This is a genomic window from Bacillus sp. AR2-1 (assembly GCF_008368755.1).
Classification (GTDB): Bacteria; Bacillota; Bacilli; order Bacillales; family Bacillaceae_G; genus Bacillus_A; species Bacillus_A wiedmannii.
In genome coordinates this window covers 1-57083 of the sequence record NZ_QORY01000017.1, presented here as the reverse complement: position 1 = coordinate 57083, position 57083 = coordinate 1, and the positions used below count along the sequence as shown (strand labels likewise).

At 35.6% G+C, this 57083-nt stretch carries 72 protein-coding genes, 1 pseudogene and 1 other annotated feature (1 of these 74 running past the window's edge); of the genes and pseudogenes, 22 read left to right on the top strand and 51 right to left on the bottom strand.

Going from position 1 to position 57083, the window contains the following annotated elements; genetic code table 11:
* Together DT250_RS18990 and pssA are read left to right on the top strand one after the other, a co-directional pair.
* Window positions 1–1111, top strand: the 3' portion of a protein-coding gene (locus DT250_RS18990) for an LTA synthase family protein (RefSeq protein ID WP_149213542.1). 776 nt of this gene lie to the left of the window's left edge; 1111 of the gene's 1887 nt are visible here — the last part of the coding sequence; the start codon falls outside the window, past its left edge; its stop codon occupies window positions 1109–1111.
* A gap of 182 nt (window positions 1112–1293) precedes the next feature.
* Window positions 1294–1995, top strand: coding sequence for a CDP-diacylglycerol--serine O-phosphatidyltransferase (gene pssA, locus DT250_RS18985; protein WP_060489528.1), 702 nt, complete (start codon window positions 1294–1296; stop codon window positions 1993–1995).
* A 29-nt stretch (window positions 1996–2024) separates the two neighbouring features.
* On the opposite strand, the gene DT250_RS18980 is transcribed toward pssA, so the two are convergent.
* From DT250_RS18980 to DT250_RS32705, 21 genes are all read right to left on the bottom strand, one after another.
* Window positions 2025–2996: a 2-hydroxyacid dehydrogenase family protein gene (locus DT250_RS18980; protein WP_087985506.1), complete on the bottom strand. Its 972-nt coding sequence runs from the start codon at window positions 2994–2996 to the stop codon at window positions 2025–2027.
* A 145-nt stretch (window positions 2997–3141) separates the two neighbouring features.
* Entirely contained in the window at window positions 3142–3309 is a 168-nt protein-coding gene (locus tag DT250_RS18975) for a DUF4025 domain-containing protein (protein WP_149213541.1), read from the bottom strand.
* 67 nt (window positions 3310–3376) lie between these two features.
* Window positions 3377–4396 carry a histidinol phosphate phosphatase domain-containing protein gene (locus tag DT250_RS18970; RefSeq protein WP_149213540.1) on the bottom strand — a complete coding sequence of 340 codons (1020 nt, stop codon included), beginning with the start codon at window positions 4394–4396 and terminating at the stop codon, window positions 3377–3379.
* A gap of 13 nt (window positions 4397–4409) precedes the next feature.
* Window positions 4410–4733: a phosphoribosyl-ATP pyrophosphatase gene (hisI, locus tag DT250_RS18965; protein WP_000426349.1), complete on the bottom strand. Its 324-nt coding sequence runs from the start codon at window positions 4731–4733 to the stop codon at window positions 4410–4412.
* A 10-nt stretch (window positions 4734–4743) separates the two neighbouring features.
* Window positions 4744–5049, bottom strand: a complete 306-nt coding sequence (gene hisI, locus DT250_RS18960; protein ID WP_087985503.1) for a phosphoribosyl-AMP cyclohydrolase — start codon at window positions 5047–5049, stop codon at window positions 4744–4746.
* Window positions 5046–5804 carry an imidazoleglycerol phosphate synthase cyclase subunit gene (gene hisF / locus DT250_RS18955; RefSeq protein WP_149213539.1) on the bottom strand — a complete coding sequence of 253 codons (759 nt, stop codon included), beginning with the start codon at window positions 5802–5804 and terminating at the stop codon, window positions 5046–5048. Before hisF ends, hisI (DT250_RS18960) begins: the two co-directional genes overlap by 4 nt.
* Complete coding sequence (hisA, locus tag DT250_RS18950) at window positions 5798–6517, bottom strand: 1-(5-phosphoribosyl)-5-[(5-phosphoribosylamino)methylideneamino]imidazole-4-carboxamide isomerase (RefSeq protein WP_000402304.1); 720 nt, start codon at window positions 6515–6517, stop codon at window positions 5798–5800. The genes hisF and hisA overlap by 7 nt, the downstream gene beginning before the upstream one ends.
* Window positions 6490–7119 carry an imidazole glycerol phosphate synthase subunit HisH gene (gene hisH, locus DT250_RS18945; protein ID WP_000560363.1) on the bottom strand — a complete coding sequence of 210 codons (630 nt, stop codon included), beginning with the start codon at window positions 7117–7119 and terminating at the stop codon, window positions 6490–6492. The genes hisA and hisH overlap by 28 nt, the downstream gene beginning before the upstream one ends.
* Complete coding sequence (gene hisB / locus DT250_RS18940; protein ID WP_088608741.1) at window positions 7120–7704, bottom strand: imidazoleglycerol-phosphate dehydratase HisB; 585 nt, start codon at window positions 7702–7704, stop codon at window positions 7120–7122. It lies immediately after the preceding gene.
* Window positions 7704–8993, bottom strand: coding sequence for a histidinol dehydrogenase (gene hisD / locus DT250_RS18935; RefSeq protein WP_088062648.1), 1290 nt, complete (start codon window positions 8991–8993; stop codon window positions 7704–7706). The genes hisB and hisD overlap by 1 nt, the downstream gene beginning before the upstream one ends.
* Window positions 8994–9004: 11 nt before the next feature.
* On the bottom strand, window positions 9005–9640 hold the full coding sequence (gene hisG / locus DT250_RS18930) for an ATP phosphoribosyltransferase (protein WP_088062646.1): 636 nt from the start codon (window positions 9638–9640) through the stop codon (window positions 9005–9007).
* Window positions 9616–10878 (bottom strand): ATP phosphoribosyltransferase regulatory subunit, encoded by a 1263-nt coding sequence (hisZ, locus tag DT250_RS18925; protein WP_088608739.1) that lies wholly within the window; start codon window positions 10876–10878, stop codon window positions 9616–9618. Before hisZ ends, hisG begins: the two co-directional genes overlap by 25 nt.
* A gap of 308 nt (window positions 10879–11186) precedes the next feature.
* Entirely contained in the window at window positions 11187–11768 is a 582-nt protein-coding gene (leuD, locus tag DT250_RS18920) for a 3-isopropylmalate dehydratase small subunit (RefSeq protein WP_149213538.1), read from the bottom strand.
* On the bottom strand, window positions 11746–13140 hold the full coding sequence (leuC, locus tag DT250_RS18915) for a 3-isopropylmalate dehydratase large subunit (protein WP_149213537.1): 1395 nt from the start codon (window positions 13138–13140) through the stop codon (window positions 11746–11748). Before leuC ends, leuD begins: the two co-directional genes overlap by 23 nt.
* Window positions 13140–14204, bottom strand: coding sequence for a 3-isopropylmalate dehydrogenase (leuB, locus tag DT250_RS18910; RefSeq protein WP_088608736.1), 1065 nt, complete (start codon window positions 14202–14204; stop codon window positions 13140–13142). The genes leuC and leuB overlap by 1 nt, the downstream gene beginning before the upstream one ends.
* Window positions 14205–14282: 78 nt before the next feature.
* Window positions 14283–15803: a 2-isopropylmalate synthase gene (gene leuA / locus DT250_RS18905; RefSeq protein ID WP_076536199.1), complete on the bottom strand. Its 1521-nt coding sequence runs from the start codon at window positions 15801–15803 to the stop codon at window positions 14283–14285.
* A 1-nt stretch (window position 15804) separates the two neighbouring features.
* The gene (gene ilvC, locus DT250_RS18900; protein ID WP_097889760.1) at window positions 15805–16821 is read right to left on the bottom strand and encodes a ketol-acid reductoisomerase; all 1017 of its coding nucleotides are present in this window, start codon (window positions 16819–16821) and stop codon (window positions 15805–15807) included.
* Window positions 16822–16841: 20 nt separating this feature from the next.
* On the bottom strand, window positions 16842–17351 hold the full coding sequence (gene ilvN / locus DT250_RS18895; protein WP_000822948.1) for an acetolactate synthase small subunit: 510 nt from the start codon (window positions 17349–17351) through the stop codon (window positions 16842–16844).
* On the bottom strand, window positions 17348–19048 hold the full coding sequence (gene ilvB, locus DT250_RS18890) for an acetolactate synthase large subunit (protein WP_149213536.1): 1701 nt from the start codon (window positions 19046–19048) through the stop codon (window positions 17348–17350). The genes ilvN and ilvB overlap by 4 nt, the downstream gene beginning before the upstream one ends.
* Before the next feature lie 73 nt (window positions 19049–19121).
* Window positions 19122–19349, bottom strand: a binding site (T-box leader).
* Between the two features lie 17 nt (window positions 19350–19366).
* Window positions 19367–20263 carry a branched-chain-amino-acid transaminase gene (gene ilvE / locus DT250_RS18885; RefSeq protein WP_087985494.1) on the bottom strand — a complete coding sequence of 299 codons (897 nt, stop codon included), beginning with the start codon at window positions 20261–20263 and terminating at the stop codon, window positions 19367–19369.
* Between the two features lie 141 nt (window positions 20264–20404).
* Window positions 20405–20611 (bottom strand): hypothetical protein, encoded by a 207-nt coding sequence (locus tag DT250_RS32705; protein WP_137036230.1) that lies wholly within the window; start codon window positions 20609–20611, stop codon window positions 20405–20407.
* Window positions 20612–20679: 68 nt separating this feature from the next.
* Between DT250_RS32705 and DT250_RS18875 the strand changes: the two genes are divergently transcribed.
* Window positions 20680–20919: a DUF3911 family protein gene (locus tag DT250_RS18875; RefSeq protein ID WP_000752504.1), complete on the top strand. Its 240-nt coding sequence runs from the start codon at window positions 20680–20682 to the stop codon at window positions 20917–20919.
* An 86-nt stretch (window positions 20920–21005) separates the two neighbouring features.
* Window positions 21006–21245 carry a YkuS family protein gene (locus DT250_RS18870; protein ID WP_060489510.1) on the top strand — a complete coding sequence of 80 codons (240 nt, stop codon included), beginning with the start codon at window positions 21006–21008 and terminating at the stop codon, window positions 21243–21245.
* Between the two features lie 363 nt (window positions 21246–21608).
* On the opposite strand, the gene DT250_RS18865 is transcribed toward DT250_RS18870, so the two are convergent.
* Together DT250_RS18865 and ytfJ are read right to left on the bottom strand one after the other, a co-directional pair.
* On the bottom strand, window positions 21609–21698 hold the full coding sequence (locus tag DT250_RS18865; RefSeq protein ID WP_000608225.1) for a hypothetical protein: 90 nt from the start codon (window positions 21696–21698) through the stop codon (window positions 21609–21611).
* Window positions 21699–21806: 108 nt separating this feature from the next.
* On the bottom strand, window positions 21807–22274 hold the full coding sequence (gene ytfJ / locus DT250_RS18860) for a GerW family sporulation protein (RefSeq protein ID WP_053078521.1): 468 nt from the start codon (window positions 22272–22274) through the stop codon (window positions 21807–21809).
* 202 nt (window positions 22275–22476) lie between these two features.
* On the opposite strand from ytfJ, the gene DT250_RS18855 reads away from it, so the two are divergent.
* On the top strand, window positions 22477–22869 hold the full coding sequence (locus DT250_RS18855; protein WP_137012683.1) for an imidazole glycerol phosphate synthase: 393 nt from the start codon (window positions 22477–22479) through the stop codon (window positions 22867–22869).
* Between the two features lie 33 nt (window positions 22870–22902).
* Here the strand turns inward: DT250_RS18855 and DT250_RS18850 are convergent, their stop codons facing one another.
* On the bottom strand, window positions 22903–24246 hold the full coding sequence (locus tag DT250_RS18850; RefSeq protein ID WP_000454120.1) for a TrkH family potassium uptake protein: 1344 nt from the start codon (window positions 24244–24246) through the stop codon (window positions 22903–22905).
* Window positions 24247–25255: 1009 nt separating this feature from the next.
* Between DT250_RS18850 and DT250_RS18845 the strand changes: the two genes are divergently transcribed.
* Entirely contained in the window at window positions 25256–26491 is a 1236-nt protein-coding gene (locus DT250_RS18845; protein ID WP_149213535.1) for a dicarboxylate/amino acid:cation symporter, read from the top strand.
* Between the two features lie 22 nt (window positions 26492–26513).
* On the opposite strand, the gene DT250_RS18840 is transcribed toward DT250_RS18845, so the two are convergent.
* Together DT250_RS18840 and DT250_RS18835 are read right to left on the bottom strand one after the other, a co-directional pair.
* Window positions 26514–26669: a hypothetical protein gene (locus DT250_RS18840; protein ID WP_000184933.1), complete on the bottom strand. Its 156-nt coding sequence runs from the start codon at window positions 26667–26669 to the stop codon at window positions 26514–26516.
* Window positions 26670–26805: 136 nt separating this feature from the next.
* Window positions 26806–27225, bottom strand: a complete 420-nt coding sequence (locus DT250_RS18835; protein WP_000081442.1) for a MarR family winged helix-turn-helix transcriptional regulator — start codon at window positions 27223–27225, stop codon at window positions 26806–26808.
* A 162-nt stretch (window positions 27226–27387) separates the two neighbouring features.
* On the opposite strand from DT250_RS18835, the gene DT250_RS18830 reads away from it, so the two are divergent.
* Both DT250_RS18830 and DT250_RS18825 read left to right on the top strand, forming a co-directional pair.
* Entirely contained in the window at window positions 27388–27819 is a 432-nt protein-coding gene (locus DT250_RS18830) for a YrvL family regulatory protein (protein WP_087984835.1), read from the top strand.
* Window positions 27820–27852: 33 nt separating this feature from the next.
* Window positions 27853–28440: a thioredoxin family protein gene (locus DT250_RS18825; protein ID WP_149213534.1), complete on the top strand. Its 588-nt coding sequence runs from the start codon at window positions 27853–27855 to the stop codon at window positions 28438–28440.
* 29 nt (window positions 28441–28469) lie between these two features.
* Here DT250_RS18825 and uppP read toward each other — a convergent pair whose 3' ends face one another.
* Entirely contained in the window at window positions 28470–29261 is a 792-nt protein-coding gene (uppP, locus tag DT250_RS18820) for a bacitracin resistance undecaprenyl-diphosphatase (protein ID WP_060489503.1), read from the bottom strand.
* 181 nt (window positions 29262–29442) lie between these two features.
* Here uppP and DT250_RS18815 point away from each other — a divergent pair, with 181 nt between their 5' ends.
* From DT250_RS18815 to DT250_RS31740, 3 genes are all read left to right on the top strand, one after another.
* Window positions 29443–30807 carry an MATE family efflux transporter gene (locus DT250_RS18815; protein WP_106382755.1) on the top strand — a complete coding sequence of 455 codons (1365 nt, stop codon included), beginning with the start codon at window positions 29443–29445 and terminating at the stop codon, window positions 30805–30807.
* A 70-nt stretch (window positions 30808–30877) separates the two neighbouring features.
* Entirely contained in the window at window positions 30878–31051 is a 174-nt protein-coding gene (locus DT250_RS18810; RefSeq protein WP_000343559.1) for a hypothetical protein, read from the top strand.
* Window positions 31052–31071: 20 nt separating this feature from the next.
* On the top strand, window positions 31072–31221 hold the full coding sequence (locus tag DT250_RS31740) for a hypothetical protein (protein WP_179952854.1): 150 nt from the start codon (window positions 31072–31074) through the stop codon (window positions 31219–31221).
* Window positions 31222–31284: 63 nt separating this feature from the next.
* Here DT250_RS31740 and DT250_RS18805 read toward each other — a convergent pair whose 3' ends face one another.
* Window positions 31285–31803, bottom strand: coding sequence for a biotin transporter BioY (locus tag DT250_RS18805; protein ID WP_098133997.1), 519 nt, complete (start codon window positions 31801–31803; stop codon window positions 31285–31287).
* An 83-nt stretch (window positions 31804–31886) separates the two neighbouring features.
* Between DT250_RS18805 and DT250_RS18800 the strand changes: the two genes are divergently transcribed.
* Complete coding sequence (locus DT250_RS18800; RefSeq protein ID WP_097890361.1) at window positions 31887–32795, top strand: aminoglycoside phosphotransferase family protein; 909 nt, start codon at window positions 31887–31889, stop codon at window positions 32793–32795.
* Here DT250_RS18800 and DT250_RS31735 read toward each other — a convergent pair.
* The 5 genes from DT250_RS31735 to amaA form a co-directional block, all read right to left on the bottom strand.
* A complete protein-coding gene (locus DT250_RS31735; RefSeq protein ID WP_046958209.1) occupies window positions 32792–32953 on the bottom strand; it encodes a hypothetical protein in 162 nt (53 codons plus the stop codon). The two genes, DT250_RS18800 and DT250_RS31735, sit on opposite strands and share 4 nt — an antisense overlap.
* 98 nt (window positions 32954–33051) lie before the next feature.
* Window positions 33052–33825, bottom strand: coding sequence for a hypothetical protein (locus DT250_RS18795; protein WP_149213533.1), 774 nt, complete (start codon window positions 33823–33825; stop codon window positions 33052–33054).
* Between the two features lie 24 nt (window positions 33826–33849).
* Entirely contained in the window at window positions 33850–34296 is a 447-nt protein-coding gene (locus DT250_RS18790) for a flavodoxin (RefSeq protein WP_000041145.1), read from the bottom strand.
* Window positions 34289–34465: a hypothetical protein gene (locus tag DT250_RS31730; protein WP_016088748.1), complete on the bottom strand. Its 177-nt coding sequence runs from the start codon at window positions 34463–34465 to the stop codon at window positions 34289–34291. Before DT250_RS31730 ends, DT250_RS18790 begins: the two co-directional genes overlap by 8 nt.
* A gap of 226 nt (window positions 34466–34691) precedes the next feature.
* Window positions 34692–35861 carry an N-acyl-aliphatic-L-amino acid amidohydrolase gene (amaA, locus tag DT250_RS18785; RefSeq protein ID WP_098082187.1) on the bottom strand — a complete coding sequence of 390 codons (1170 nt, stop codon included), beginning with the start codon at window positions 35859–35861 and terminating at the stop codon, window positions 34692–34694.
* Window positions 35862–36189: 328 nt separating this feature from the next.
* Between amaA and DT250_RS18780 the strand changes: the two genes are divergently transcribed.
* From DT250_RS18780 to dltD, 5 genes are all read left to right on the top strand, one after another.
* Window positions 36190–36336, top strand: coding sequence for a teichoic acid D-Ala incorporation-associated protein DltX (locus DT250_RS18780; protein WP_000440293.1), 147 nt, complete (start codon window positions 36190–36192; stop codon window positions 36334–36336).
* Between the two features lie 12 nt (window positions 36337–36348).
* Window positions 36349–37863 carry a D-alanine--poly(phosphoribitol) ligase subunit DltA gene (dltA, locus tag DT250_RS18775; RefSeq protein WP_149213532.1) on the top strand — a complete coding sequence of 505 codons (1515 nt, stop codon included), beginning with the start codon at window positions 36349–36351 and terminating at the stop codon, window positions 37861–37863.
* Window positions 37860–39026, top strand: coding sequence for a D-alanyl-lipoteichoic acid biosynthesis protein DltB (gene dltB, locus DT250_RS18770; protein WP_097890368.1), 1167 nt, complete (start codon window positions 37860–37862; stop codon window positions 39024–39026). Before dltA ends, dltB begins: the two co-directional genes overlap by 4 nt.
* Before the next feature lie 68 nt (window positions 39027–39094).
* Window positions 39095–39334 carry a D-alanine--poly(phosphoribitol) ligase subunit DltC gene (dltC, locus tag DT250_RS18765; RefSeq protein ID WP_000807310.1) on the top strand — a complete coding sequence of 80 codons (240 nt, stop codon included), beginning with the start codon at window positions 39095–39097 and terminating at the stop codon, window positions 39332–39334.
* The gene (gene dltD, locus DT250_RS18760) at window positions 39331–40506 is read left to right on the top strand and encodes a D-alanyl-lipoteichoic acid biosynthesis protein DltD (RefSeq protein WP_097890370.1); all 1176 of its coding nucleotides are present in this window, start codon (window positions 39331–39333) and stop codon (window positions 40504–40506) included. Before dltC ends, dltD begins: the two co-directional genes overlap by 4 nt.
* Before the next feature lie 17 nt (window positions 40507–40523).
* Here the strand turns inward: dltD and DT250_RS18755 are convergent, their stop codons facing one another.
* Window positions 40524–41618 (bottom strand): NAD(P)H-dependent flavin oxidoreductase, encoded by a 1095-nt coding sequence (locus tag DT250_RS18755; protein ID WP_097890372.1) that lies wholly within the window; start codon window positions 41616–41618, stop codon window positions 40524–40526.
* A 115-nt stretch (window positions 41619–41733) separates the two neighbouring features.
* Between DT250_RS18755 and DT250_RS18750 the strand changes: the two genes are divergently transcribed.
* A complete protein-coding gene (locus DT250_RS18750; protein ID WP_149213531.1) occupies window positions 41734–42654 on the top strand; it encodes a S66 peptidase family protein in 921 nt (306 codons plus the stop codon).
* A gap of 27 nt (window positions 42655–42681) precedes the next feature.
* Here DT250_RS18750 and DT250_RS18745 read toward each other — a convergent pair whose 3' ends face one another.
* The 3 genes from DT250_RS18745 to DT250_RS18735 form a co-directional block, all read right to left on the bottom strand.
* The gene (locus DT250_RS18745; RefSeq protein WP_000435201.1) at window positions 42682–43080 is read right to left on the bottom strand and encodes an SseB family protein; all 399 of its coding nucleotides are present in this window, start codon (window positions 43078–43080) and stop codon (window positions 42682–42684) included.
* Window positions 43081–43165: 85 nt separating this feature from the next.
* Window positions 43166–43720 carry a cysteine hydrolase family protein gene (locus DT250_RS18740; protein ID WP_149213530.1) on the bottom strand — a complete coding sequence of 185 codons (555 nt, stop codon included), beginning with the start codon at window positions 43718–43720 and terminating at the stop codon, window positions 43166–43168.
* Window positions 43710–44204 carry a carboxymuconolactone decarboxylase family protein gene (locus tag DT250_RS18735; protein WP_095205721.1) on the bottom strand — a complete coding sequence of 165 codons (495 nt, stop codon included), beginning with the start codon at window positions 44202–44204 and terminating at the stop codon, window positions 43710–43712. The genes DT250_RS18740 and DT250_RS18735 overlap by 11 nt, the downstream gene beginning before the upstream one ends.
* A 63-nt stretch (window positions 44205–44267) precedes the next feature.
* On the opposite strand from DT250_RS18735, the gene DT250_RS18730 reads away from it, so the two are divergent.
* Window positions 44268–44720, top strand: a complete 453-nt coding sequence (locus DT250_RS18730; protein WP_001175492.1) for an Lrp/AsnC family transcriptional regulator — start codon at window positions 44268–44270, stop codon at window positions 44718–44720.
* Between the two features lie 100 nt (window positions 44721–44820).
* Complete coding sequence (locus DT250_RS18725) at window positions 44821–45003, top strand: DUF3913 family protein (protein WP_000707104.1); 183 nt, start codon at window positions 44821–44823, stop codon at window positions 45001–45003.
* Between the two features lie 28 nt (window positions 45004–45031).
* On the opposite strand, the gene DT250_RS18720 is transcribed toward DT250_RS18725, so the two are convergent.
* The 12 genes and pseudogenes from DT250_RS18720 to DT250_RS18660 form a co-directional block, all read right to left on the bottom strand.
* Window positions 45032–46045, bottom strand: a complete 1014-nt coding sequence (locus tag DT250_RS18720) for a CPBP family intramembrane glutamic endopeptidase (protein ID WP_149213529.1) — start codon at window positions 46043–46045, stop codon at window positions 45032–45034.
* A 202-nt stretch (window positions 46046–46247) separates the two neighbouring features.
* Window positions 46248–47024: an ABC transporter permease gene (locus tag DT250_RS18715; protein WP_149213528.1), complete on the bottom strand. Its 777-nt coding sequence runs from the start codon at window positions 47022–47024 to the stop codon at window positions 46248–46250.
* Window positions 47024–47926: an ABC transporter ATP-binding protein gene (locus tag DT250_RS18710; protein WP_149213527.1), complete on the bottom strand. Its 903-nt coding sequence runs from the start codon at window positions 47924–47926 to the stop codon at window positions 47024–47026. Before DT250_RS18710 ends, DT250_RS18715 begins: the two co-directional genes overlap by 1 nt.
* A gap of 14 nt (window positions 47927–47940) precedes the next feature.
* Window positions 47941–48735, bottom strand: coding sequence for an ABC transporter permease (locus DT250_RS18705; protein ID WP_149213526.1), 795 nt, complete (start codon window positions 48733–48735; stop codon window positions 47941–47943).
* Window positions 48732–49430, bottom strand: coding sequence for an ABC transporter ATP-binding protein (locus tag DT250_RS18700; protein ID WP_149213525.1), 699 nt, complete (start codon window positions 49428–49430; stop codon window positions 48732–48734). The genes DT250_RS18705 and DT250_RS18700 overlap by 4 nt, the downstream gene beginning before the upstream one ends.
* The gene (locus DT250_RS18695; protein ID WP_000687513.1) at window positions 49427–49807 is read right to left on the bottom strand and encodes a GntR family transcriptional regulator; all 381 of its coding nucleotides are present in this window, start codon (window positions 49805–49807) and stop codon (window positions 49427–49429) included. The genes DT250_RS18700 and DT250_RS18695 overlap by 4 nt, the downstream gene beginning before the upstream one ends.
* A gap of 216 nt (window positions 49808–50023) precedes the next feature.
* Window positions 50024–50992, bottom strand: coding sequence for a class 1b ribonucleoside-diphosphate reductase subunit beta (nrdF, locus tag DT250_RS18690; RefSeq protein ID WP_060489487.1), 969 nt, complete (start codon window positions 50990–50992; stop codon window positions 50024–50026).
* 93 nt (window positions 50993–51085) lie between these two features.
* Window positions 51086–52036, bottom strand: a complete 951-nt coding sequence (locus DT250_RS18685) for a ribonucleotide reductase large subunit (RefSeq protein WP_306295567.1) — start codon at window positions 52034–52036, stop codon at window positions 51086–51088.
* A gap of 383 nt (window positions 52037–52419) precedes the next feature.
* Window positions 52420–53547: pseudogene (locus DT250_RS18680) on the bottom strand (ribonucleotide reductase N-terminal alpha domain-containing protein); the annotation flags it as partial.
* On the bottom strand, window positions 53534–53893 hold the full coding sequence (nrdI, locus tag DT250_RS18675; RefSeq protein WP_000634376.1) for a class Ib ribonucleoside-diphosphate reductase assembly flavoprotein NrdI: 360 nt from the start codon (window positions 53891–53893) through the stop codon (window positions 53534–53536). The pseudogene DT250_RS18680 and the gene nrdI, both read right to left, overlap by 14 nt.
* A gap of 476 nt (window positions 53894–54369) precedes the next feature.
* Window positions 54370–54687: a hypothetical protein gene (locus DT250_RS18665; RefSeq protein ID WP_149213524.1), complete on the bottom strand. Its 318-nt coding sequence runs from the start codon at window positions 54685–54687 to the stop codon at window positions 54370–54372.
* A 25-nt stretch (window positions 54688–54712) separates the two neighbouring features.
* A complete protein-coding gene (locus tag DT250_RS18660) occupies window positions 54713–54907 on the bottom strand; it encodes a hypothetical protein (RefSeq protein ID WP_000356682.1) in 195 nt (64 codons plus the stop codon).
* A 245-nt stretch (window positions 54908–55152) separates the two neighbouring features.
* Between DT250_RS18660 and DT250_RS18655 the strand changes: the two genes are divergently transcribed.
* Window positions 55153–55731 (top strand): GNAT family N-acetyltransferase, encoded by a 579-nt coding sequence (locus tag DT250_RS18655; RefSeq protein WP_088062589.1) that lies wholly within the window; start codon window positions 55153–55155, stop codon window positions 55729–55731.
* Window positions 55732–55768: 37 nt separating this feature from the next.
* Here the strand turns inward: DT250_RS18655 and DT250_RS18650 are convergent, their stop codons facing one another.
* Window positions 55769–56371 carry a histidine phosphatase family protein gene (locus tag DT250_RS18650; RefSeq protein ID WP_149213523.1) on the bottom strand — a complete coding sequence of 201 codons (603 nt, stop codon included), beginning with the start codon at window positions 56369–56371 and terminating at the stop codon, window positions 55769–55771.
* A gap of 88 nt (window positions 56372–56459) precedes the next feature.
* On the bottom strand, window positions 56460–56615 hold the full coding sequence (locus tag DT250_RS31725; protein ID WP_002096778.1) for a hypothetical protein: 156 nt from the start codon (window positions 56613–56615) through the stop codon (window positions 56460–56462).
* 262 nt (window positions 56616–56877) lie between these two features.
* On the opposite strand from DT250_RS31725, the gene DT250_RS18645 reads away from it, so the two are divergent.
* Window positions 56878–57063: a YkvS family protein gene (locus DT250_RS18645; protein ID WP_001165081.1), complete on the top strand. Its 186-nt coding sequence runs from the start codon at window positions 56878–56880 to the stop codon at window positions 57061–57063.
* Window positions 57064–57083: the final 20 nt, after the last annotated feature.

Sequence of the window (57083 nt, the reverse complement as noted above, 5' to 3'; positions counted from 1 at the left end):
TAATAAAAAAATAAATGGAAAAGAAATCACTCCATTTTTAAATGAATTTATTAAAGATAGTTTTTATTTCGATAACTTCTATCATCAAACGGGACAAGGTAAAACTTCTGATGCTGAATTTATCGTTGAAAATTCACTTTATCCGTTAGACCGCGGTTCTGTATTCTTTACTCACGCAACAAATGAATATACAGCTACACCAGAACAATTAAAAAAATATGGATATTCTTCTGCTGTCTTCCATTCAAACGATAAAACGTTTTGGAATCGTGATGTAATGTATCCTGCACTTGGATATGATCGTTACTTTAATTTAAATGATTACGTAGGCACAGAACAAATGTCTGTCGGTTGGGGATTAAAAGATAAAGGGTTCTTTGAACAATCGATTCCAAAGCTAAAATCTTTACCACAACCGTTCTATACAAAATTTATTACTTTAACAAATCATTTTCCATTTCTTCTAAATCCAGAAGATCAATATGTTGATGAGTTTAATTCGGAAAGTGGTGTTGTAAACCGCTACTTCCCAACCGTTCGTTACACGGATGAAGCTCTTAAACTATTTATTAAACAATTAAAAGAGGAAGGACTGTATGATAATTCCGTTATTGTTATTTATGGAGATCATTACGGTATTTCTGAAAACCATAATGCAGCTATGGCTCAGTTCCTTGGGAAAGATGCTATTACACCGTTTGATTCTATGCAATTACAACGCGTCCCTCTCATTATTCATGTACCTGGTCAAGAAGGAAAAGCCATTTCTAAAGTATCTGGTCAAATTGATATTAAACCAACGCTACTTCATTTACTTGGTATTAAAACAAATCAATCAGTTGAATTTGGAACTGACCTATTTATTAAAGAAGAAGATCCACTTATGGTAATGCGTGATGGTAGCTTCGTTTCGGAAAACTATGTTTATACAAAAAACATGTGCTATAAACGAAATACAGGTGAAGAAGCGGACATTTCATTATGTCAACCAAATATTGAAAAAGCAAAAACTGAATTGAAACTCTCCGACAAACTCATTTATGGAGACTTATTACGTTTCGATCCTAACAATCGTTATAAAACCGGAACAATGACAACGAAATTTGAATAGCGCCAGAAGCAACTTTTATAAAAGTTGCTTCTTTTTTTACTTATTTTTCAAATCATTCCGCTATGAAATCTTTCACAAATTGGGAATTTTTTTCGTATGAGGAAGAAATTTATGGTATGATAAAATAAGTAAAATTTCATAAACTAATTAAGAATTTATTACAGAAAGCAAGGGATCAGATTTTGTATAGAGCAGCTATTCCAAACTTATTTACGCTCGGAAATTTATATAGTGGATTCTTATCAATCGGCTATGCATCTTTAGGATATTATAAATCAGCTGCTATTTTAGTACTTATCGGGATGATGTTAGATAGTCTTGATGGGCGTGTTGCTCGATTATTACGCGTTGATTCACAAATGGGAAAAGAGCTTGACTCGCTTGCAGATGTCGTAACATTTGGTGCAGCACCTGCTGTTCTCATGTATTACACATCTTTCTCCAATTATGGAATCATCGGACTATACATAGCGGGACTATTCCCTCTTTTCGGAGCATATCGTTTAGCTCGATTTAATGTTACACCATCTTCTACTTCAATGAAATATTTCACTGGGGTACCGATTACAGCAGCGGGAGGGCTTGTTGCTTTCTTAACATTATTTTCACATACCATTCCAAAAATCGTTCTTATTACAGTATTTGTAACGTTCGCATTTTTAATGGTGAGCCGCATTCGTATCCCAAGTTTAAAAGATGTACCAATTCCACGATATAGCATCATTATTACACTATTTTTAGTTGGAATCATTATCACAATGTACCAAACAGGGTTCGGTAATTTTTCTGTTTTCTTATTCATTGCTATTCCACTATACATTTTGTATATGCTATCTCAATTTCTTAGACAAATACCATCTAAAAGAGCAAATAAAGACAAATAAGAAACCTTCCGGAACCGGAAGGTTTCTTTTTATTTTGTAACGAATACTTTTTGATTTACAGGTGTTACAGGCTCTTCACCGTTTAATACTGCTAAAATATTTCTTACTGCCATTTCAGCCATCGCATCACGCGTTTCGAATGTTGCATTTCCTACGTGAGGAGCAAGTACTACATTCTTTAACCCTTTTAGCTCTTCAGTAATTTTCGGTTCAAATTCAAACACATCAAGAGCCGCCCCTTCAATTTCATTCGTTTTTAATGCATGAGCGAGTGCTGCTTCATGCATGATTGGTCCACGTGAAGCATTTATAATATACGCTGTTTTCTTCATCATTTTGAACTGTTCTTCATCAATCATATGGTGCAATTTCGGATTATACGCACAGTTAATTGTAATAAAGTCTGCTGTTTGTAATAATTCTTCTAATGTTACATATGTTGCTTCCAGCTCACTTTCAGCTTCAGGCTTTCGGTTTGGTCCTGTATATAAAACATTCATTCCAAACGCTTTCGCACGCTTTGCAACTGCCTTTCCGATTTCTCCAAGGCCAATAATTCCAATTGTTTTACCGTGTACTTCGCGGCCTAAGAAAAATAATGGTGCCCATCCATTAAATCCAGTTGTACGACATAGCGTATCACCTTCCGGAATTCTACGTGCCGCTGCTAAAAGAAGTGCAAATGTTAGTTCTGCAGTAGCTTCAGTTGATACTTTCGGTGTATTCGATACTACAATTCCTTTTTCACCCGCATACGTGTAATCAATATTGTCGTAACCAGCACCATAGTTTGCAACAATCTTCAAATTAGGTGCCGCATCAATCACTTCTTTTGTCACCTTTGTAGAAAGTAGGCTTAACAATGCATCTTTGTCTTTTACACGCTCTGTTAATTCATCTAAAGAAATTAACGCCTCTTTATCGTACATTTCTACATCATGATCCTTTAATAGTTCTAATCCGATTGCTGGAATTTTCCCTGCTACTAATATTTTTGCCACTACTAACACCTCTTCTATAGAAAATAAGATATCTCTTATCTTTTATTGTAAGAAATCCACATATAAAAACCAAGGAATTTGATTATAGTTTTGAAAATCGACACTTTTCCACAAAAAAAGAGGAGATGCAAGTCTCCCCCTCTTCTTATGCTTTTTCTTGCGATTGTTTTCCAAGCTTCACATCGATCGTTCCCTCTGCAACTGTATCACTAATTTGTTCCTCAATAACGGATTGAGATGTAGCATTCGTTTCAGAAGTATAAGCTTGTTGTTGTGCAACTTGTACATTTTGTTTATTTTGTTGTTTCGCCATTTCTTACCCTCCTTTTTATTCTTTCTTATTTTGAACAAAAAGGGTGGTTTTCATCAAAAAATCGTGATCATTTTGAAATTGTTACTTCTTCTTCCAGTAATCTCATCGTTCTTACTCGTTTCGTAAATGTAGCTATGTGAGAAATATCATGATTACGTAACGTCTTTATATTCTCTTCCACATATTTCCCTAAATCATTCGGATAATGAGCATCTGAGGAGAGAGTAACTGGAACGCCATGCTTAGCTAGTACTTGTAAATATAGCGGACTCGGACACATTTCGCGTACAGGATAGCGATAGTACAATCCTGCATTTATTTCCGTTGCCGTATTTGTTTCTACTAACGCACGCGCAATTTCCTTATAATAAGAAAGTTGTTCATTTTCATCTAACCGATAATTAAATACTTTTATGTTATCAAGATGAGCTATAATATCAAATAAATTAGAGCGAACTGCACACTCAACCGTTTTGAAAAACGTATCATATAAAGCATATAAGTCATGTTCCTTAAAATATTCTTTCGTATCTGGATTATCAAATCCCCATCCATTTAAAAAATGAACAGAACCAATTACATAATCAAAATCTCCTAATGCGAGTAAAGATTGTAATTCTTGTTCACCACCAATAAAATAATCCGCTTCAATTCCAAGTTTAAGCGTAACACCTCTTTTACTCCACCGTTCTTTCGCCTCTTCAATTGCCTTTGTAAAATCATGCAGTGATGTTACTCTTACTTGGTCTAACCATTCCTTCTGTAAACGACCAAGCCTCGAATCACTAATATCGACATATCTTTCATAGTATTCTCTCGCTTCATAAAAACGGTATAAATGATCGGCAATACCAACTTCTTTTATACCTTTTTGCAAAGCTTCTTCTAAATATAACTCAATCCATTTCATTGTAAATGGCCCTTCTTTCACACGTCTTTGCAGGCGTTCTTGTGTTTTCACAAGCCATTCCATAGAATGTTTCTCTTCTTTAAGTGGTTCATAATGTTGTAACACTTCATTTATTTTAGCTAGCCATCCTATTGAATATGGCCCTTCTTCTAAATGAATGTGATAATCCACCTTCATCTACATTTCCCCCTTATAATGTATCTATTTCACTTCTGTCCCCTACTCGCGAAAGCTTCCCATTTCTTTCTGTCACTTCCTCCATAACATCTTCTAATGATATATTTTTTTCAGCTAATAAAACAAAGCAGTGATACAATACATCAACCATTTCTTTCACTAATTCTTCTTTGTCATTATTTTTAGATGCGATAATTACTTCCGTGCATTCTTCACCAATTTTCTTTAAAATTTTATCTTCGCCTTTTGAAAATAAATAATTTGTATACGATTCAGGAAGTGGATTTCCCTTTCGTTCTTCAATTGTTTCAAATAGTAATTTAAAGGCATTTTCCATATGTATCCCCCTATATAATTTGGTAGTGAAAACATGTTTTCTCTCCTGTATGACAAGCAGGTCCCACTTGCTTTACGACAACAACAATTGAATCTTGATCACAATCTAAGTAAAGAGATTGCACATATTGGACATTTCCTGATGTTTCTCCTTTATTCCATAACGATTGTCTTGAACGAGAATAAAAACATGTTCTTTTCGTTTCTAGCGTTTTTTCATATGCTTCTTCATTCATATAAGCTAGCATTAAAACTTCTTTTGTCCCTTCTTCAATTACAACTGCTGGTAATAATCCTTTTGAAAAGTTAGGTTTCATAACCGCACCTCAACATTTGCATTTCTTAATTTTCTCTTTACGTCCTGCACTGTCGCCTCACCATAATGAAAGATGGATGCCGCAAGTGCTGCATCAACTGTTGTCTTTTGAAAAACTTCTATAATGTGATCAACGTGACCACATCCGCCTGACGCGATGACTGGTACGGAAACGCTTTTTGAAATTTCTTCTGTTAAACGAAGATCATACCCGTTTTTCGTTCCATCTGCATCCATACTCGTTAACAAAATTTCGCCTGCCCCTAGCTCGGCAACGTGTTTTGCCCACCCGATTGCATCCATACCCGTATCAACTCTTCCGCCGTTCACATAAACATTCCACTTTTCTTCTGCTACTTTTCTAGCATCAATTGCTACGACAATACATTGTGAGCCAAAGTGTTCTGCCCCTTCTTCGATTAGCTTTGGATTTCGCACTGCCGCTGAGTTGATTGAAACTTTATCCGCTCCAGCTCTTAGTAAATTGTACATATCTTTAACACTTGAAATTCCCCCGCCAACTGTAAGAGGAATAAATACTTTCGAAGCTGTTTTTTCTACAACATCTAGAATTGTTTTTCGTCCTTCATGCGTTGCCGTAATATCTAAAAATACAATTTCATCTGCTCCCGCCTCATTATATAAAGCGGCTATTTCAACAGGATCACCGACGTCTTGTAACCCTATAAAATTTACACCCTTTACGACTCGGCCCTCTTTCACATCTAGACATGGAATAATGCGTTTCGCTAACATAACTTTGTTACCTCTAACACTTCTTCTAAATCAATCGTTTTCTCATAAAGAGCCTTACCAATTATGACGCCGTATATATTCATATCATTTAATTTTTTCACATCTTGAATAGATGCCACTCCTCCAGAAGCAATAAGACGAATGCTCACGCTTTTTTGTAGTAACTCCAATTGCTCTAAATTCGGTCCTGCAAGTGTCCCGTCTTTCGAAATGTCTGTAAACACAATCGTTTGAACACCTACATTCTCCATTTGCTTTGCTAAATCAATGTAAGAAATTTCAGACACATCAAGCCAGCCTCTCGTTGCTACGAAACCATTTTTCGCATCAATTCCAACAATGATTTTCTCTTTATATAGAAGAACTGCTTCTTCTAAAAATTCCTTATCATAAAGAGCAGCTGTTCCTAAAATCACTTTATCTACACCCACTGACAATAACTTCTCTACCGCTACAAGTGATCGAATTCCTCCTCCAACTTGCACAGGAATACGTACTGCCTTGCAAATTCTTTCAATAACGAGCAAATTTACTGACTCGCCAGCAATTGCGCCATCTAAATCAACAATGTGCAACTTTTTCGCTCCCAATTTTTCGAATATAATCGCTTGCGCAACCGGATCTTCATTCATTACGGTTTCTTTACTAAACTCTCCTTGATAAAGTCTAACGCATCGCCCCTCTTTTAAATCGATAGCTGGGAAGATTTCCATGCCTCTACCACCCCTTTGAAATTTTTCAACATTTGCATTCCAATGTCACCGCTTTTTTCAGGATGAAACTGTGCGCCGTATATATTTCCTTTTGCTACAAAACCAGGTACTTTCACTCCATATTCACTTATCCCATACACAATTTCATTTGGACAATCTGCATAATAAGAGTGAACATAATATACGAAAGAACCGTCCTCTACTCCATTCCAAAGTGCTATTTCTCCCTCTTTCTTTAACTCATTCCATCCCATATGTGGAATTTTATAAGGAACCTTTAACTTTCGAATAACACCTGGCAATAAACTTAATCCGTTACAGTCTTGTAGTTCCTCACTTTTTTCAAATAAAAGCTGCATCCCTAGGCAAATGCCCAGAAGCGGTTTTCCTGAACGCCCGACTTCTTTTAACACACGCACTAAATTTTTTTCTTCCAATACATCCATCGCTTTCGGAAATGCACCTACTCCTGGTAAAATCACTCCATCACTTCTAAAAATCTTTTCTTTATCACCCGTTACGATGTACTCTGCTCCAATATATTGTAATGCTTGTTCCACACTGCGAATATTTCCCATTCCATAATCTATAATAGCAATCAATTACAACATCCCTTTCGTGGAATTTACACCAGTAATGCTGGCATTTCTTTCGACTGCTTCTCTAAGCGCTCTACCAAACGCTTTAAATAACGCTTCAACTTTGTGATGTGTATTGCTTCCGTATAAAATGCGAGCGTGTAATGTAATATTGGCAGCATGAGCAACTGCTCTAAAAAATTCTTCTGTTAGTTCTGTATCAAAATCCCCTAGCTTCGGATTCGTTAATTCTCCTTGAAATACAATATGTGAGCGCCCGCTAATATCAATTGCGACAAAACCTAAAGATTCATCCATCGGTACATATGCGGAGCCATAACGGTTAATCCCCTCTTTATTTTGCAATGCTTCTTTCAAACAATTTCCGAGTACAATTCCAACATCTTCAACTGTATGATGCGCATCAACGAATACATCGCCTTCCGCCTCCACTTGTAAACCGAATCTTCCATGCCTTGCAAATAAAGTTAGCATATGATCAAAAAATCCAACTCCCGTTTGTACAGAAACGTTCTTGCCTTCATCAAGCTGCAAACTTAATTTGATTTTTGTTTCTGTCGTCTCACGTATTTGACTGCACTCACGCATTATTCTTCCTCCTCAAATCTTATTTGAATTGCTCTCGCATGCGCATGTAATCCTTCTTTATTGGCAAGTTCTACAATATGATGTTGTACATCTCTTAACGCTTCCTCCGTATAAGACAGAAAGCTTGATTTTTTCACGAAATCATCGACTGATAACGGTGAGAAAAACCTTGCCGTTCCACTTGTCGGTAACACGTGATTCGGTCCTGCTAAATAATCACCGAGCGGTTCCGGTGCATATGGACCAAGAAAGATAGATCCTGCATGTTTCACATAAGCTAGAGCATTCATCGGTTCTTTTATATGTAACTCTAAATGTTCTGGAGCGATTTCATTCGATAATTGTAGCGCCTCATCTAAAGAAGGAACGATAAAGATAGCTCCATTTCTATTTATCGATTCACGTGCAATTTCGCTTCTTGGTAATGTTTCTAACTGTCTTTCTATCTCTCTTTCTACTTCTTTTGCTAACTCTATATTCGTTGTAATACAAATTGCTGTTGCTCTCTCGTCATGTTCTGCTTGTGATAATAAATCAGCAGCGATATATTTTGCATTACCGGTTTCATCAGCAATAACTACAATTTCTGACGGTCCAGCAATCATATCGATATTTACTATTCCGTATACTTCTCGTTTCGCCAGAGCGACGTACAAATTTCCTGGTCCAACTATTTTATCTACTTTTGGAATCGATTCCGTCCCATATGCTAAAGCAGCAATTGCTTGCGCACCACCTATCGTATAAATTTCATCTACTCCTGCAAGGCTTGCAGCAACTAAAATATGTGGATCAATCCCCCCTTGCCTTGGTGGTGTTACCATTACAATCTTTTTCACACCAGCGAGTTTTGCTGGCAATACATTCATTAATACTGACGAAGGATACGAAGCAGTTCCGCCCGGCACATATACCCCTATATTTTCTAACGGCCGAATGATTTGCCCTCTAATAATGCCTTCACTCGTGCAATCGAACATGGATTGTCTTTTTTGCTTTTCGTGATAAGAAATAATGTTTTTCTTCGCCTCTTGTAACGCTTCTAAAAATGAATTCTCTACAAACATACCCGCTCGTTTTATTTCTTCCTCACTTACACGAAACTCTTTAATCTCCACACCATCAAACTTTTTTGTATAAAAAGATAGAGCCTCATCCGTACTCTTCCTTACCTTTCGAACGATTTCGCTTACACTTCTTTGAACAGTTTCTTCTATTATATTAGCGTTTTCTCGTAGCAATTTTATTTTCGATAACGCCTTTTGAAAATCTTCACAAACTATCTCCATTACAAGTCCCCCTATTTTCCTGACAAAATTTCTTGCTCCATCATATTTACAATACTGAATATTTCGTCTTTTTTAGTTTTTAATGCAGCCTTATTTACAATCATCCGAGCAGATATAGAATACATTTCCTCAAATACAATGAGCCCATTTTCTTGTAATGTTTTTCCTGTTTCCACAATATCAACAATTGCATCTGCCAATCCAAGAATAGGAGCGATTTCTACAGAACCTTCTATTTTAATAATTTCTACATCCTCCCCTTTATCATGAAAATAGTTAGAAGTAATATGTGGATATTTCGTCGCAATGCGTTTCTTTCGGTAGCTCTTCGGATTATACGTAGGAATAGAAGCAACACAAAACTTACACACGCCCACTCCTAAATCTAACATTTCATAAATATCTTTCTCGTTTTCCATTAAAATATCTTTTCCAACGACCCCAATATCAGCTACTCCATGTTCTACATAAGTAGCAACATCTACTGCTTTCACTAAAATAAATGAGATATCTGTATTTTTACTTTGAAAAACAAGCTTTCGTCCTTTATTTTTGAGCTCCGAACAATCAATTCCAATCTGCTCAAAGAGCGGAATCACATGTTTTTCTAATCTTCCCTTCGTTAACGCAATTTGAATGTTACGCATGAAGTTTCTCCTTCTTTCTGGACTACCCATTTCTCTTTCCATACATATTCCACTAATGATTCGTTCTTCGCCTCAACGACCGTTACTATTTGATTTTTTCTTGCAAATTGAAAGGTGTCATTTACATTAGAGAATAAGGATAGCTCTACTTTTTTCCCGTCCTTTTGAAGTAAATTTCGTAATCTTTCCGCTTCTGCTAATCTATTTAACTCATAATGAATAATAATATCTATTCCCTTTTGTTCATATGGTTCTTGTTGCTCTTGCAGCGCCTTCACAATTTGATTGACTTGCACCGCGAGTCCAACAGCCGGCAGCATCTCTCCAAAATTTCCAATTAACTCATCATATCTTCCGCCACTAACAATTTCTTCTCCTATTTCATATATATACCCTTTGAAAATAACTCCCGTATAGTAATCTAAATGTTGGATCATACCTAAATCAATTGATATGTAAGATCCATAGCCTAGTCTTTCAATTGCTTCATATATTTCTTTCACTCTTGCAATCGCCATTTTCATTTCATTACTTGAGGCGAGTTTTTCTGCTTCCTCAATCACTTCTAAGTTCCCAAATAGTCTTGGTAACTTCTCAAGTAATCTTACTGTTTCATCACATCGATCTAATTTCTTTTCTCTAATAAAATTTGATAGAGCCGCATAATTTTTACTTTCAATGTATGTCCTAAGTACTCTCTCTTCTTCCTCATGAATGGAGAGTTTTTTTACAATACATTTATATAATTGCACTTGCCCAATCTCTATTGTAAAAGATTGTACCTTCACCTTTTGAAGTGATTGAATGACGCTTATGACGCATTCAATTTCAGCTCTTACATTATCAATACCTATAATTTCAATACCACTTTGTACAATTTCATTATATTTTCCAGTAAGGGACTCATTCGCCCGAAATACATTCCCGCCATACGTCAGTTTAAGCGGCGTATCCCACCTCTGCGTTCCCATCACTCTCGCTAAAGGAATTGTCATATCTGGACGTAACACGATAATCCGTCCCTTTTCATCAAAAAATTTATACATCTTTTCTTCATCTATCGGTCTATTTTGGAAGGCAAAAACATCATAAAATTCAATTGTAGGTGTCCTTATTTCCTCATAACCTCGCCCTAAAAAAGTACGTCTTAATTTTTGCTCCACCTCTTCAATTAACGTACATTCTTCGAATAAATAGTCTCTCGTTCCATTTGGGTTTGCCCGTTTCCATTTTGTCATCTAAATTCTCACACCTTTCCCTTTCTAATGTATGCTCATTTCATTCACCTAAACCGAAAATAAAAAGAGCCTTGTAGACAAAATACCTACAAGGCTCTTTAGTAGAGTGTAGGTACAACGGGAATAACCCTTGTACCTACACGTTTTCACGCTAGGTTCAAGGGCTTTATGTATGATGATGTAGTTGTGTAAGCACTTTAATAGATTGCATGATATTCATAATACTTACTCCCTTTCTCCTCTGATTTTTACATAGTATATAATACTTAATTCTGAATGTAAATACTTTTTGAACATTCCGTTATTTCTTAATGTAAAGCTACTCTCCTTTCATACTCTACAATTTCTTGTTCATATTGCATCGTAATACTAATTTCGTCTAGACCATTTAATAATTTCTCTTTCCACATTTTCTCGATTGTAAAATGAAACCTGTGCGTACTTGTTTTAATTACCTCATTCTCTAAATCTACTTCTATTTGTTCTCTCGCATCCGTTATGGCAAGTTGTTCTCGCATTTCTTTACCCATTACAATTGGTAACATACCATTTTTCATACAATTCATATAAAAAATATCTGCAAACCCGCCGGCGATAATAACGCGAAAACCATAATCAGCAAGCGCCCACGGAGCATGTTCTCTTGAAGAACCACAACCAAAATTATCACCTGTAATTAATATACTTGCTCCTTTTCTATTTTGTGCATTAAGCGGAAAATTAGGGTTTTCATGGCGGTTATTATCATAACGCCATTCATCGAATAAATATTTTCCAAATCCCGTCCTTTCAATTCTCTTTAAGTATTGCTTCGGAATAATTTGATCTGTATCAATGTTATTATTCATCAGTACTGCAGCAGTACCTTTATGAATACGAAATGGCTCCATCATAACTCTCCTTTCTAGTATCAACAAAATGACCGTATAACGCAGCTGCTGCCGCCATTGCTGGGCTAACTAAATGTGTTCGTGCCCCTTTTCCTTGTCTTCCTTCAAAATTACGATTTGAAGTCGAAGCACAATGTTCTCCTTCAGGTACTTGATCTGGATTCATTCCAAGACACATTGAACATCCAGGTTCTCTCCATTCAAATCCAGCTTCTTCAAATATGTGATGTAGCCCTTTTTGCATCGCAGCTTCTCTTACTCTTTTCGATCCAGGCACAACGAGCGCTCGCACACCTTCTTTTACCTTTCTCCCTTTCACAACAGATGCAGCAATTTCTAAATCAGAAAGCCTGGAATTTGTACAAGATCCAATGAAAACATGCTGAACAGGAATGTCATACGTGCTTTGTCCAGGGCTTAATCCCATATAAGAAAATGCTCTTTCGTCATTTGCATCCTGCTTTTCTGGCAATTTTTCATCAATACGAACACCCATACTCGGGTTTGTTCCCCATGTAACGTACGGTGCTAAATCCGTCACATCTATCGAAATATGCAAATCATAAATTGCATCTGAATCTGTATAAAGTTCAGACCATTTCTTCTCGAATGTTTCAAAGTCTTTCGGTGCATATTTACGTCCTTTTACATAGGCAAATGTTTTTTCATCTGGTGCTATAATACCAGCCTTTGCTCCTCCTTCAATTGCCATATTACAAAGCGTCATTCTCTCTTCCATCTCCATAGCCTCAATCGTATCTCCGTAAAATTCCATTACATATCCAGTTCCAACTGCTACACCGTACTTTGAAAGGAAATGCAAAATAATATCTTTTGCGTAAACACCTTTCTGTAATTTTCCTTTTAACTCAATACCCATCGCTTTCGGCTTTCGTTGCCATAACGTTTGCGTTGCCAATACATGCTCCACTTCACTCGTACCAATGCCAAATGCTAGTGCGCCAAACGCACCATGCGTTGCTGTATGACTATCACCACAAACAATTGTTTTTCCTGGTTGTGTAAGTCCAAGTTCTGGTCCGATAACATGAACAATCCCTTGCTCTTCATCCCCGATATCCGCTAACGGCACCTGAAATTGTTTACAATTTTCCCGGAGTGTATCTAGTTGCTGCTTCGCAATGCGATCGGTAATATTCCAAACATCTTTCGTTGGAATATTATGATCCATCGTTGCGAATGTTAAATCCGATCTGCGAACCGTTCGATTTATAAGCCGCAAGCCTTCAAAGGCTTGCGGTGACGTTACTTCATGAACAAGATGAAGATCGATATATAATAAATCTAATCCATTTTCGTTTGTCGTAACTACGTGTCTTTCCCAAAGTTTATCTAGCAGCCTTTTTCCCATTATCTCCCTCTCCCTACTAACGCTTGCTCTTCCATCTCTTGTATAACTGCCTTCGTAAATGAAGTTGTCGTCTCATCTCCTCCGATATCTGCTGTACATTTTCCTAATTTAAGAACTGCAGATATCGCAGATTCAATTGCATTCCCTTCTCTCGTTAATTCAAATGATTGCCCAAGCATCATTGCAACAGAGCGCATCATTGCAATTGGATTTGCCTTATTTTTCCCGGCAATATCCGGTGCTGATCCGTGAATAGGCTCGTATAATGAAGGTCCCTTTTCCGCATGACTTGCTGATGGAAGCATTCCTAATGATCCCGCTAATACTGAAGCCTCGTCACTCAAAATATCCCCAAATAAATTTTCCGTTACAATTACATCAAACCGTCCTGGATTCCGAATTAACTCCATCGCAGCTGCATCTACTAAAATATGTTCTAGTTCAACGTCTGGATAACGAAGTGCTACTTCTTCCGTAATAGTTCTCCATAGTTTACTAGATTCTAAAACATTCGCCTTATCAATAGATGTTACTTTTTTCTTCCGCTTACTCGCTAATTGAAAGGCATAAGAAACGATCCGTTCAATTTCATGACGATGATACGTAAGTGTATCTGTTGCTACTTCGTCCGTTCGTTCTTTCGGATAAGAAAAATAAATTCCGCCTGTTAATTCACGAACAACAACGAAATCAATTTCATCAGCGTTTTTTAATGGCGATAAATGTGCCGTTGCGCTTTCTACCGTTACAGGGCGAACGTTCGCAAATACTCCAAGTCCTTTTCTTAGAGCTAATAATCCTTTCTCCGGTCTTTCTTTCGCGCTATCCCACCTTGGTCCACCAACCGCTCCAAGTAAAACCGCATCACTTGCTAAACAAGCGGCAAGCGTTCGTTGTGGTAATGGTTGCCCATTTAAATCGATAGCACTCCCGCCAAAGTACTCATCTTGTAAGTGAAAATGATGTCCATATAACCTTTCTACCATATGCAATACTTCTTTCGCACTTTCCATAATTTCTGGGCCAACACCATCACCAGCTAAACAAACGATACGTTTTTCCAATTTCAACACTCCTTTTAACTGAATTTTCAGAACTTTAATTTGATAGGTAAGGAAGCTTCTCCCTCACCCATCAAACACTTATTTCACAAGCGCTATAAGAGATTTTAATTTCCCTGCTGCATGGACATATGCTCTTGCCGACGCTTCCAATACATCTTGCGCAACACCAAAACCTGATACTTGATGCGTTCCTTCTTTTAATTCAACATGAACATGAGCCAGTGCGTCTTGACCTTGTGTAATAGATTGTATGCGATAATCCGCCAATTCACATTCTAATCCTAAAATTCTTTGGATTGCATTATAGATCGCCTCAATACTACCAGAACCAGTGGCTGCATCTTCGTATGCATTTCCTTCTTCGTCTTTTAGTACAACTGTCGCGCATTGTGTACTATTTGATACGAAATGAACTTGTAGTTGCGTAATGTTATATTGCTGAGCTGCAAATGCTGCTTCACCAAGCATAAGTGCACGTAAATCTTCCTCAGTAATTTCCTTCTTACGATCAGCTAATTTTTTGAACGCTTCAAACACCGCATCTCGTTCTTCCTTTGTAAATTCATAGCCAAGCTCTTTCATTTTTTCTGTAAACGCGTGACGTCCAGAATGTTTTCCAAGTACGAATAGATTTTGAGATTCGCCTATTAGCGCTGGTTCAATAATTTCATATGTTGTCACTTCTTTTAAAACACCATCTTGATGAATTCCGGATTCATGAGCAAATGCATTCGCTCCAACGATCGCTTTATTTTTCGGTACAACCATACCTGTTAATCTGCTTACTAATGTACTCGTCGCTTTAATTTCTTTTAGCGTCATAGAAGACTCCGCCTTATAGAAATCTTTTCTAATATGAAGAGCAACTGCGACCTCTTCTAGCGCCGCATTACCTGCTCTTTCTCCAATTCCATTAATTGTTCCTTCTACTTGCAACGCTCCGCCTTCAACCGCAGCTAATGAATTTGCTACTGCCATCCCAAGATCATCGTGACAATGACAAGAGAAAATTGCTTTTTCATATGAAGGAACGGATTCTTGTAAGTATTTAAAAAGAGAATAATATTCTTCTGGATTCGTATATCCAACTGTATCTGGAATATTAATTACATTCGCTCCTGCACGAATCGCAACTTCAACTGCTTCAGCTAAAAAATCTCTTGCTGTTCTTGTCGCATCTTCTGCAGAAAATTGTACTGTCGGAAATAATGATTTCCCGAGTGTAACCGAGCGGTGAATACTATCTAATACATCTTCTTTTGACATACAAAGTTTATATTTCATATGAATATCACTTGTAGCTAAAAATACGTGTAAACGAGGAGATACAGCACCTTTCACCGCTTCATATGCTCTTCGAATATCACTTTCTTTCGCTCTAGCTAAACTCATAACTGTAGCATTTTGAATGGTATTTGCGATGCGTTTTACCGATTGAAAATCCCCTTCGGAAGCTGCTGCAAAACCAGCTTCCATGACATTAATACCTAGTCTCTCTAATTGCCTTGCAATTTGCAATTTCTCTTGTTCATTTAAATTTACTCCTGGTGATTGTTCGCCATCACGTAGCGTCGTATCCATGAACAAAATCTGCTTCATATTATTTGACCCCTGCCTTTACTCGCGGCTGTACAAACGGCATCATTTCACGTAATTTACGTCCAACTACTTCAATTTCGTGTTCATTCTCTTTCTCATTTGTCGCATGGAAATTTGGTTTTCCTGCTTTATGCTCTGCAATCCAGCCTCTTGCAAATGTACCATCTTGAATTTCTGCTAGCACTGCACCCATCGCTTTCTTCGTATCTTCCGTTACAACGCGTGGTCCTGATACGAAGTCGCCCCACTGCGCTGTATCTGAAACTGAATATCTCATATTTTCAAGTCCGCCTTCATACATCAGGTCAACGATTAGTTTTAGTTCATGTAAACATTCAAAATATGCAAGTTCCGGTTGATAACCAGCATCAACTAACGTTTCAAATCCAGCTTTTACTAGCGCAGTTACTCCACCGCAAAGCACAGCTTGCTCTCCAAATAAATCTGTTTCTGTTTCTTCTTTAAATGTCGTTTCTAATACACCAGCTCTCGTCGCTCCAATCCCATCAGCATAAGAAAGTGCCTTTTCAGTCGCAACTCCTGTTGCATCTTGGTATACTGCAAATAATGCAGGAACAGCTGCGCCTTCAGCAAATGTACGGCGCACAAGATGACCTGGCCCTTTTGGCGCTACTAGAAATACATCTACATTAGCTGGTGGTTTCACTTGATCAAAGTGAACATTAAATCCGTGTGCAAAAACGAGAGAATTTCCTGCCTTTAAATTTGGCGCAATTTCCGCTTCATATACTTCTGGCTGGAGTTCATCTGGTAGTAGAATCATTACTACATCAGCTTTTTCCGCTGCTTCTGCTACTGTATATACAGAAAATCCATCTTCTTTCGCTTTATCCCAAGACTTCCCTTTTCTTAAACCTATTACTACATCAAATCCGTTATCACGTAAGTTTTGCGCATGCGCATGACCTTGCGAACCATATCCAATGATTGCTACTTTCTTTTCTTTTAATACATTTACCGTTACATCTTTCTCATAATAAACTTTTGTCATTTTCATTTCCCCCTATATTTAAATGATTATTGAATTAACATAACTTGCTTATCTTGTTTTTTCATACTACGCGTAAATGCTGTTACACCTGTTCTAGCAATTTCTTTCAAACCATACGGACGAAGTAATTCAATTAATGCTTCTACTTTCTCCTGCGTACCAGTTACTTGCACAACTATGGAATCCTTCCCAACATCTATTACAGCGGCTCGAAACGGTTCAATTAAACTATATAATTCTGCTCTTGCTACTGATGTTGCTACTTTAATAAGTGCAAGTTCTCTTGCGATCATCGCTTCTTCTGTAATATCTGATACTTTCAGAACATCAATTTGCTTATGAAGTTGTTTAATTAACTGCTCCACTTGCTGTTCATTTTCAACGTGTACAACAATCGTCATCCGCGATATGTCCGATGATTCCGTATGACCTACTGAAATACTTTCAATATTAAAATGTCTTCGTGTCATAACACCCGTAATTCGGTTTAATACACCACTTTGATTTCGAACTGTCGCTGTAACAATTCTCTTCACCTTTTTTCCACTCCCTCCATTTGGTGAACACCTTTCCCTGGCGCAACCATCGGCATTACCTTTTCTGATTGAAGTACACGGCAATCAATTACGACCGGTTCTTTTAATTCAATCGCCTGCTTTATTTGCTTCTTTGCAAGAAGTGGATCATCTATACGAACTCCTTTTATGCCATACGCATTCGCAAGAGCGACGAAATCTGGTTGACACGACAGTAAAGAGTGCGAGTATCTTTGATTATAAAATTCATCTTGCCATTGTCTTACCATTCCTAAAGCTTCATTATTTAAAATAAATACTTTAACAGGCAATGAGTGTTCTTTTAACACACTTAATTCTTGCAAGGTCATTTGAAATCCAGCGTCACCTACAATTGCAATAACTAGTTCCTCAGGCTTTGCAATTTGCGCACCAATTGCTGCTGGAAACCCAAATCCCATCGTTCCTAATCCTCCTGAAGTTACCCATTTATCTGGATTTTTGAGCGGATAATATTGTGCCGCCCACATTTGATGTTGCCCAACATCTGTTGTTACAATCGCTTCTCCTTTCGTAATTTCATATAACATATCAATTGCGTATTGAGGCTTAATACTTTCAGAATTTCGTTTATAAGAGAATGGATACTTTTCTTTTCTACTCTTTAGTAAAGAGATCCATTCATGATGATTTTCTTTCTTTCCTTCTGGTTGAAGTAATACTTCCAAAGCTCGCTTAGCACTTGCAACAATAGGAATTTCAGTCGGCACATTTTTTCCGATTTCGGCTGGATCAATATCGATATGCGCAACAGTCGCCTTTTTAGCAAAATAAGCTAAATTCCCAGTAAGACGATCATCGAATCTTGCACCTATATTAATAAGTAAGTCGCATTCATATAACGCCATATTGGCTGTGTAAGAACCGTGCATTCCTCCCATCCCTAGAAAAAGTTCATCATCTGGCGGAAACCCACCAAGACCAAGTAATGTATGCACAACAGGAATTTCATATTTACGAGCAAAACTTGTTAACTCTTTCGAAGCCTTCGCATGCAATACACCTGCTCCAGCTAAAATTAACGGCTTGTTTGCAGCGCTAATTGCTTGTAATAATTTGTTTATTTGGAGTAAATTTGGTTCATAATTAGGGTTGTATCCTGGTAAATCCATTTGTACGTCATTACAGCGTTCTCCTTGCTCTACTACCATATCTTTCGGAAGGTCAATAACGACTGGGCCTGGTCTTCCTGTTCTAGCAATATGAAATGCTTCTTTAATAATTCGAGGTAAATCTGAAGCCTTTCGCACTTGATAGTTATGTTTTGTCACCGGCATCGTAAGCCCCATAATATCCGCTTCTTGGAAAGCATCACTTCCAATTAACGTCGTTGCTACTTGCCCTGTAAATACAACAAGTGGTAATGAATCAATCATCGCATCTGCTAGACCGGTAATAACATTTGTAGCACCTGGCCCACTCGTTGCAATGACAACCCCTGGATTGCCAGTAATTCTGGCATACCCTTCCGCGGCGTGAATAGCTCCTTGCTCATGCCTTGTTAAAATATGCGGAATTTCACAGTCATAGAGTGCATCATAAAGAGGTAAAACAGCACCACCAGGATAACCGAAAATCACTTCTACTCCTTCCTTTTCTAACGCTTCTAACAATAGCTGTGCACCAGTTGCCAGTTTCTCTTCCGTTTTTGAAGACATTGTTCTTATAAGCCCCCTTTTTGAAAATTTTTATCAATAAAAAAAATCCTACGTCCACACTCCAGCTATGTGCTGAAGGGACGAAAGATTTCGTGGTACCACCCTTCTTCGCAAGAATACTCTTGCCTCAGTGACCCATAAATGAGTCTAGCTAATAACGGAGCTACCGTCTAAGCCTAGACAAATGCTTCAGCTTAGCACTCAAGGGCGATGTTCGTCGACGTGAACCATCGGTTTTCAGCAACCACCGACTCTCTGTGAGGCTTCACAATCAACTACTCCTCCCTCTCAACGCTTTCTTATTGTTATAAAGAGTTGTTATCCAACTTTATTTTCTTCGTAAATCTTCTCTCCATCTTCTACAACTAACTTTCGGAATTCTTCTAATAAACGATTCGTATGTAGACCTGTTTGCCCTAAACCAATCGTTCTACCATCTACTGTCGTAACAGCAATTACTTCAGCAGCCGTTCCTGTTAAAAATACTTCATCAGCTACATATACATCATGCCTTGTAAATAACTCTTCTCTAACGTCATATCCAAGTTTTTCACCGATTTCTAATATAGCGTTTCGTGTAATGCCTTCTAACGCTCCAGCAGAACTTGGTGGTGTAATTAATTTATTTCCTTTTACAATAAACACGTTATCTCCTGAGCCTTCAGCTACGTATCCTTGATCATTTAACATAAGTGCTTCTTGTACTCCAGCTAATTTCGCTTCAATACGAACTAAAATATTGTTTAAGTAATTTAAAGATTTTACTTGAGGCGACAAAACATCTGGACGGTTTCGGCGCGTTGCAACTGTTACAACTGGAATCCCCTTTTCATAATATTCTTGCGGGAATAAAGATAGTTGTTCTGCAATTACTACTACATTCGGTTTCTTACAAGAATCAGGATCTAATCCAAGATTTCCTGCTCCTCTCGATACAACAAGGCGAATGTATCCATTAGATAATTTATTTTGTCGAATCGTCTCAACAACAATATTCGTTACTTCATCTAAAGAATATGGAATTTCTAACATGATGGATTTTGCTGATTCATATAACCGGACAAGATGCTCTCTCAAACGGAAAACATTACCGCTATATACTCTAATTCCTTCAAATACTCCATCGCCATATAAATAACCATGATCATATACTGAAACTTTTGCCTCGTCTTTTGGAACAAATTCTCCATTTAAGAAAATCCATTGCTCGTTCACTGGAAAGCGCCTCCTATGTTCTATGAATTTTTTATTGTTTCCTAGTTTACTCTCCTTTCTAAATAAATCAAGTGAATTTTTAGAAAATTTATAATTTTTAATCGTACGTACATCTTCGATTATATTGATTTAACAGCATTGTTAACGTTTACAAAAAGTCAAAAAATTTTTTTCGTCAATTTCCACTAAAAAAAATATTTGTTTAAAAGAAGGATTTTCATCAATTGATACGAATCTATTGTATTCAATAAACGGACGTCCGTTTTTATAAATTCGGTAATATATAACGACTTTTGCTGAAAAAGGGGGAAAATAATAAAAATAACGCTGTCTAAAAATAACATTCATATTTTTCGTTTCGTAATCATAATCCTATTTTTAAAAAACAATTTGTCAAAATGAAGGAGGAAATCAATATGGCGTGTGTACAAATTAAAGGAACGAGACAAGAGGTAGTAGAAATGCTTCAACTATTTGATCTAATGGATACGAAAGGTTTTTGTAAATTCGATAATTATGTAGAGGTAGAACCAAATAATAAAGAACATAATAATTTTATTGCTTCAATTGACATTCATTCAAATACTTCTTCTGCCCAAGATACTTTAAACGATCAATTCGTAAGTCAAATGCTTACTGGTGTATATAACGACTAAACAAAGATTTACTTCCTACCGTCTTTTCATAAATATATGCAGTGGACTTGAGCATACTAGCAACTAGATGGTAGGAGGTGAGAATTATGGCTAGAATTGGCGTTGAAAACTCATTAACAGATGTTCAACAAGCTCTTCAGCAACAGGGACATGAAGTTGTTACCCTTGGCTCCGAACAGGATGCACAAGGGTGCGATTGTTGTGTTGTAACTGGGCAAGATTCTAATATGATGGGTATTGCAGATGCATCAATTAAGGGATCGGTAATTGCAGCTCATGGTTTAACAACAGATGAAATTTGTCAGCAAGTAGAGAGCCGCACTTAAATGTATTATACAAAAAGAAAGAGGACTCCTTTTCAAAAGGAGTCCTCTTTTTTATATTCACCTAACGGGAAAGTAACATATACTGGATGAAAGCCCTACCTCTCTCTCATCATTACGGTTCCACTGACCGCTCCTTGATTCACTAGTATACATATAAAGCCTACAATAATAATTTATAGGGTTTGTTCACAAAAGTTGTTGGTAAGACTACCCGATCTTTCGCAAACTTTTCGTATTATATTTATAAGATTTATTTACTTTACACTAGCTGTAACCGAGACACGAATTAAAATTTTAACACTAATACAATAACTTGTCAACATTTTTTGCAAATTAAAAACAGACAGTAACGGTTTGTCTGTTTTAGAATGGAGCTTTTTCTTTTATTACATATACAACAAAACCGCTTACTAACATACATAAGCCAACTACTAAGTTTTTGATATTAATCATAAATTCCTCTCCCTTATTCCACACATCATATATATTTACAGTTCAATTATTCCGATCATCTTAAAGCGCACTTTTTCTAATATATCATAATTCCTAAAAAATGCAAGTTCACTTTTGGCGACCATTTACAAATTTATCTACAGTGCTTGGTACCGTATTTAAAGCCTTTTCAATTAAATGTGTACTACTATTGAGGTGTAATACTTGCACACCGTTAGAACCGACTACTAAAAAAGCAACTGGGCTAATAGAAACCCCAGCCCCGCTTCCGCCTCCAAATGGATGGCTTTGCTTCTTCTCTTTATGCTGCCCTTGTCCGTTATTATGCTTTTCGGAAATAAAATCACCTTTAAAGTCACTTCCGCCGGCACCAAAACCAAAAGCCACTTGAGATACTGTTAATACTACATTTCCATCAGCTGTTGAAACTGGACTTCCGACAATCGTATTTACATCTACCATCTCTTTTAAATTTGTCATTGCTGTTTTCATTAAATCTTCAATTGGATGTTCCATTATGTATTGCACCCTTTCCTCATTATTCTTTTTTATACTTTCCAAAATAGAGGAAGTCATACTAACTTTTCCTATTTCAAAAAAACAATTTTACTCTTCTAAGTGGAATTACGCCTTGTACTCGTTCGGATAAAGTGAAACTTTAATCAGCAGGGCTTTGTTCATCCCCCACTGATTATTAGCCATCAGCAATCAGATGTTTACGGGCTACAATAGCGGGATAAAAAAGAAAAAGAGATGCATACTACTATTGAACCTTGTTATGAAAGGAGCCATGACTTTGACTGAGAAATTTGATGAGTATAAAAAAAGAGATAGAATAGATAGTGATTATAGTGACTATAAAGAAGAATATGCAGCTGAGGTTGCACCACAGCGCATTGATTATGATTACGATGAGAAAGATAATAAAGATGATGTAAGATCGTCCGCCGCTGGATCAACTGCTGGCTTTATCGCTCTTGCCTTATCTATCTTATCACTCTTTACCTTCCCAACATTATTTGGTCTTGTTTCTGTATTACTAGGAATTTACGCTTATAATCGCGGAGCTACTGTAACTGGTGGTATCGCTGCGATTGTCGGCGGAATTGCAGCACTCATTGCAATTTTATTCCGAGTAGCACTTGTCGGATTATTGTTCTCCCTTTTTTAAAAAGAAAAAGGTATCTCGCTTATGCGGGATACCTTATCCTGTAAATACATCTTCCGATGGATATTTAATTTTTTGTTTTGCTGGTCGCGCTAAAGAAAAAACAAGTGTTAACGGTCCAATTAATCCACAAAACATAACAAACATAATAATACATTTTCCAAACGCTGATAACTTTGCAGTAATCCCCATCGTTAACCCTACTGTTCCAAACGCTGAAATTGTTTCAAATAGTAACTGAATAAAACTAAAGTTTTCTGTAAGCATTAATACAAATACTGCTGCAAAAATGAGTATTTGACTGGCAACAGCAATGGCTAACGCTCTCGTTACTGTTGACATTTTTATCGTGCGCTGAAATAAAACGATTTCCTCTTTTTTTCTAAAGAAAGAAAGGACGGATGTAACTAAAATAACAAACGTTGTTAATTTAATCCCTCCACCTGTCGATACACTTCCTGCACCAATAAACATTAAAACCATCGTAAATAATATAGATGATTCTTCCATCCCCCCGTAGTCAACTGTATTAAATCCAGCAGTACGAGGAGTAATACCTTGGAAAAAAGAAGCCCATAACTTTTCATTTAAAGGTAAATTCCCCAACGTCTTCACATTATTATATTCCAATACAAAAATCACAATCATCGCTATTACATTTAGCGCTACTGTTCCAACAATCATGATTTTGGAATGAAGCGATAATTTTCGAAAACTACGGCTATACCATATATCAATTAATACGGTAAAACCGAGACCACCTATTACGATTAAAGAGCAGATCCCAATATTAATAATAGGATCTCCTACATACCTCGTTAAATTATCTGGCCATAGAGCAAATCCGGCATTATTATATGATGCGATCACGTGAAAAATACTATAGTATACACCTTTTCCAAAGCCAAACTCTGGAATAAAGCGAAATGATAAAAAGATAACTCCAATCAATTCAATACAAATTGAAAATATAAAGACACGTTTTACTAATTTTACAAGACCACCTATATTTGTCTGATTAAATGCCTCTCCGATTAATAATCGATGGCGTAACCCGATTTTTTTACCTAATACCCAAACAATTAAAATGGCAATTGTCATAAGACCTAAACCACCTGTTTGAATTAAAAACATAATAACAATCTCGCCAAACATCGTAAACGTACTTGCAGTATCTACTACTCCTAATCCGGTTACAGTTGCTGCTGACGTTGCCGTAAAGAAAGCATCTACCCAACTAATATGTACTTTCGTTGCGAATGGTAACTTTAATAACAAACCGCCAACCACAATTAAGCAGAAAAAACCTAGTGCTAATATTTGTGGTGGATTTAATCGTATAAAACGATTATACAGCCCTTGTCTTTTTGTTACTTCCATATCACTAACTCCCTTAATAAAGTGCAGCTTTCCCTTCATAAATAAAGACTTTTAAGAGCCCTCAAATAGTCGGATAAACCTCATATTCTTATAATATAGTTGAGCATAATCCTTTTTTTTAAAGATTTCAACTTTTATTTATACTCGAACTCCACTTCATTTTATGACAAGAAACTTTCTATTATATTTATTCGTACTCTACAACTCTCGCAACAATCATTTTATATGTATCATTTCTCAAATTCTCATACCTTTCACTCTATGTTCACATGGGGGTCACATCCAACTTTTATAGTATATGTATCGAAGTTGTTCCTCCCTAATTTATAAGACATTCCCCAGTGTCTTGAACAACTTCCATCCCTAATTAAATTGACATAAATTGTCCCCTTCCTTAGGCCATCATTTGCGATGGTCTTATTTTTTGTTTACTCTACCTCTTATTTAAAACTCCCTCTCTCTTTCACTCTATGTTCACATGGGGGTCACATCCAACTTTTATAGTATATGTATCGGAGCTGTTCCTCCCTAATTTATAAGACATTCCCCAGTGTCTTTGAATAGCTTCCATCCCTAATTAAATTGACATAAATTGTCCCCTTCCTTAGGCCGTCATTTGTGATGGTCTTATTTTTTTGTTTACTCTATCTTCTATTTAAAACTCCCTCTCTCTTTCACTCTATGTTCACGTGGGGGTCACATCCAACTTTTATAGTATATGTATCGAAGCTGTTCCTCCCTAATTTATAAGACATTCCCCAGTGTCTTTGAATGGCTTCCATCCCTAATTAAATCGACATAAATTGTCCCCTTCCCTAGACCATCCTATGTGATGGTCTATTTTGTGTTCTAACTAGATTCCCCAACTTTTTTGCTTACTTTAGCAAAAGCAATCTATATTTAAATACATATTTTCATACAAAATATTCAGAAAATACTGTCAAAATAGGCGGTTTTTCTGTACAATTAATGTAGAAAGTAATTTCACAAAAATAAAGGGGGGGTTTTATTGAAACAAACAAAAGCAATCTTAATCGCATTATTTCTCGGTTTAGTCGTCGGACTCATTTTAAATTTAGCTGCACCATCCATTTTTGAACCATTAAATCAATATGTGTTCAATCCACTTGGTCAATTATTTATTCGCCTCATTAAAATGCTAGTTGTTCCTGTTGTATTCATTTCTATCGTGCTTGGATCTGCTGGGCTTGGAGACCCGAAACAACTTGGAAGAATCGGCTTAAAATCAATTTCATTCTTTCTTGTAACTACAGCCGTTGCCATCTCTATTGCAGTTACATTTGCACTGATTATACAACCAGGATCTGGCGGTAACTTTAAAACCGAAGGGCTTAAATATGAAGGGGCAAAAACCGAAACATCTTTCGTCGATACATTGCTAAATATCGTACCAGATAACCCAGCAAAAGCGATGGCTGATGGAAACATGTTACAAATTATTGCCTTTGCCGTATTAATCGGACTCGGTATAGCTATTTTAGGAAAACGGGTTCAAGGTATCCATTCATTACTTGAACAGGGCAACGAATTAATGATGTATCTTGTTAATCTCGTTATGAAATTAGCTCCAATCGGAACATTTGGATTGCTCGCTTCATCCGTTGGTAAAATGGGTCTTGCAGGCGTCGCTGCGATGTTCAAGTATATGATTGTCGTTATGCTAGTACTTATTATTCACGGCGTCTTCGTCTATGGCGGATTATTAAAGGTATTAGCAAAAGAAAGTATTGTCCGTTTCTTTAAACATTTCGGACCGGTAATGGCAATTGGGTTTAGTACATCTAGCTCTAATGCATCTCTTCCGTTTGCAATGAAAACAGCACAAGAAAAACTTGGCGTTCCAAAAGCGATAAGTTCTTTTGTACAACCACTAGGTGCAACAATTAATATGGATGGTACTGCCATTATGCAAGGTGTAGCAACTGTGTTTATCGCTCAAGTATACGGAGTTGAGCTTACTATGTCCCAATTAGCTGTCGTCGTATTAACTGCTGTACTAGCTAGTATCGGTACTGCTGGTGTACCAGGTGTTGGACTTGTAATGCTTACGATGGTTTTAAATCAAGTAAATCTACCGGTAGAAGGTATTGCCTTAATTATCGGTATTGATCGCATTTTAGATATGTCAAGAACAGCTGTAAATATTTCCGGTGATGCAATTTGCGCAATGATCGTCGCAAAATCAGAAGAAAAATATAATACGGATCAATCCGCAGCATCTTAAATCAAAAAAGGAGTGAATTATTTCACTCCTTTTTTGATTTACTTCCTTTTTTCGAACGGTATTCTTTTCCTTTATTATCATTACCAGTCTCAAATTCAGTACTAAACTCTTGCTGAAATTGTCCTGATTTTGGTGAGCCTTGATTTCCGCTCCCTTTACTACCATTTCGATTTGTCATATGTCTGCCCCCTTCCTTTACTAGTAGTATGTTACATATTTTCTTTTTTATAATCTTTTACATACGAAAGAAGACCTTCCTCTCATAAGGAAGGTCTTCTCCTTTATTACGTAAGCGTTTTCTTACCTGTGATGAATTAAATAAGTTTTTTAGAAATTGATATCATTATATTCATTTCTTCTTCTGAAAGCGCGGAGAATCTTTCTTGTAAATATTTCTTTTTCTCCCCTTCCATTTTTGCAACTAAATCTTTTCCTTGTTCTGTAATCTCCAAATATACAACTCTGCGATCTGACGTAGAACGTGAACGAGTTACAAAACCTTTATTAATTAATTTTTCTGTAACAGCTGTAATATGACTATTCGACACATTTAACTCATTGGCTACACGTGATACCATTTCTTTATTCGTACGATTCAATATTCTAAGGACGATGAACTCATTCCACGGTATGTAACCACCAAATATCTTTCCAATATCATTACGCAACGTGCGGAACATAGCAAAAACATTTGTCGATAGTTCTTCCATTAATTGCTCTCGATTTTGAGACAACTTTGACAGCCCCTTTTATTTCATTTAGTTAAATAAAAACCTTATTAATAATTTTACATGAAATCTTACTTTTTGTCACCTTATTTTCCCACAATTCGTAGTTTTTTAATAGATATTTCATGATACAATAAAGTTGATTTTCCAGAAAAAGGGGATGGAATAGTGAGTGAAGAAGAAAAATTTTCTAATCTCAATCTAAAAGATAAGACTTTGATTATTGGTTTTGTTATTCTGTTTCTCATTATAATTTTTGCATTTATATTCTTTGTTTATGTAGGAATCTTTCATATTACAGGTATAGAGTATAGATCACGCACTGCTTTACTTCTATTTTTTCTATTAATCACTTTCTTAGACGGTATTACATTCTTTATCTTCGGTTTCCTCAAGGCGTTGCTATATCCAATGACAAAAAACATGCCAAATTGGCTGGCTATTACTCTTTTTGCAATCATTGAAATTACGCTAGATTGGTTCGTCATTCATACTGCCGATGATTGGATAGAGAGCGTACAACTGTCCAATCTTACTGAATTATGTGTCGTACTATTCCTTTTCCTATTAAATCAATTATTAAGTGACAAGAAAGAGTAAGAATGCAAGCTTTTCTATATAAAAATTGGTACAATGAAAACAAATCATACTAAAGAGGTGTTACTTATGAACTTACAACAATGGGCTGATAAAGGTATGTCCTTTGATACATATGTGAATGAAATGAAAGTAAATCAATATGAGCTACTGCACATTTACAATAACTTTTCAATTCCAAATGAATTACTTCCTGTATTAGAAGAACGCCAAAATGGTGGCTGGCGTGTTATCGTATTAACAGCTGATTGGTGTGGTGACGCTCTTTTATGCGTACCTGTTATGAAACGAATTTCTGAAGTTGCAAATATTGATATGAGATTATTAATTCGCGATGAAAACTTAGAATTAATGGATCAATATTTAACAAATGGAACAGCACGTGCCATTCCAATTTTTATTTTCATTGATAAAGATGGAAATGAACAAGCCGCTTGGGGACCACGCGCTCCAAAAGTACAAGAGTTAGTAACTTCAATGCGCGCTACATTGCCTGAAAAAGAAGATCCAACATTCGAAGAGAAACAAAAAGAAATGTACGCTAATTTCCGTGCTACATTAGCTGATGATACTTCTCTTTGGGAACATGTAATGGAAAGCATGATGGAAAAAGTAGTAAAATAAAAAAACTGCCGAACTCGGCAGTTTTTCTATTACATAATGAAGAAATAGAATACCGCAGCTAAAATGAAACGATAGTAAGCGAACGGTGTTAGTTTTACACGACCTAATAATTTTAAGAATGAAACAATTGCAAGCATCGCAACAACGAATGCTGTAATAAATCCTGTTGCAAATAACGGGATATCAGCCGCACTTAATATATCCCAGCTTTTAATTAAATCTAAACCACTTGCAGCTACCATCATTGGTACTGCTAAAATAAATGTATATTCAGCCGCCGCTGTATGTGACACGCGAGCTAATAAACCACCACTTATTGTAGAACCAGAACGAGAAAATCCTGGCCAAAGCGCTAAACATTGGAACATCCCAATTGTAAATGCTTGCTTATATGTGATTTCATCTAATGTTCTTGCTGTACTTGGTTTCGAAAACTTCTCAGCAACAATCATTAAAATACCACCAGCCACTAAACTGATGACAACTGGGCCTGGCCCAAATAAAACTTCTTTAATCGCACTATGGAACAATACGCCAAGTACGCCGGCAGGAATCATCCCGATAATAATATGTAATAAATTTAACGATGGTCCATCTGTTACTTTCCCAATACCTACTAAAGACCATAGACGCTTCCAAAATATAACAACAACTGCTAAAATCGATCCCAATTGAATAACAACTTCGAAAACTTTCGCTCTCTCGTCGTCAAATCCAAGTAAATGACCTGTTAAAATCATATGTCCTGTTGATGAAACTGGTAAAAACTCTGTTAAACCTTCAACAGCACCCATGATTATTCCAATTAACCAATCAGCCACGAGTAGTGCCTCCTTAATAACAAATATGTAATTTTTCACACCTTATCATAATACCTTATCCCCTTTTAAAGTGCATCCTTTTTTTATTGATTGTACATGTTGTATGCGCGTATTTCTTTTCTATTTTTTGATTAAATTGTATGATAGTATGAGTTTGTTTTTTTAGCGGAAAGGGGATTTTATGAAAGAAACTAATTCATTCTCACAAAAATTAAAGCAATTTGTATTACTATTTTTCCCGATTTTCGTAACGCAAATGTCATTATTTGCAATGAGTTTTTTCGATACGACAATGTCCGGGCACGCAAGTCCTATTGATTTAGCGGGTGTTGCTATCGGAACAAGTATATGGCTTCCCGTTAGTACCGGATTAACAGGAATTTTAATGGCTACTACTCCAATTGTTGCGCAGCTAGTTGGATCAAAGAAAAAAGAGGATGTTCCCCAAGTTGTCATACAAGCAGTATATTTAGCAATTTGTGCTAGTTTCGTGGTCATCCTTATCGGTTTCTTCGCTGTTTCACCTATTTTAAACGGCATGCGCCTGGAAGAACCCGTGGAACGTATTGCGGCACAATTTTTAAGTATTATTGCAATTGGAATTATCCCTTTATTTACTTACACTGTTTTACGCGGCTTTATTGATGCATTAGGAAAAACTCGCACAACGATGATCATTACATTACTATCATTACCAATTAACGTAGTATTAAATTATGTATTAATTTTTGGTCATTTCGGTTTTCCAAAACTCGGTGGTGTTGGAGCGGCAATTGCTTCTGCAGCAACCTATTGGTGCATTTTAATCATTACCGTTATTATTATTCGTACGAAAGAGCCTTTCGCATCTTTCAATATATTTAAACAATTATATCGTCCTTCTCTTTCAAGTTGGACTGAATTCTTAAAACTTGGCGTCCCTATCGGATTTGCTATCTTTTTTGAAACGAGTATTTTCGCTGCGGTGACACTTATGATGAGTAATTTTAGTACGACAACAATCGCTGCTCATCAAGCAGCTATGAACTTCGCTTCCTTGTTATATATGACTCCTTTAAGTTTAGCAATGGCAATGACCATCGCTGTTGGATTTGAAGTTGGAGCAAAGCGATACAATAACGCAAAACAATATGGATTTATCGGGATTGGCTTAGCACTTGCATTCGCCCTATTATATTCAATTCTTCTCTACTTCTTTGATGATGCAATTGCTTCAATTTATACGACAGATATACAAGTTCATCATTTAGCAAAAGAATTTCTTATATTTGCGATTTTATTTCAAATTTCAGATGCAATTGCAACTCCTGTACAAGGGGCACTACGTGGTTATAAAGACGTAAATGTTTCCTTAATTATGACATTAATCGCTTACTGGGTAATAGGTCTCCCTCTCGGTTACATATTAGCAACTTATACTGACTGGGCAGCAAAAGGATATTGGATCGGTCTTATTATCGGTCTAGCATTTGGCGCTATCTTCCTTCTTGTCCGTCTCTTTCAAGTTCAAAGAAAATATACAACAGAAAACCGCCGCTCACGATAGAGGGGCGGTTTTCTTTATGCATATTTTTTCTTTGAACGTATAACATAATGAAAAAGAAAGGTGGATACATATGGACGAAAAAGAAAAAAAGCAATCATTCGATGAAGAATTCGCCCCTGAAATTTCACCTGGATATCGGCAAGATGTACATAAGCCACCTAAATATAAAAACACCTCGTTTTTAATGGGCATTACCATTTTTGCTGCGGTGTTACTCGTACTCATCATTTTCGTTTATTTTTAAGGAAAGGTGACATATTATATATGAAGAAACAAGATTCCAATCGTTCAAAAAGAACTGTGAAAACAGAAAAAGGGTATGCAGGTGCTTCTGTTCTTACACAGAAACAAGTCGAGCAAGGAAATTTATATATTGCTCAAAAAGAACTTGGTCAACAAAATGAAAACCTTTAGAATCCCTCAAAGAACTGGGGGATTTTTTTATCCGCTATTTGTAGCACTAATTCATGTTTCACTTTATTTTACATACTGTTTTTGTTCTAACACCTTAAATATATTATTAACCTTTACAATTTTTATTTCATAATTCAATTTCATTTCGCTTCTCTTACCATTTTCAGCACCCGCAACGTACGCTACAGTTTGATAACGAAAACTTTCATCCGTCACTTCACGTATGTCCTCGTTTGTAAATTTATACTCTAAATCCCGAAACCGATTTGGATAATAATTTCCTATTAATTGTTCATACCCTCTATTTACAAATAGTACTTCACCTTTTCGTTTCACATCTTCTTTATTATTAAGCTCAAACACTGATAATTGCTCTGTCACAAAATGTTTTCCTACCTTTTTCATTTCATTATGAGTTAAAGTTTCTATACTTTTGTTCTTTAATTCATTATTTAATCCGTACTGATTAATCGGTTTAAAGCTAGCAAAAACCTCTTCTTTATATGACCAAAACAATCCAAAAGCGATACATAGAGAAATGATGAATAGTCTTTTCTTCGTAATACTCCCGCCCTTCTTCATAATGATAGTTATATTTTAACATATAGAAAGAAAATTCTGATATCATAAAGTGGAATAACTTAATTCAGAAACGAGGAGCAATTATGGACTCTTACAAACAGTATATAAAAGAAGCTTTGCCTAATCTTTCTATACATTCATATAAACAAAATGAAGAAGGATGGGATAATGTAGCAGTTATAGTAAATGATGAGCTACTGTTTCGTTTCCCGCGAAAACAAGAATATGCAATGCGAATTCCTTTAGAAAAAGAACTGTGCATAATTCTCTCTCATTTGCTACAAGAAATCGAGGTTCCAAAGTATCACCTATTCTATAAAAAGGATACTGATACTGTTCCCCTCTGTAGTTACTATACTCTCATTCATGGTGAACCGTTTAAAAAAGAGATAGTTACCAAGCTAGAGAAAAAAGAACTTGAAGTAATTATTACACAATTAGCGACTTTCCTTGCGGCTCTACATAGTATTCCTTTAAAGCGTGTGAAGGCATTAGAATTCCCTATAGAAAAAACACTCACCTACTGGAAAGAGCTACAAACAAAATTAACTCAATATCTTACTAACAGTCTTACTTCATACCAGAAATCAGCGTTAAATTGTTTATTCGAAAATTTCTTTACATGTATCGATACATCCACTTTTCAAAAAACAATTATTCACGCTGACTTTACACATCATCACATTTTATTTGATCACCAAAATAAAACCATTTCAGGGATTATCGATTTTGGTGATGCTCAAATAGGAGATCCCGCCTTTGACTTTGCTGGGCTATATTATGATTTTGGACATGAATTTACTACATCAGTATATGAACAATACAGTACGCTTATTTCACACCATGATCCATTACTCATTCATCGCATCACGACCTTTTATCAATACAGTCCTTTATTACATAATATGATTTATAACTTTGAAACAAAGAATGAACTTGAATTCCTAGCAGGTACAGAAAAACTGAAAGTAATACTACAGGGCCGAGATTAAATTCTCTCCCGATATTCTCTCTCTTCATACATCATTAACTTTTTATCCATTTCAACAATAATTTGATACAGTTGAAACGCTTGTAAAATTTGCAGTTGAATTCCAAAAGGAGCATTCTGTTCTTTTAACCATTGAAATACTTTCGTTTCATCTTTCATTGATTATTCCTCCCTTTATTAAAATCTGCTACAAATATACGGTAAATGATGAAAAGCTTTTCATGTCAATAACAAAAAAGGATGCAAAATTGCATCCTTTAATGTACGATATTTTTCTTCTGCTTCGCTTCTTTCTTTACTTCTTCCCTTTGGCATTCACTACGAAACGCACAACTCATACACTCAGAACGAAAATGACGCTCTGTATAATGCTCAGGTTGTTGCAACATTTCTTTCATTCTAGATAAATCAGCCATGCCAGTTATAATATCTTCCTGTTTCGGAATGTACTCATACTTAGTTCCTTCTATTAAATTAATAACTTCAATTTTTCCTGGAAGAATGCCGAAAGCTTTATAACTGAATACTGTCATTAACTTTTGACAAAGAGCAAGCATTTCCTCATCCGCATCGACAACATACTTTTTAATTACAAACGACTCAGTACTCCACTCACCAACTTCTAATGTCAATGACATGTGGACACCTAACTCTTCCATATATGTTTGAAATTTTTCATACAAAAATAACGGCGGTGTCTGACTATCATCTCTTTCAACAAACTGTAATAAGTGATCTGTTAGCTTCGCTAACACAATATAATACTCCGCCTTCGAAGCAAACATATTAACCCTTACTTTTTTCCAATACTTTTCTATTAATATTAAAAGTACAATTTTCGTTTGTTGGCCCGCAGGTAGTGTGTAATATTCGTTAATAATTCGATTCACAATCATTTGTGCGATTTGTTGCCATTCAAACGAAGAAGGTTCTCTTCTTTTTATATGACGAAAATAAAATTTATGCGGGCAACGCATAAATTCATACAAATGATAATCTGTCATCGTTTTGATTGCGATTTTCTCGTGCACTTGCTCTTCATCTCCCTTCTGCCATTAAGAAAGGTGTTTTACAAATTCAGCTCCAAACTGTAAACATTTTTCTACATCTTCATCTTCTGGCGTTAATTCTACTTTTAGTCCTTCTAACACAACTGCAGCTCCGCGCTCTTGTAGCTTTTCTATTAAAATGTCAACCGCCACGCCGTATTTCGGATAAGCCGAATCACATGATCCGAATACTGCTGCTTTTTTCCCATTTAAATCAATAGAATCCATTGCGTCATAAAAATCTAAGAAATCATCAGGAAGGTCACCATCTCCCCAAGTGTAAGCACCTAAAATAATTCCATCATACTGTTCTAGTATAGAAGCCTCTGGTGAATCCATAATATCGATCACTTCAATTTCATTTTCTGTTTCACGAATTGCACCCGCAATATGATCAGCCATTTCCTCTGTATTTCCACTCATACTTGCAAATATCATTACTAACTTACTCAACTGAATCTCTCCTTTTACCTTGTATCTCTTTTTCTGTTGGAAGTGTACTCTTCTCATCTACATATTCAGATCGAATTACATTTCGTTGCCATTCCATATGCTGATCAACATCTTTATTTTTATCTTTTAATCCCCTCCGCAGAAGGTGAAATTTTTTTCTCATTAACATGTCGCATCCATCCTATTGATAATAATTATCAATTTCAACTACCCTTAGATTAATTGACAGTGATTATCAATGTCAATAACTATTTTTAAAAAAATGATTAAAATGTACAAGCTTGTCCGTTAGCTATTCATATACTATAAATGAGCATAGTTCTTTCTCAGCCCTCTCTGACGGAAAGAAATAAAAGCAACTGCGATAGAGCGCAGTTGCCTTTTTTTATACTTTTTTACGATTTTAGTAATCTTATTGCTGTCTCTAGAAATAATTCCACTCCATAAATTAAAGCTGCTTCATCTACATCAAATTTTGGATGATGATGTGGATAACAAGTATCTATCTTTTCATTCCCCGTCCCCAATTTAATGAAGCAACCCGGTGCTTTTCTTAAATATGCTGAAAAATCTTCTCCTCCCATAGAAGGTTCAAGCTTCACAACACGCTCATTCCCAAACAAATGTAGTGCACTTTCTTCTACTACTTTCGTAATATATTCATCATTAATAACCGGATCATATCCATATCGATACGTATATGTATACTTCCCTCCATGCGCTTTTGTAATTCCTTTCACGATTTGCTCAATTTTCTCTTCTGCTTCTATTCTTAACGCTTGATTAAAAGAACGCACAGTTCCCATTAAAGTTGCTGCATTAGGAATAATATTATCAGCCATTCCCCCATGAAACTGCGTAACTGAAACAACTCTTTGCATGAAAGCACTTGTATTTCTTGATACGATATGTTGTAAATTTGTAATAATCTGCGCTCCGATAGCAATAGGATCTATCGTTTCTTCTGGCCTCGCCGCATGCCCTCCTTTCCCTTGAATTTCAACTGTAAATACGTCCGGTGCCGCCATCATCGGTCCATACGCAATTCCGATTTTCCCGCTCTCCAATCCAGACATAACATGTAAACCTATTACATAATCAACACCATCCATCACGCCTGCCTCAACCATTTCTTGTCCCCCGCCAGGATACACCTCTTCTGCGTGCTGAAAGAAGAGACGAATCTCACCTACGAAATCTTCCTTTATATTTGATAGCACCTCTGCTGTACTTAACAAAATAGCTGCGTGAGCATCATGCCCACATGCATGCATCATTCCTTTATTCACAGACGTATAAGATTTACTTGTCTCCTCTTGAATTGGTAAAGCATCTATATCAGCTCGAATTGCAACTACTTTCCCTTGTCCCGTCCCTCTTTTAATTGCTAGTACACTATACTTCGTCGGTCTCGTTACTTCAAAAGAAGAAAATGAGCATAATGTATCATATATAAATTGTGAAGTTTCTTTTTCATGAAATGATAATTCCGGATATTTATGAAAATGCTGTCTCCATTTAATAATGTTTTCTTCTGAAATAAGATCCTTCCACATCCTCTTCATCAGAAATTCCTCCTCTTATGAAACTTTAACAATTCATATATTAACTATGAAAAACTCAAACAAATATTACATTTCTATCCATTCTCCCAGACCACTTTTATACATTCACACAATCCACTTCCTATTTACATGTCAAACCCATTACAAATTCATACTGAATGTAATATAATTGCTAAGTTAGGGATTTTCTTTTTTAGTATTTAGTGCTAATATCAGAAAAGAGCCTTTTGACTTATTTTTACCTAAAATGTGGAATTTTGTTTTTTTCACAATAATGTAGGACATGATACCTACAAAGAGCTATCATTTCATTAAGAGAGGGAAAGACATGGAAAGATTAAAAGAGATATGGTCTCGACCACTCACACAATGGGTTGCAAAGACGGTTTATTACCTTGCAATTTTATTTGCATTGCTTTGGTTGTATGGATTCCATGATACAAACACAAGTACATTTATTTACAACGAATTTTAGGGTGGGAACGTTATGAAGTTATTAGAACAAATTGAAAAGTGGGCTATTGAAACGCCTGATCAAACTGCTTTTGTTTGGCGAGATGCGAAAATTACGTACAAACAATTAAAGGAAGATTCTGATGCGTTAGCACATTGGATTTCTTCTGAGTATCCAGATGATCGTTCACCAATTATGGTGTATGGCCATATGCAACCTGAAATGATTATTAACTTTTTAGGATGTGTAAAAGCTGGACATGCTTATATTCCTGTAGATTTATCTATCCCAGCTGACCGTGTACAACGTATCGCTGAAAATTCTGGTGCGAAACTACTTTTATCAGGAACTGAAGTAACTGTAACTGATTTACCAGTTCGCATTGTAAGTGAAGACAACTTAAAAGATATTTTCTTTACTCATAAAGGGAACACTCCAAATCCTGAACATGCGGTAAAAGGTGATGAGAACTTCTACATTATTTACACATCAGGAAGCACAGGTAATCCGAAAGGGGTTCAGATTACTTATAACTGCCTTGTAAGCTTTACAAAATGGGCTGTAGAAGATTTCAACTTACAAACAGGACAAGTATTCTTAAACCAAGCACCTTTCTCATTCGATTTATCTGTCATGGATATTTACCCATCATTAGTAACAGGTGGTACACTTTGGGCAATCGATAAAGATATGATTGCACGTCCAAAAGACTTGTTTGCTTCTTTAGAGCAATCGGATATACAAGTATGGACTTCAACACCATCTTTCTCTGAGATGTGTTTAATGGAAGCATCTTTCTCTGAGACTATGCTACCGAACATGAAAACATTCTTATTCTGCGGTGAAGTGTTACCAAATGAAGTAGCTAGAAAATTAATTGAGCGTTTCCCGAAAGCGACAATTATGAATACGTACGGTCCAACAGAAGCTACTGTCGCTGTAACAGGTATTCACGTTACAGAAGAAGTGCTTGATCAATACAAATCACTTCCAGTTGGCTACTGTAAATCAGATTGCCACCTTCTTATTATGAAAGAAGATGGTACGCTTGCACCTGATGGTGAAAAAGGTGAAATCGTAATTGTCGGTCCAAGCGTAAGTGTTGGATATTTAGGAAGCCCTGAATTAACAGAAAAAGCATTTACTATGATTGACGGTGAGCGCGCCTATAAAACAGGCGATGCTGGCTATGTTGAAAATGGTCTTCTATTCTATAATGGTCGTCTTGATTTCCAAATTAAGCTGCATGGTTATCGAATGGAATTAGAAGAAATTGAGCATCACCTTCGTGCGTGTTCTTACGTAGAAGGAGCAGTTATCGTTCCAATTAAAAAAGGTGAGAAATACGATTATTTATTAGCGGTTGTTGTTCCTGGCGAACATTCATTTGAAAAAGAATTCAAATTAACATCTGCAATTAAAAAAGAACTCAATGAGCGATTACCAAACTACATGATTCCACGTAAATTCATGTATCAATCTTCTATTCCAATGACACCAAATGGAAAGGTAGATCGCAAAAAATTATTGAGTGAGGTTACAGCATGACCGCATATGGATCATTTTATTTTTTCGCTATAGTGGGCATTTTATTAATACCTACTATCATAGCTGGACTAAAAGGTAAAATGTTGCGTAAATATAATGCCGTTTTAACATTAGTAATGCTCGTTATTATCTTCTCGGATAAACCGAAGCAAGCGATTATGTTAGCCGCATTTATTATTTGGCAATATGCCCTTATTAAAGGCTATTTAATTTTAAGAAAACAAAATAATAGTACATTCATGTTTTGTATAGCTGTTATTTTGTCGATTTTACCGCTCGTTTTAGCAAAAATTGCACCGTTTGTACCTGAGCTAAAGTTTGTTGTATTTTTAGGAATGTCCTATGTAACATTTAGAGCAGTACAAATGGTATTTGAAGTTCGTGATAACTTAATTAAAGAACTTTCCTTCTTTAATTTTTGGGAATTCATTTTATTCTTCCCAGCTATCTCAACGGGACCTATCGATCGTTACCGCAGATTCCAAAAAGATATTCAAAAGCCACCTAGTGCAGAAGAATATCAAAATTTACTATATACAGGGCTAAACCGTATTTTCCAAGGTTTCTTGTATAAATTTATTATCGCTTACTTAATAAAGCAATATTTTATGGATCCGGCATTCGCTCAGCAAGATACAATCCTATCAAATATGATTTACATGTATAGCTATAGCTTATATTTATTCTTTGACTTCGCTGGTTATAGCTCATTTGTAATTGGTGTAAGTTATATGATGGGAATTAAAATTCCAGAAAACTTTAATAAACCATTCATTAGTCGTAACATTAAAGACTTCTGGAATCGCTGGCACATGACCTTATCATTCTGGTTCCGTGATTTTATTTACATGCGTTTCGTCTTTTTTGCAACGAAGAAAAAGTTAATTAAAAACCGTTACACAATTTCGTATATCGGTGCATTTTTAAACTTTTTCATCATGGGAATATGGCATATTACTGGTGAGCATGTGTATCAATACATTATTTATGGTCTTTATCATGCCGCACTGTTTATTTTATTCGATATTTTCGAGCGAAAAAACAAGAAGCATAAGTTTTGGCCAAACAATAAATTTACACACATCCTTGCGATTGTAATTACGTTCCACGTTGTATGTTTCGGTTTCCTAATTTTCTCTGGACACCTTAACAGATACTTTTAATGCACCCTTCTTATACTAGTAAGAAGTTGCACATATAATATATTTCGGATATAAAGGAGATTTTAAAAATGGCAGAATTTAAAGAGCAAGTATTAGATATTTTAGAAGAAGTATGTGAAAACGATATTGTGAAAGAAAACTTAGATGTTCAATTATTTGAAGAAGGTATTCTTGATTCTTTCGCTGTAGTATCTTTATTAGTTGAATTCCAAGAGCGTTTAGATATTGAAGTTTCTATTTCTGATTTTGACCGTGACGAGTGGGCTACACCAAACATGGTTATCAAGAAGTTGGAAGAAATCCGATGAACAAAGCAAAATTTGGTCCGATGCTTTTAGCATTGGCCCTTTTTGCTGTATTCTTACTTATTCCAACGCGCTTTCTACTTCCACTTTTAAGTGATGAAAAAGTAGAACAAGCTGCCACTTCTTTAAAAGAAGAAAAGATTCAAAGTATGATATTACAGCAAAAAATGTTAGCAGACCCGAAATACCTTCCGATGTACGGTTCATCGGAATTCGCACGTATGGATGCTTTCCATCCATCAAATTATTTCAAAGTAAAGCCTGAAGGGTTCACACCATTCCTACTTGGACGCGGAGGAACACAAGACCTTGTACATGTGTTAAACTTTGCATCTACAATGGATCAATTGAAGGGTAAGAAAATGGTATTCGTTCTTTCTCCTCAATGGTTTGTACCACAAGGTATTGATGAAACACACTTTGCACCTAACTTTTCAAAACAACAAGGCTATCACTTGCTTTTCAATGATGACTTAAAGCCTGAAATGAAAAAGCAAATTGCAAAACGTTTATTAAACTTTGAGATCGTCAAGAAAGAAACTTTACTAAAAATTTCGCTTGAAGGTATCGTTTATGATGATACAAAGCATAAAGTAAAAGCACTTGCTGCTAAACCTTTCGCTTATATTTATCGTAACATTTTAGATCGTAAAGATTTATTTACAGCAATGTTTGATATTAAACCGCATAAAGAAAAACTTGACCCTTCATTAAAACAAATGAATTGGGAAGAAGCTCGTAAACATGCAGATCAAACTGGTGCAGTAGAATCAGGTTCTAACGAATATGGTATCGAAGATGATTACTTCAACAGCAAAATCAAGAAGAAATTAAAGCAACGTGAAGGCTACTTAAAAAATGATGCTTATGATCAATCGCCAGAATATGAAGATTTACAAATTGTACTTGATTTATTAAAACAATCTGGTGCAAAACCACTCTTCATTTCTGTCCCTGTAAAAGGTCCTTGGTACGATTACGCTGGCTTCCCGAAAGAACGTCGCGAATTGTACTATAAGAAAGTTCATGAGCAAATTGAGAAAGCTGGCTATCCAATTGCCGACTTCTCAAATCATGAATATGATAAATACTTCTTAAAAGATCATATGCACTTAGGTTGGAAAGGCTGGGTTTATATCGATGAGGCCATCCAACAATTTTATAAAGCAAACTAACGAAAAGACCGCTTGAATTATTCAAGTGGTCTTTTTCTATATATATTTTGTAATTGTTCGATTACGTTCTCTGCTTCTTTCATAACTCGCTCCACTACATGCTGAGCTGATTCTATTCGTGCTAACGATGACGCTTGCCCTGCCCAAAGCGACATGTATTCTCCTTTATTTTGTTTTGCTGCTTCTTGGCGTATTTTAGAGGTTAATACATTTTGCACTGGATACATCGGAAGCCCTTCTTCTTTCCCTTCATGTCTCTCTATAAATTCATTACGAATACCCCGCGCATATTTCCCGGAAAACGCACGAGTCACAGTTGTACTCGTATCTGTACTACGTAAAACCGCTTGTTTATATACATCATGCGTAATACTTTCTTTACTCGTTAAAAAAGCCGATCCCATTTGAACAGCTTCTGCTCCCAGTGTAAATGCCGCAACAAGCCCTTGTCCGTTCATTACACCACCTGCTCCAACAATTGGGATATGCGGGACTGCTGCTACTAACTGTGGAATTAATGCAAACGTCCCAATCATAGCTTCCTGTTCTTTCCCAATAAACGTTCCTCTATGCCCTCCTGCCTCGCTCCCTTGACCGACAATAATGTCTACTCCTAATTCAGCAAGCACTTTCGCCTCTGCCACATGAGTAGCTGTTCCGATGACTTTGATTTCTCTTCTTTTCAATTCATCTATTTCTTCTTTTTCTAACGTTTGAAATGCAAAGCTAACGACTGGCACTTTTTCTTCTACTAACACTTGTAATTGTTCTTTATAACTTTTTGGAAGCTTTAACTGCTCTTCTTCCTCTATACCGAATTCTCTATTCACTCCGCTAAGTAATCCCTTGGCCAAGTTTATCTTCTCTTCTTCTATTTGTATCTCTTTCGTTAACAGTAAATTCACACCGAAAGGCTTATCCGTTCGTTCCCTTATTTTATAAATTGCATCACGAATTTGTTCAGGGCTCATATAGCCTGCTCCAAGCGTTCCTAATCCTCCGCTATTACTTACAGCTGCAACAAGCTCAGGCGTCGTAATTGCACCTGCCATACCTGCTTGAATGATGGGATACTTAATTTGTAATGTATCTATAACTCGACTTGTAAACATCATTTCTCCTCCTATTCCCCTTATATCTTCTTTATTTGACAAACTTTCCCCTTCTTTTACAAGGGTTGAACTTCCTATGAAGCGAATATATTGAAAGTGAAGGAGGCTGAAAACAATGATATATCCAAATGCGTTACAACAAGGTGATACAGTAATGATTATTGCACCGTCCGGCCCACCAACAATTGAAAATGTATTAAAAGGGGTAACCCTATTACAAGAAATGGGTTTATCTGTAGTAATTGGGAAGAGTGTTTATGAGCAATATGGATATTTAGCTGGAAGTGATCAAGTTCGGCTCGATGATATACATGAAGCATTTACAAATAATGAAGTAAAGGCCATTTTCTGTGCACGAGGTGGTTACGGAAGTGCTCGTCTCCTCCCTCACATTCAATATGAAATCATTCAGCAGAATCCAAAAATCTTTTGGGGATATAGCGATATTACAGCTTTACATACGGCCTTTTCACGTTATGCAAAGCTTGTTACTTTTCATGGTCCAATGGTTGAAGAATTAGGTAAAGGTGTAGATTCTCTTTCTTTATCTTCTTTCAATCAACTATTCCATCCGTATTCAACCATCTTATCTGCTTCAGAATGTATCGTACCTACCTCTCCATGTACAGTTACAGGCACATTGGCGGGAGGAAATTTAACTGTATTAACGAGTATAATTGGCTCACCCTATGAGATAATTACGGCTAATAAACTTTTGTTGCTTGAAGACATTGGGGAAGAACCGTATCGCATTGACCGTATGTTAAATCAGCTACTTATATCTGGAAAGTTTAATGAATGTAGCGGTGTTATTTTTACAAGTTGTCACGACTGCACTCCTTCTAAACCATCTCAATCATTGCAAACAATACTATATGAATTTTTCGCACCATATCATATACCTGTCCTATTCGGTTTACCGATTGGACATATAAGCCCAAACATCGGGATTCCTCTTGGAGCTACAGCGACAATAAATACAAATAATAAAACAATCTCTATTTCTTCTGGCGTAGCCAATCCGTATTCAAATTAAAAAGGAAAAGCGATTCCGCTTTTCCTTTTATTTATAATAATTAAAAATTCGTCCAGATGCGATATCTGCAACTTCTTCTGGAATAAATGTTTTACTTATATCAGTGCCAACATTTAATACTGCTGTAGCATCTTTCTCAATGCTACCAAATAATTCTTTTCCACGTATCGTAATAAGGGGCGTTCCTTCTGGCAACACGTCTTTTACAAATTCCATTTGTGTAAAGAACGGAACGATCCATCTACCCTCTCCTTGGAAATGACGCAAACGAAGTATTCCTTCTGTTGCCCCGTCCTCTGCTTCTAGTGAACCAGCAACATAAAACTCAGTAGATAAGAGCAATTCATAAAATTCCTTTTGCTTCTGTTTATCGTCCCCTGCTACAACAAGTACTTCTTCTATTCTCTTTACCGGAATTTGCTCCATATGATGCCACCCCTATTTCAAAATGATTGTACTTAGATTATACGAAATATTCTTATTTTTTTCTACATAATTCGCAATTATTTTCTTAAAATAATTTTAACACTTCTTTTGTCGTTACAATCGTAGCAAACTCTTCATGTAAATTTCCAAGTGTCATATTGTGAATATCCTCTGCATTATACTCTTTACCATCTAGACCTTTACGGTTAAAAGTAGCCGTTGCATCACTCACTAAATATGTTGTAAATCCCAAATTCCCTGCCATTCGTGTCGTAGTCTCCACACAATGATTTGTCGTTAAACCTACAACCACTACTGCATTACATTTGTTCTCTCTTAATTGCTCTTCTAAATTTGTCCCAATGAACGCGCTGTTAACAGATTTCTGAATAACCACTTCACCTGGTAATGGCTTCAGCTCTTCTTTAAAGTTCACCGTTTCCGCTCCTTCATAAAACATCAATTGAGCATTTTCTTTATTTACATGTTGAATATGAAAAACCGGTCGCTTCCTTTTTCTCCATTGTTCTAATAAAATTCTCATGTTTTCTTCAGCAAAAAGATTATTTCTCTCACCCCAGTATGATAATTGAAACGCTTTTTGTACATCAATTATAATAAGTGCTATTTTATTCATCATCATTTTCTCCTTCGTTCGGCTGTAATTGAAACAGAAAACCAAGTTGTTGTGACGCAGTAATAAAACAAATATAAGCGCAAAGCTCTACAATTTCTTTTTCCGTCCAATATTGTTTCAATGCATGAAACATATTATCATCTATTGCCTTTTTATCATGAACAAATGTATGTGCAAAAGTAACTGCTACACTCATTTCTTCTACCTTTTGCATATCATCAGGTCTTCCCTTTGCCATACAGTACGGACATTCATTCCCGTACGCTAATGTTCTTCTGACTTGCTCCTTTAGCTCTGCCGACAGAGTTCCTTTACTATACAGAGTATTCTCTACCATACTCCATGAATGTAATAGATCTGGATTATGCCCTAATAACTTTTGAAACTTTGTAACTCCTACATTTGATAATGAAATTCTCTCCATCATTTCCCCTCCTATTTCCTTCCGTTTTATTGTAAAATAAATAAAGTTCACTTTACATTTCACATGAATCTTAATTTATATTTTTACTTTACAAAAATTATTATTTTACTGGAGGTATATTTACAAATGCAACTAGACCGTGTCGATCGAAAGATTTTAAATGAATTATATAATGATAGTCGCCTTTCCATGCGTGAATTGGCGAAACGAGTAAACTTATCTGCTCCGTCTACTGCAGAACGTGTTCGCAAACTTGAAAGTGAAGGCGTGATTCAAAAGTACACAATCGATATTGATTATAAAAAAGCAGGACTTGTTTTAGATTGTATTTTAGAAATCACTTTAAAAAATGGTGATACAACACGTATGCAACAGTTTATTCAGTCTTATCCATCTGCAAGTTTTTGTTACCGAGTAACAGGAAGCTTATGCTACATTGTAAAAATTTCTGTTCCTTCACTCGTTGAACTTGAAGATTTTATCAATGATGTTTCTTCATATGCAACGACAGTTTCTCATATCGTATTATCAGAAGTATCTCTTACTCCTGATATCGAACACATCTTCCCAGAAGATTAATTTATTTTTATTCATAAAATATAAAAAAACCCCTTACAATAAGAATAAAAATAATATATCATGTATTAAAATACATAAAGTTCGAGAAAGGGGCTTTACATTGAAAATCTGGTTTTATGAAAAAACGGCACAATTAGATGATTTACTTGGCATTTGGGATAATGTTCCGACTATCCCTCGAATTGGTGAAAAAGTGGAGATTTTAAAAACAGTCCGCATTGTTACAGATATTAAATATGTAAAGAACGGTAATAATTTTCGTGTAGAAATTATTACAAATTAAAAAGTAGCTCCTAAGAGCTACTTTTTAATTATCTATCACGCGCTTTCTTTATTACAATTTTATCTTCTTCTACAGATACTGTTACATAATCATTTTCTTCTAATCGAAGCTTATTTACTGCTTCATCTGGTAGCTCTACAGCCATCAGTCTATCTGTTACAATCACTTGACTATACACTTCATTTTCTTGTAATGCACTCACCACTTTTTCCTCATTTATAAAGCGCACTTGTGGCACACCCACTTTTTTTACAGTACGCCATTGTTTCCAAACGTAAGGAATTAACCAAAGTAACCCAATAACTGTCAGACCAATACCGATCCATAAATTACTTTGCGCTTGCAATTCAGTAATTGAGATTGCGCTACTCTCTTCTCCACCGACAAATTGCATACTTGTTGCAATTAAATTATTTAGAGCATGTACAGCGATATTCGTCCATATATTTTTCGTCTTTATGTATAAAAGACACATAACAACACCAAACATAAATGCACCAATAACATCAAAATGTCCTAAACCAAAAATAAGTGAAGATATGATTACAGCTTTTTTAATTCCCCATTTATGAGCCATTCGCTGTAAAAAGAAGCCCCTAAAAATAACCTCTTCCATAATAGGTGCTAATACACATGCTGAAATGAAAGTAAATATCGTCATATATATGTTACTCGTATTAATAACATTTACGTCTTCTAACATGGTAACTAAGAAATTCGGTAACGTATGTGCTAATATGTAAAATTGAATATGAGATATACCAACTGAAAAAATCATTCCCATTATCATTGCTAATACAATTAATCCCCACGGTAAACGTCCTGGCTTATCAAAAAAACTGTTAAACACAACATTATTTTTATTTGTTTTTACGTATAACCAAAATAACGGAAATATAAAAAATACAGTTATTTGTGAAATAACTTCCAGCGTATTCTCAGAAACATTTGCTAGATCTAATGGAATCATCGTAAGGAACACCCCTATAATCATCCATCCAAAAAAACTGCGTAGTCTTATGCGTGAAAATGCATAATGCATGTAGAACACCCCCAAAGATAATAAAAACAAATGGTCGGATAACTAAATTATAATTTGAATATAGTCGAAATCCCTCCTATTTTTCTCAATTACTTTCAAACAACATATCTCTTAAAATACCATATCACTGTTCTTCAAGTTGCCATTTAGGAGGAGGTTATGTAATAAAAATCCCCGTTTTTACAAGCGGGGATTTCTTTTATTATAATACGTCACGTTTTTGGAATAATGCACTTGATGCTATAAGTAATACAACAATATACGTAATCACAAGTAATAATGAAGTTGTAAACGTAAATTCTGTAAATGGTGATTCTAAACCACGATTGATTAATTTATTGCTGTCATAAGCATTTAAATTTAAATGGAACAATACAACAAATTTTGCGGCGCCTTTTGTAAGCATCATAAGCATCATCTTAATTGGTCCTTGTAGGAAAAAGAAAAACAACGTGATAATTAATGGCAAAACAGATTTTCTAAATACATTTGCTAAGAAAAATGCAAGCGTAGCAAAGAAAATGGGTGATAAAAGTTCATATGAAATTGCCTTTAATACAATTCCTAATGTTAATTCTGTCTTACTACCATCCATTACAATTCCGCCAATGATCATTGCAATTAACGTGCTAGCAACTATGATAAATAATATCGTTAATAAAACCGTAATATATTTAGAAAATAAAACTATAATTCGTTTTCTTGGACGAATTAATAATTGCTTAATTGTTCCTTTCTGGAATTCATCTGTGATTGTACGAGAGGCTGTTGCGATACCAAAAATTGTTGCAAACAATATAATTAGACCAATATCTGAATTTACAAAATCTAGGTAAGATCCACTTAAACTATCAGCTTCACCCCATTTTGCCATTACTACTGCCCCTAAAATCTCCAATAAAGCAATTATACCGATTAATATATACATACCTTTTTTCGCATGTAACTTTAAAAATTCATTTTGAATTAATTTAAACATTACGCTTCCACTCCCCCTGTAATCGCTAAGAACTCATCCTCTAACGTTTTAGTTTGAACAGTAACTCCGTAAACAAGCACATCGTCATTCACAAGTTTTTTTACAAGTTGTGGGATTTCTTCTTTCATTACAGATACTGCAATTACATTTCCTTGCGTCTTACCTTTAATGATTTCATTTGCTTTCTGTACTTGATCTACTTCAAACGCTACAACTACTGTCTCATCGTGTTTCGCTTGTTCATGTAAGTTGTACTCTTGCACAAACTCACCTTGCTTAATAATAACGACGCGATCACACATGAGTTCAATTTCACTTAATAAGTGACTTGATACGATTACAGCAATATTCTCTTCTTTCGCTAAACGTTGTAAATAATCTCGAATTTGGCGAATACCCGCTGGATCTAATCCATTTGTCGGCTCATCTAAAATTAAGATTTTCGGCTGATGAAGTAATGCCTGTGCAATTCCTAAACGTTGTTTCATACCAAGTGAATATGTTTTCACCTTTTTATGAATTGCGTGCTCTAATTCGACAAGCTTTACAATCTCAGCAATGCGCTCTTTACTAATTGGTGTAATTGCCATGTTCGCAAAATGCTTTAAGTTTTGCATTCCAGTCATATAATCATATAGTTCAGGATTTTCTACGATCGCCCCAATTTGCTCTAGCGCCTTTTCACGCTCCGTGCGAATACTATGACCGCAAATTGTAATATCGCCCTCTGTCATTGATATAAGACCTGTCATCATACGAATTGTCGTCGTTTTACCACTACCGTTCGGTCCAAGAAACCCGTACACTTCCCCTTCACGAACTTCAAATGATAAACCGCGAATAATTTCTGTTCCACCAATCTTTTTTCGAACATTCTCTAACTTTACTACTACATTTCCCAATGTTGATTCCTCCTTTAGACTTCTAGTTTTTTATCGATTATGCGACCTGTTATATAAACAAGTAAAACAAATATACCGATTGAAAAAGCAATACTATATAAATTCATAAGACTTTCTGGATATAGTATAAGATTTATATCCACCGATTCATCTATATAAACTAACTTCCTAATAAAAGTAGACGTAGGTGCAAGTCGGCCTAGCATTTCATATATCATATTGATTGCTTTCGTTACTAATAAAAATAAGAAGAAAATAATTACATACTCCATTTTTTTCTTTTTCAAAGAAAATACTTTAACACCAGATACTATGAAAAGTAAAACTAACAATATACTTGATAAATTAAATACATATAACACACTACTAAATACTTGTTTTACTATATCTAGCTCAATTGTACTTTCCGTAAATAACATTCCATAGAGTTCTGTACCTTTTATTACTTTCATCGAAATACTATAGACAAATATAGTACCTATCACTTCAAAACACATTAAACTAATTGCCGCATATGACAATATTGCTAAAACAATTTTTTTGCCAGATATCGGTGTTAATCGAAATAATGTATTCTCTGTCATTTTCCCAAACGCAGATATCGCCTGTAGAAATACTACTGCTGCAAAAATCATATAAACTAAGAATACTAAAGCAATAATAATCATTTGCCTTACTTCTCCTGATTCTTGTTTAATATAATTCCCCATACTTACAAAAGCGACAGCTACAATAAATATGAATGACAATAACGAAATGAAAATTTGTTTTTTATTGGCATTGTACATATATATTAAACTGGCCTTCATCTACTAAACACCTCCTTAAACAAATCCGTAACAGCTTTTCCTCTTTGGAAACGTAATTCCTCTACATTTTCATGCAATACACTTTCACCATCTTTTAAAAAGATTACTTCGTCAAAAATATTTTCCACTTCTCCAATTAAATGCGTGGCAATTAAAATGGTACAGTCTTCGCGATAAAACTGTAAAATAAGTTCCAGTACATGTTCCCTAGAAACGAGATCAATCCCGCCCAATGGTTCATCTAGTACGTATAACTTCGCTTTCCTCGAAAATGTTAAAATAATTTGTAGCTTTTCAACCATACCTTTTGATAAAGCTGTAATTTTTTCTTCTAACGGTATTTTAAATTCAGCAATTGTATCTACCGCTTTTTGAATGTCGAAGTCTTTATAAAAATCTCGATAGAAAAATAAAGAATCCTTTACCGTCATCCAATCATCAAATACTGGTTTATCCGACATAAAAGAAACAATTTCTTTCGTTTCTAATCCTACCTTTTTACCAGCGATTGTAATACTACCTTCGGAAGGATGCTGCAGACCGGCAATCATTTTCAATAACGTCGTTTTCCCGCTCCCGTTATCTCCAACGAGTCCTATAATTTTCCCTTTCGTAATCTCTATGTTTAATTCACGGATCACTGCTTTTAACCCGTATCTCTTCCATAAGTTTTCTATTTTTAATAACTCTGTCATTCGCTCTCCTCCCTCTTCTCGTGTAATGAAGAGCGAAGGATTGTAAGAATTTCTTCTTCTGAAAAACCTAAATTGTCCATTCCATCTATAAAAGAATGAAGTAATTCTTTCGCCATCTCTTTTCGCAGCTCCATAATTTTCTCCCCTTCATTCGTTACATATCGTCCCATTCCTCTACGTGTGACAACAACCCCATCCCGTTCTAGCTCTTGAAATGTACGCTGAATCGTATTTGGATTTACTTGTAATTCACTCGCTAATTCACGTACAGAGGGAATTTTATCACCCGGCAATAAATGTCCTGTTACGATTTCTTTTTTTATGTATTCCATTACCTGAATGTAAATTGGTGTATTTGGAGAAAACTCTATTTTCATTTCTTCCCTCCTTTTGTATTGGTGTACTAGTTAAATAATACACCGATACAAATAGTTTGTAAATACCCATTTAATTACAAAAAAGTTCTATCCATTTGCTGGATAGAACTTTTTAAACAGAACTCGTTATACAAAAATAATAGTGTTATGTAAACAAATCCATAAAGAAAAGCTGTCTTATCAATGAATAAGACAGCTTTTCTTTATGAGTATATATTAAAAATCAAACACGAAGTCATCATCAGCTAACTTTTCAACGTTCGTTGCTTTTACGTAACCATTCCCTTTTACAGAGAAGAAATCATGGTTTTTCGTATCTGTACGTAAACCATTTAAAACGATTGGGTTAATTTCTTCTTCTTCAAACTTCGGCTCAAGTCCTAAGTTCATAAGTCCTTTATTCGCATTGTAACGAACGAAACGATTTACATCCTCTACAAGACCGATAGAAGTGTAAATTTCTTCTGTGTATGCCATTTCAATTTCATATAGTTCCATTAATAACTCTTGTGTTTCTTTTTGCACTTCTTGTTGATCTTCTGCAGAAAGTTCTGCGAAGAGTTGTTGTGCTAAAATACCGACGAATACGCCGTGAATTGACTCATCACGAATTATTAGGTTAATAATCTCACCACTTGCTGTCAATTTACCTTGACCTGCTAAGTAAAGTGGGTAGAAGAATCCACTATAGAATAAGTAACTTTCTAAGAATACACTTGCTACCATCGCCATGTATAACTCTTTTTTCGTTACTTCAGGCTTTAATAAACGACGATAGTAACTAGTAACAATACCAGCTTTTTTCTCAAGTAATGGATGATTGTCTACCCATTCAAAAATATCATCAATTTCTTCTTCAGTAGCTAACGTTGTGAAAATATGACTGTAACTCTTCGCATGTACTTCTTCCATAGCTCCCATGAAAGCTAATACACTTTTCGCTTGTAAATTTTCAAGATGAACAAGTACAAGTGGCATCCCTTCGCCACCTTGTTTCGTATCTAAAAGTGTTAAACCACCTAATACACGCTTATAAGCAATCTGCTCTTCTTTTGATAATTGTGCCCAAGTATTTTTGTCAGAAGATACTGCGATTTCTTCTTCTGTCCAAAACTGAGCGATGTTTTGCTTCCAAAACATTAAACTAAAATCATCTTCTTTTTTGTTCCAGTTTACCGCACGCATTCAATCGCCCCTTCTCTAAATAAACATGAAAAATTGATAACTAAGCATGAGCAGGGTTCAGAAAACCCTGCTCATGATGTCTCACTTTTTATATTAAACGGTACAAGCTACGCACTCTTCCACGCTTAACTTACGTGTTCTCGTATAATAAAGACTCTTTAAGCCTTTTTTATGTGCATAGATGTAGTAACGTGCTAATTCACGTGTTGAAATATCACTATTAACGTAAAGAATTGTACTAATTCCTTGGTCAATATGTTCTTGGATTTCTGCGATTAAATCAATTAATTTAAACTGATTCATATCGTAAGAAGATTTATAGTACCAGAACGTATCTTTTGATAAATACGGCATTGGATAATATGTCGTCGCATTCGCATATGTTCTTGATTCGATTTGACTTACGATCGGCATTACGCTTGAAGTTGCATTTTGAACGTAACTGATAGATTGTGTTGGAGCGATGGCAAGACGGTATGAATTATATAATCCATTCTTCTTCACTTGCTCTTTTAAACTTGTCCAATCTTCTTTTGTTGGAATATGAATTCCTTCAAATAGTTGCTGAACTTTTTCAGTTACTGGGCTGTAATCTGTCGTTTCGTACTTTTCAAAGTATGTGCCATTCGCATAATCAGACTTATCGAAGTCTTTAAATGTTTCGCCTTTTTCTTTAGCGATTTCCATACTTTTTTCAATAGAGTAGTAATTTAACATCATAAAGAATGTACGAGCGAACTCTTTCGCTTCTGCACTTTCATATGCGATTTTGTTTTTTGATAAATATCCGTGTAAGTTCATTGCGCCAAGTCCAACTGAATGAAGCTCATCATTTGCTTTTTTCACAGTTGGTGCATTAGGAATGATCGTCATATCAGACACAGCTGTTAAAGCTTCCATTCCCGCATGAACAGCTTCACGAATTTCTTTATTTTCCATTACATTCACGATATTTAACGATCCTAAATTACAGTTAATATCACGACGGATAATATCATCTGTACCGTAATCATTTATTTCAGAAGTTTCTTGAAGCTGGAAGATTTCTGTCTCGAATGTTCAACCGAGTCCGCTACTCCTCAGTCCGTTGCTCATGCAACTGCTGTATGTCACCATACAGGACAGACTATATCATCACCTACAGCATTACCTGATTAGGTGCTCCGCTTTTCGAACGCCAATCGCTTGCGCTCTACTCCCATAAGGGATAGTCGTTAGGCTTTTACTTATCTTAAATACTTCAGAATGTATCTTATTACTTTATGTTGTCCCATAACTCTGCTATACAAAATAATAAGATACATTCTGAACTTTTATATTTTCATTCTAAGATAAGATTTAGCACGGTAGGTTACCTCAAATTTGAGGCTTTCCCCGTTTAACGGAGTTTTCGACTAGCATTTCTACTAGAAGGTGCTACATATTTAACACAAGTTCGACATCTTCACAGTTCCAATATCCTTCAGTGGATGTTGGCTATTTGCATTTGATTTAAACATTAAGTATGGGTAACCAGACTCAAGCTGAATCATAGCAATTTTAATAAGCATATCACGTGCACTAATATCTAGCGGCTTCTTCTTCACTTTCGGATTGCTCATTAATTCATCGTACATTTCATCAATGTCTATATCATCTAAATGCTTTCCGTATTCTTTATACACCGTATAAGGCGCGAAAACATGGAAAGGTTCGTTTTTCTCAGCAAGCTCAAAGAACTTACTTGGAACGATAATTCCGATTGATAGAGACTGAATACGGCTCTTCTCATCGGCATTTATTTTTTTTGTATCAAGGAATTCAATAATATCCCAATGGAAAATGTTTAAGTATACTGCGCCGGCACCTTTTCGTTGCCCAAGTTGATTTGCATATGAAAACGAATCTTCAAGTAATTTCATAACAGGTACTACACCACTTGCAGCGTTATCGATACCTTTAATTTGCTCACCGCGTGCACGTAGCTTAGACAAGTTTAAAGCTACTCCACCGCCGATTTTTGATAATTGCATTGCAGTATTAATGTTAAAGCCGATTGAATTTAAGCTATCATCCATCTCTAACAAGAAACAAGACACCATTTCTCCTCTTCTGCTTCGTCCCGCATTTAAAAAGGTTGGTGTCGCTGGTTGGTAGTTTTGTTTTACAATCATGCTTGCGAAGTGTTTTGCCTTCGCAACATCACCGCGTCCTAAGTATAATGAAACAATTGCTACACGATCTTCATAGCTTTCTAAGTATTGTTTTTGATCATTTGTTTTTAACGCATAATCTTTGTAGAACTTAGATGCTGCCATATAAGATTGGAACTCGAAGTTTTCACCATAAGCGATGTTATATACCTCTTCTACTTCCTCCAAGCTATACTCGTCCAGAACGTTGTAATAGTAATCATATTCTTTCATATACTCCATTCGCTCTGCCACGCTATTAAAATGAACGGTATTTTCTCTAGCTTCTTCCATAAAGACTTCTAATGCCTCTTTATCTTTATGAAGCTGATAAAAACCGTCCTGCATTTGCGTGATTTCATTATTCAGTTCAATGTGTCGCAATCTCCCGCACCCTTTCCTTAAAATATTCTACATCATTATTTGTTCCTGATAACTCAAATTTTGATACAATAGGCACTTCATATTTAGCAGAAATTTTGTCAGCACTTGCACCGAACATGTCTCCCCAGTTACGATTGCCGCTTGCAGATACGCCTTTTAATTTTTCATTATTGCGCTCTAAAAATTCTAAAACACGTTCTGGTACATTGCCAAAACCTGTTGTATACGTAATTAAAACAAAGTCTTCATCTATTACTAGATCTTCACCAATTTGAACGGCCGGCATATTTAATTTGTGAATGAAACGCTTCACGTTTCCTGTCATAGAATCATATGCAACTATCATTTCCGACCCTCCCTCTCCAATCTATACTCTCTGTATGTTGTTTCTTGATTTCTCTATATATTGTATTACGTTTCAAAATAAGACACAAGATATATGTATAAATTCTTTCTTTTTTTAAATTTTACTTTTCGACAAGACAGTCGATTTTTTTCAATACAATGACTATGAAACAACATTCTAAAACTCATGTCAATAAAGTGCTTTTCAAAAAAGTTGTCAACGAATTTAACCTTATTTTTAAAAAAGTTACCAATATATTTTGTCATAAAACGGCAAATGCTGGAGGAATATATTTCTCCAGCATCACGCAAAAAAGAACAGACATGAAACGATAATCTGTTCTAAAAAACGATTACATTTATCAGTTTTACTTTATTAAATATTATACATATACTTTCGGTTCGCGTTACATACTAAAAGATAACTATTATAGAAAAAGATTATTATTATGGAAATTCAACTTATTTATGAAAAGATTATTCTGAGTGCTCAATGCGAAAAATATCTTTTACAAATATATGATGTGGATTTTCATCTTTATCAATCATTGTACATACAGGAGCTTCTTCATCAAAGTACACAATCATTCCTTCTACGTACTGATATGTATGTTGAACTTGTACGGTTACTTTAATTTCTATAGCCTCTTCATATGCTCTTTTTATTTTCTGAAGCATTTTTGCCGAACACTTTCGTTTCTCTGGATACATGACCATCCCCATAAACCTATTGCCCGCTCTATCTTTCCACATATAATCCCAATGCGGTAATATGCCTTGTTTAAAATCGCCCATAATTCTCCTCCCTATATTCTTCTAGTTACGAACGTGGCGTTTCTGAATATGTATAAATTACTTGTCCGCCGCGCTGTGCGTTCCCAATAATATGTTTAAAATCTTCTCGACTTACTACAACTTCTCTGAACGTATAAAATACATCTTTCGTAACAACATACTCCTTTATTTCACCATTTTTCAGCTGATCCAAAATTGCATTTGCTAATTCTTTATCCATGTATTTCACCTCTATGCAATATTTTATTTTATCGTATATTCTATAGGTCAACAACTGTAAAATTATCCAGGTGCTATACCTTCATTTCATTTTCATTATTTTTCAAAAAAGATCTCTTTAGTATATGTCCACTAAATATCATATACTAACATAGCTACTTATCTATATCAATCATTTCAGTATTCAATTATGCAAAGTTCCATACCACTATGCTACAATATATAAATAGAATTAGGAGGGATACTATGATTCGGAAAGCAAAAAAGACAGATGCGAAGGCAATTGCACCTTTATTATATAACGCTCTGCACGAAATTGCTGAAAAAATCACAGGCAGCACAGTTGAGACAGAAGTATTACTAGGACTTGAAACATGGTTCTCAAAAGAGAGAAATCGACTGAGCTATGAAAACTGTTTTGTATATGTACAAGACGGGGTTGCAGTTGGGGTTATTGTCGCTTATCACGGTAGTGAAGCAACAAGTCTTGATGCACCAATTGTACATTACTTAAGAGAATTACATAAAGATGAATCAATTACATTAGAAAAAGAAGCTGAACTTGATGAATATTACATTGATACATTATCAGTTTCAAGTGCATATGGCGGAAAAGGAATCGGTTCTCAATTAATTGAAGCTGCTGAAATCCATGCAACTGAAAAGGAGCATGAAAAAATCGCATTACTTGTTAATTTAGAAAACAAACGTGCCTATTCACTATATGAAAAACTAGGTTATAAAAAAGATCAAATCGTTATGCTTGTAGGCGAACCTTATGCACACCTCGTAAAAACATTAAACATCAAAATTTCTATGTCTTAAAAAGAAAGCACACGATTTATATATAAATCGTGTGCTTTTATGTTAATTTTGTATTTAATATATTTCCATCCATCGCTTCGTGGAATGTATAGGTTGTACATCCCCATGGCTTCCTATGTAAAATAGGAGAACCAGACCATCCCATCGCTCTCAGCTCCGCACCAACCATTGCATTAATGTAATTATGACCTACAAGAGCAATACTGCCATGTACGAGAGCATAACGGTGTAATAAGTAAGCCACTTGCCTTGCCCTCTCTCTTACTTCCTTATAAGACTCAACACCTTTATGGTAACCAAGTATCCATAATGTTCGCCCGATAAACATCCATACGTTAGGTTTACATTTCAACCATGTTGGAGCATAAAAATTCGTCGGAATTTCAGCTTCCCTAAAAAGAGAATTTTGCATAAAAGATAAAGAATTCATTAATTCAGCTGCTGACTGTATAGCACACCTTTGATCACTCGTTACAATCAACTTTGCTGCTTCAATCGCTTCCATTGTTTCCATTGGTATAGGTGCTTTTTCTGTTATAGTATGTAAGTCATATCCTTTCATCCATTGATGAAAGGATGTAACCGTCATTGGTTCTATAGTACGATCTAAGCGGCCATGACGAATAAAAGAAATCTTCATTCTTTCCACTCTCCATTCATCACTTACAAACTCTATTATGTACTATTTTTAAATATCATACCACGCAAAAAAAGAAAGTTATACACCTTTACATATCCCCACCACTCTCATGTGTGACCCCAGCATGTATACCATCCATCCCATCAAAATATGTAGTCGTTTCATGATGACGAATCTTTTTTAAATTTATATAAGAAAATACAAATAAAGTTAATGCTATAACACTCCCCACAAATTCAAACATCATTTTACCGCCTCTAATTTCTCCCACTTTAGTAGGTTATTGTGTTTTTTCATTATACCCCTATATAAAGATGCACGCATTTAAACCGTTCTTTTTTTCTAATAACTTGGAGTTCTTGCATATTTTCTTACAAAATGTGAATATTTTTCGAATTTTTACTTTGGAAACATTTACAAACTAGACAATATGGTTCAAAATAAGAGGAAATAAAAAAAACCAAAATTATTCTTTTTTTGGAAAACTGTAACAAGGAGAGTTGCTTATGCAGATCGCAGAAACTGGAGATATCATTGAATTTAAAGGTGGAATGCAAGGCCGTGTTCAAAAAGTAAATCAAAACTCCGTTATTGTAGATATAACAATTATGGAAAATTTTAGAGAACTAGATATGGAACCTCTTACAGTTGTAAGTCATAAAAACTATACTGTCATTAATCAAAATGCATAATATAATAGAAAGAAAGGATC

Coding starts and splice junctions, on each gene's coding strand:
- DT250_RS18975 (WP_149213541.1), bottom strand. CDS start 3,309: ATGGCGAAACAACAAAATAAACAAAATGTACAAGTTGCACAACAACAA.
- DT250_RS18970 (WP_149213540.1), bottom strand. CDS start 4,396: ATGAAGGTGGATTATCACATTCATTTAGAAGAAGGGCCATATTCAATA.
- hisI (WP_000426349.1), bottom strand. CDS start 4,733: ATGGAAAATGCCTTTAAATTACTATTTGAAACAATTGAAGAACGAAAG.
- hisI (WP_087985503.1), bottom strand. CDS start 5,049: ATGAAACCTAACTTTTCAAAAGGATTATTACCAGCAGTTGTAATTGAA.
- hisF (WP_149213539.1), bottom strand. CDS start 5,804: ATGTTAGCGAAACGCATTATTCCATGTCTAGATGTGAAAGAGGGCCGA.
- hisA (WP_000402304.1), bottom strand. CDS start 6,517: ATGGAAATCTTCCCAGCTATCGATTTAAAAGAGGGGCGATGCGTTAGA.
- hisB (WP_088608741.1), bottom strand. CDS start 7,704: ATGCGTGAGTGCAGTCAAATACGTGAGACGACAGAAACAAAAATCAAA.
- hisD (WP_088062648.1), bottom strand. CDS start 8,993: ATGGAGATAGTTTGTGAAGATTTTCAAAAGGCGTTATCGAAAATAAAA.
- hisG (WP_088062646.1), bottom strand. CDS start 9,640: ATGCGTAACATTCAAATTGCGTTAACGAAGGGAAGATTAGAAAAACAT.
- hisZ (WP_088608739.1), bottom strand. CDS start 10,878: ATGACAAAATGGAAACGGGCAAACCCAAATGGAACGAGAGACTATTTA.
- leuD (WP_149213538.1), bottom strand. CDS start 11,768: ATGGAGCCATTTCGTATTCATAAAGGTACTGCTGCAGTACTGATGAAT.
- leuC (WP_149213537.1), bottom strand. CDS start 13,140: ATGGGAAAAAGGCTGCTAGATAAACTTTGGGAAAGACACGTAGTTACG.
- leuA (WP_076536199.1), bottom strand. CDS start 15,803: ATGAAGCAGATTTTGTTCATGGATACGACGCTACGTGATGGCGAACAA.
- ilvC (WP_097889760.1), bottom strand. CDS start 16,821: ATGAAAATGACAAAAGTTTATTATGAGAAAGATGTAACGGTAAATGTA.
- ilvB (WP_149213536.1), bottom strand. CDS start 19,048: ATGTCTTCAAAAACGGAAGAGAAACTGGCAACTGGTGCACAGCTATTG.
- DT250_RS32705 (WP_137036230.1), bottom strand. CDS start 20,611: ATGAATGTTATTTTTAGACAGCGTTATTTTTATTATTTTCCCCCTTTT.
- DT250_RS18875 (WP_000752504.1), top strand. CDS start 20,680: ATGGCGTGTGTACAAATTAAAGGAACGAGACAAGAGGTAGTAGAAATG.
- DT250_RS18870 (WP_060489510.1), top strand. CDS start 21,006: ATGGCTAGAATTGGCGTTGAAAACTCATTAACAGATGTTCAACAAGCT.
- DT250_RS18865 (WP_000608225.1), bottom strand. CDS start 21,698: ATGATTAATATCAAAAACTTAGTAGTTGGCTTATGTATGTTAGTAAGC.
- ytfJ (WP_053078521.1), bottom strand. CDS start 22,274: ATGACTTCCTCTATTTTGGAAAGTATAAAAAAGAATAATGAGGAAAGG.
- DT250_RS18855 (WP_137012683.1), top strand. CDS start 22,477: ATGAAAGGAGCCATGACTTTGACTGAGAAATTTGATGAGTATAAAAAA.
- DT250_RS18850 (WP_000454120.1), bottom strand. CDS start 24,246: ATGGAAGTAACAAAAAGACAAGGGCTGTATAATCGTTTTATACGATTA.
- DT250_RS18840 (WP_000184933.1), bottom strand. CDS start 26,669: ATGACAAATCGAAATGGTAGTAAAGGGAGCGGAAATCAAGGCTCACCA.
- DT250_RS18825 (WP_149213534.1), top strand. CDS start 27,853: ATGAAAACAAATCATACTAAAGAGGTGTTACTTATGAACTTACAACAA.
- DT250_RS18815 (WP_106382755.1), top strand. CDS start 29,443: ATGAAAGAAACTAATTCATTCTCACAAAAATTAAAGCAATTTGTATTA.
- DT250_RS18810 (WP_000343559.1), top strand. CDS start 30,878: ATGGACGAAAAAGAAAAAAAGCAATCATTCGATGAAGAATTCGCCCCT.
- DT250_RS31740 (WP_179952854.1), top strand. CDS start 31,072: ATGAAGAAACAAGATTCCAATCGTTCAAAAAGAACTGTGAAAACAGAA.
- DT250_RS18805 (WP_098133997.1), bottom strand. CDS start 31,803: ATGAAGAAGGGCGGGAGTATTACGAAGAAAAGACTATTCATCATTTCT.
- DT250_RS18800 (WP_097890361.1), top strand. CDS start 31,887: ATGGACTCTTACAAACAGTATATAAAAGAAGCTTTGCCTAATCTTTCT.
- DT250_RS31735 (WP_046958209.1), bottom strand. CDS start 32,953: ATGAAAGATGAAACGAAAGTATTTCAATGGTTAAAAGAACAGAATGCT.
- DT250_RS31730 (WP_016088748.1), bottom strand. CDS start 34,465: ATGTTAATGAGAAAAAAATTTCACCTTCTGCGGAGGGGATTAAAAGAT.
- amaA (WP_098082187.1), bottom strand. CDS start 35,861: ATGAAGAGGATGTGGAAGGATCTTATTTCAGAAGAAAACATTATTAAA.
- DT250_RS18780 (WP_000440293.1), top strand. CDS start 36,190: ATGGAAAGATTAAAAGAGATATGGTCTCGACCACTCACACAATGGGTT.
- dltA (WP_149213532.1), top strand. CDS start 36,349: ATGAAGTTATTAGAACAAATTGAAAAGTGGGCTATTGAAACGCCTGAT.
- dltB (WP_097890368.1), top strand. CDS start 37,860: ATGACCGCATATGGATCATTTTATTTTTTCGCTATAGTGGGCATTTTA.
- dltC (WP_000807310.1), top strand. CDS start 39,095: ATGGCAGAATTTAAAGAGCAAGTATTAGATATTTTAGAAGAAGTATGT.
- dltD (WP_097890370.1), top strand. CDS start 39,331: ATGAACAAAGCAAAATTTGGTCCGATGCTTTTAGCATTGGCCCTTTTT.
- DT250_RS18755 (WP_097890372.1), bottom strand. CDS start 41,618: ATGTTTACAAGTCGAGTTATAGATACATTACAAATTAAGTATCCCATC.
- DT250_RS18750 (WP_149213531.1), top strand. CDS start 41,734: ATGATATATCCAAATGCGTTACAACAAGGTGATACAGTAATGATTATT.
- DT250_RS18745 (WP_000435201.1), bottom strand. CDS start 43,080: ATGGAGCAAATTCCGGTAAAGAGAATAGAAGAAGTACTTGTTGTAGCA.
- DT250_RS18740 (WP_149213530.1), bottom strand. CDS start 43,720: ATGATGAATAAAATAGCACTTATTATAATTGATGTACAAAAAGCGTTT.
- DT250_RS18730 (WP_001175492.1), top strand. CDS start 44,268: ATGCAACTAGACCGTGTCGATCGAAAGATTTTAAATGAATTATATAAT.
- DT250_RS18720 (WP_149213529.1), bottom strand. CDS start 46,045: ATGCATTATGCATTTTCACGCATAAGACTACGCAGTTTTTTTGGATGG.
- DT250_RS18715 (WP_149213528.1), bottom strand. CDS start 47,024: ATGTTTAAATTAATTCAAAATGAATTTTTAAAGTTACATGCGAAAAAA.
- DT250_RS18705 (WP_149213526.1), bottom strand. CDS start 48,735: ATGAAGGCCAGTTTAATATATATGTACAATGCCAATAAAAAACAAATT.
- DT250_RS18700 (WP_149213525.1), bottom strand. CDS start 49,430: ATGACAGAGTTATTAAAAATAGAAAACTTATGGAAGAGATACGGGTTA.
- DT250_RS18695 (WP_000687513.1), bottom strand. CDS start 49,807: ATGAAAATAGAGTTTTCTCCAAATACACCAATTTACATTCAGGTAATG.
- nrdF (WP_060489487.1), bottom strand. CDS start 50,992: ATGCGTGCGGTAAACTGGAACAAAAAAGAAGATGATTTTAGTTTAATG.
- nrdI (WP_000634376.1), bottom strand. CDS start 53,893: ATGATAGTTGCATATGATTCTATGACAGGAAACGTGAAGCGTTTCATT.
- DT250_RS18665 (WP_149213524.1), bottom strand. CDS start 54,687: ATGGGCGATTTTAAACAAGGCATATTACCGCATTGGGATTATATGTGG.
- DT250_RS18660 (WP_000356682.1), bottom strand. CDS start 54,907: ATGGATAAAGAATTAGCAAATGCAATTTTGGATCAGCTGAAAAATGGT.
- DT250_RS18655 (WP_088062589.1), top strand. CDS start 55,153: ATGATTCGGAAAGCAAAAAAGACAGATGCGAAGGCAATTGCACCTTTA.
- DT250_RS18650 (WP_149213523.1), bottom strand. CDS start 56,371: ATGAAGATTTCTTTTATTCGTCATGGCCGCTTAGATCGTACTATAGAA.
- DT250_RS31725 (WP_002096778.1), bottom strand. CDS start 56,615: ATGTTTGAATTTGTGGGGAGTGTTATAGCATTAACTTTATTTGTATTT.
- DT250_RS18645 (WP_001165081.1), top strand. CDS start 56,878: ATGCAGATCGCAGAAACTGGAGATATCATTGAATTTAAAGGTGGAATG.